Origin of the sequence: Microcoleus sp. PH2017_34_RAT_O_A, assembly GCF_020737885.1 — a bacterium.
GTDB lineage: Bacteria > Cyanobacteriota > Cyanobacteriia > Cyanobacteriales > Microcoleaceae > Microcoleus.
Genome location: NZ_JAEQDD010000001.1, coordinates 1 through 57,671 on the forward strand (window position 1 = coordinate 1; position 57,671 = coordinate 57,671).

The 57,671-nt window shown below is 44.4% G+C and carries 41 protein-coding genes (1 of these 41 running past the window's edge); 15 read left to right on the forward strand and 26 right to left on the reverse strand.

Annotation, left to right across the window (positions count from 1 at the left end):
* Nucleotides 1-97: 97 nt before the first annotated feature.
* Entirely contained in the window at nucleotides 98-721 is a 624-nt protein-coding gene (locus tag JGK11_RS00005) for a precorrin-8X methylmutase (RefSeq protein ID WP_293186971.1), read from the reverse strand.
* A gap of 892 nt (nucleotides 722-1,613) precedes the next feature.
* Nucleotides 1,614-2,417, reverse strand: coding sequence for a TPM domain-containing protein (locus tag JGK11_RS00010; RefSeq protein ID WP_293186972.1), 804 nt, complete (start codon nucleotides 2,415-2,417; stop codon nucleotides 1,614-1,616).
* A 659-nt stretch (nucleotides 2,418-3,076) separates the two neighbouring features.
* Here JGK11_RS00010 and JGK11_RS00015 point away from each other — a divergent pair.
* Both JGK11_RS00015 and JGK11_RS00020 read left to right on the forward strand, forming a co-directional pair.
* A complete protein-coding gene (locus JGK11_RS00015) occupies nucleotides 3,077-11,023 on the forward strand; it encodes a DUF4114 domain-containing protein (RefSeq protein WP_293210135.1) in 7,947 nt (2,648 codons plus the stop codon).
* Entirely contained in the window at nucleotides 11,017-12,690 is a 1,674-nt protein-coding gene (locus JGK11_RS00020) for a DNA/RNA non-specific endonuclease (protein ID WP_293210136.1), read from the forward strand. The genes JGK11_RS00015 and JGK11_RS00020 overlap by 7 nt, the downstream gene beginning before the upstream one ends.
* 35 nt (nucleotides 12,691-12,725) lie before the next feature.
* Here the strand turns inward: JGK11_RS00020 and JGK11_RS00025 are convergent, their stop codons facing one another.
* Nucleotides 12,726-13,685 carry a pentapeptide repeat-containing protein gene (locus tag JGK11_RS00025; RefSeq protein ID WP_293186977.1) on the reverse strand — a complete coding sequence of 320 codons (960 nt, stop codon included), beginning with the start codon at nucleotides 13,683-13,685 and terminating at the stop codon, nucleotides 12,726-12,728.
* Nucleotides 13,686-13,843: 158 nt separating this feature from the next.
* Here JGK11_RS00025 and JGK11_RS00030 point away from each other — a divergent pair, with 158 nt between their 5' ends.
* Both JGK11_RS00030 and JGK11_RS00035 read left to right on the forward strand, forming a co-directional pair.
* The gene (locus tag JGK11_RS00030; RefSeq protein WP_293210137.1) at nucleotides 13,844-14,113 is read left to right on the forward strand and encodes a hypothetical protein; all 270 of its coding nucleotides are present in this window, start codon (nucleotides 13,844-13,846) and stop codon (nucleotides 14,111-14,113) included.
* Nucleotides 14,103-15,683, forward strand: a complete 1,581-nt coding sequence (locus JGK11_RS00035) for a DNA/RNA non-specific endonuclease (protein WP_293210138.1) — start codon at nucleotides 14,103-14,105, stop codon at nucleotides 15,681-15,683. Before JGK11_RS00030 ends, JGK11_RS00035 begins: the two co-directional genes overlap by 11 nt.
* A gap of 120 nt (nucleotides 15,684-15,803) precedes the next feature.
* On the opposite strand, the gene JGK11_RS00040 is transcribed toward JGK11_RS00035, so the two are convergent.
* Nucleotides 15,804-16,274: a pentapeptide repeat-containing protein gene (locus tag JGK11_RS00040; RefSeq protein ID WP_293210139.1), complete on the reverse strand. Its 471-nt coding sequence runs from the start codon at nucleotides 16,272-16,274 to the stop codon at nucleotides 15,804-15,806.
* A gap of 423 nt (nucleotides 16,275-16,697) precedes the next feature.
* Between JGK11_RS00040 and JGK11_RS00045 the strand changes: the two genes are divergently transcribed.
* Nucleotides 16,698-18,605, forward strand: coding sequence for a DNA/RNA non-specific endonuclease (locus JGK11_RS00045; RefSeq protein WP_293210140.1), 1,908 nt, complete (start codon nucleotides 16,698-16,700; stop codon nucleotides 18,603-18,605).
* A gap of 150 nt (nucleotides 18,606-18,755) precedes the next feature.
* Here the strand turns inward: JGK11_RS00045 and JGK11_RS00050 are convergent, their stop codons facing one another.
* The gene (locus JGK11_RS00050) at nucleotides 18,756-19,196 is read right to left on the reverse strand and encodes a pentapeptide repeat-containing protein (RefSeq protein WP_293210141.1); all 441 of its coding nucleotides are present in this window, start codon (nucleotides 19,194-19,196) and stop codon (nucleotides 18,756-18,758) included.
* On the opposite strand from JGK11_RS00050, the gene JGK11_RS00055 reads away from it, so the two are divergent.
* Nucleotides 19,189-20,016, forward strand: a complete 828-nt coding sequence (locus JGK11_RS00055; RefSeq protein WP_293210142.1) for a hypothetical protein — start codon at nucleotides 19,189-19,191, stop codon at nucleotides 20,014-20,016. The two genes, JGK11_RS00050 and JGK11_RS00055, sit on opposite strands and share 8 nt — an antisense overlap.
* A gap of 144 nt (nucleotides 20,017-20,160) precedes the next feature.
* On the opposite strand, the gene JGK11_RS00060 is transcribed toward JGK11_RS00055, so the two are convergent.
* The 4 genes from JGK11_RS00060 to tnpA form a co-directional block, all read right to left on the reverse strand.
* Entirely contained in the window at nucleotides 20,161-21,111 is a 951-nt protein-coding gene (locus JGK11_RS00060) for a pentapeptide repeat-containing protein (RefSeq protein WP_293210143.1), read from the reverse strand.
* A gap of 470 nt (nucleotides 21,112-21,581) precedes the next feature.
* Nucleotides 21,582-27,059 (reverse strand): AAA family ATPase, encoded by a 5,478-nt coding sequence (locus tag JGK11_RS00065; RefSeq protein ID WP_293186112.1) that lies wholly within the window; start codon nucleotides 27,057-27,059, stop codon nucleotides 21,582-21,584.
* Nucleotides 27,060-27,736: 677 nt separating this feature from the next.
* Entirely contained in the window at nucleotides 27,737-29,068 is a 1,332-nt protein-coding gene (locus tag JGK11_RS00070) for an ATP-binding protein (RefSeq protein WP_293150090.1), read from the reverse strand.
* A gap of 491 nt (nucleotides 29,069-29,559) precedes the next feature.
* Nucleotides 29,560-29,967 carry an IS200/IS605 family transposase gene (gene tnpA, locus JGK11_RS00075; RefSeq protein WP_293186113.1) on the reverse strand — a complete coding sequence of 136 codons (408 nt, stop codon included), beginning with the start codon at nucleotides 29,965-29,967 and terminating at the stop codon, nucleotides 29,560-29,562.
* A 196-nt stretch (nucleotides 29,968-30,163) separates the two neighbouring features.
* Here tnpA and JGK11_RS00080 point away from each other — a divergent pair, with 196 nt between their 5' ends.
* The 4 genes from JGK11_RS00080 to ftsZ all read left to right on the forward strand — a co-directional run bounded on the left by JGK11_RS00080 (nucleotide 30,164) and on the right by ftsZ (nucleotide 36,475).
* Nucleotides 30,164-31,261, forward strand: coding sequence for a transposase (locus tag JGK11_RS00080; RefSeq protein WP_293186115.1), 1,098 nt, complete (start codon nucleotides 30,164-30,166; stop codon nucleotides 31,259-31,261).
* A gap of 587 nt (nucleotides 31,262-31,848) precedes the next feature.
* On the forward strand, nucleotides 31,849-33,597 hold the full coding sequence (gene ltrA / locus JGK11_RS00085) for a group II intron reverse transcriptase/maturase (RefSeq protein ID WP_325315998.1): 1,749 nt from the start codon (nucleotides 31,849-31,851) through the stop codon (nucleotides 33,595-33,597).
* A 324-nt stretch (nucleotides 33,598-33,921) separates the two neighbouring features.
* On the forward strand, nucleotides 33,922-34,821 hold the full coding sequence (locus JGK11_RS00090; protein WP_293179315.1) for an FtsQ-type POTRA domain-containing protein: 900 nt from the start codon (nucleotides 33,922-33,924) through the stop codon (nucleotides 34,819-34,821).
* A 382-nt stretch (nucleotides 34,822-35,203) separates the two neighbouring features.
* Nucleotides 35,204-36,475, forward strand: a complete 1,272-nt coding sequence (gene ftsZ / locus JGK11_RS00095; RefSeq protein ID WP_293179312.1) for a cell division protein FtsZ — start codon at nucleotides 35,204-35,206, stop codon at nucleotides 36,473-36,475.
* 128 nt (nucleotides 36,476-36,603) lie between these two features.
* Here ftsZ and JGK11_RS00100 read toward each other — a convergent pair whose 3' ends face one another.
* On the reverse strand, nucleotides 36,604-37,383 hold the full coding sequence (locus tag JGK11_RS00100; RefSeq protein ID WP_293179309.1) for an MBL fold metallo-hydrolase: 780 nt from the start codon (nucleotides 37,381-37,383) through the stop codon (nucleotides 36,604-36,606).
* A gap of 151 nt (nucleotides 37,384-37,534) precedes the next feature.
* On the opposite strand from JGK11_RS00100, the gene thiD reads away from it, so the two are divergent.
* Nucleotides 37,535-38,359: a bifunctional hydroxymethylpyrimidine kinase/phosphomethylpyrimidine kinase gene (thiD, locus tag JGK11_RS00105; RefSeq protein WP_293179326.1), complete on the forward strand. Its 825-nt coding sequence runs from the start codon at nucleotides 37,535-37,537 to the stop codon at nucleotides 38,357-38,359.
* A gap of 625 nt (nucleotides 38,360-38,984) precedes the next feature.
* Here the strand turns inward: thiD and dndE are convergent.
* From dndE to JGK11_RS00125, 4 genes are all read right to left on the reverse strand, one after another.
* Nucleotides 38,985-39,386, reverse strand: a complete 402-nt coding sequence (gene dndE, locus JGK11_RS00110; RefSeq protein ID WP_293210144.1) for a DNA sulfur modification protein DndE — start codon at nucleotides 39,384-39,386, stop codon at nucleotides 38,985-38,987.
* A 287-nt stretch (nucleotides 39,387-39,673) separates the two neighbouring features.
* Entirely contained in the window at nucleotides 39,674-41,671 is a 1,998-nt protein-coding gene (dndD, locus tag JGK11_RS00115) for a DNA sulfur modification protein DndD (RefSeq protein WP_293179303.1), read from the reverse strand.
* A gap of 122 nt (nucleotides 41,672-41,793) precedes the next feature.
* Complete coding sequence (gene dndC, locus JGK11_RS00120) at nucleotides 41,794-43,479, reverse strand: DNA phosphorothioation system sulfurtransferase DndC (RefSeq protein ID WP_293190657.1); 1,686 nt, start codon at nucleotides 43,477-43,479, stop codon at nucleotides 41,794-41,796.
* Entirely contained in the window at nucleotides 43,476-44,474 is a 999-nt protein-coding gene (locus tag JGK11_RS00125) for an HNH endonuclease (RefSeq protein ID WP_293210145.1), read from the reverse strand. The genes dndC and JGK11_RS00125 overlap by 4 nt, the downstream gene beginning before the upstream one ends.
* Nucleotides 44,475-44,689: 215 nt before the next feature.
* On the opposite strand from JGK11_RS00125, the gene JGK11_RS00130 reads away from it, so the two are divergent.
* Nucleotides 44,690-45,049 carry a hypothetical protein gene (locus JGK11_RS00130; RefSeq protein ID WP_293210147.1) on the forward strand — a complete coding sequence of 120 codons (360 nt, stop codon included), beginning with the start codon at nucleotides 44,690-44,692 and terminating at the stop codon, nucleotides 45,047-45,049.
* Here the strand turns inward: JGK11_RS00130 and dndB are convergent.
* The gene (gene dndB, locus JGK11_RS00135) at nucleotides 44,997-46,094 is read right to left on the reverse strand and encodes a DNA sulfur modification protein DndB (protein WP_293210149.1); all 1,098 of its coding nucleotides are present in this window, start codon (nucleotides 46,092-46,094) and stop codon (nucleotides 44,997-44,999) included. The two genes, JGK11_RS00130 and dndB, sit on opposite strands and share 53 nt — an antisense overlap.
* A gap of 225 nt (nucleotides 46,095-46,319) precedes the next feature.
* Between dndB and JGK11_RS00140 the strand changes: the two genes are divergently transcribed.
* The 3 genes from JGK11_RS00140 to JGK11_RS00150 all read left to right on the forward strand — a co-directional run bounded on the left by JGK11_RS00140 (nucleotide 46,320) and on the right by JGK11_RS00150 (nucleotide 48,649).
* Nucleotides 46,320-47,912: a DGQHR domain-containing protein gene (locus tag JGK11_RS00140; protein ID WP_293179294.1), complete on the forward strand. Its 1,593-nt coding sequence runs from the start codon at nucleotides 46,320-46,322 to the stop codon at nucleotides 47,910-47,912.
* Nucleotides 47,913-48,010: 98 nt separating this feature from the next.
* Nucleotides 48,011-48,262, forward strand: a complete 252-nt coding sequence (locus tag JGK11_RS00145) for a DUF2281 domain-containing protein (RefSeq protein ID WP_293190650.1) — start codon at nucleotides 48,011-48,013, stop codon at nucleotides 48,260-48,262.
* Complete coding sequence (locus tag JGK11_RS00150; protein ID WP_293210152.1) at nucleotides 48,263-48,649, forward strand: type II toxin-antitoxin system VapC family toxin; 387 nt, start codon at nucleotides 48,263-48,265, stop codon at nucleotides 48,647-48,649. It abuts the gene before it with no gap.
* Between the two features lie 108 nt (nucleotides 48,650-48,757).
* On the opposite strand, the gene JGK11_RS00155 is transcribed toward JGK11_RS00150, so the two are convergent.
* The 11 genes from JGK11_RS00155 to JGK11_RS00205 all read right to left on the reverse strand — a co-directional run.
* Nucleotides 48,758-48,898, reverse strand: coding sequence for a hypothetical protein (locus JGK11_RS00155; RefSeq protein WP_293179285.1), 141 nt, complete (start codon nucleotides 48,896-48,898; stop codon nucleotides 48,758-48,760).
* 139 nt (nucleotides 48,899-49,037) lie between these two features.
* Nucleotides 49,038-50,051 (reverse strand): endonuclease/exonuclease/phosphatase family protein, encoded by a 1,014-nt coding sequence (locus JGK11_RS00160; RefSeq protein ID WP_293198217.1) that lies wholly within the window; start codon nucleotides 50,049-50,051, stop codon nucleotides 49,038-49,040.
* A 12-nt stretch (nucleotides 50,052-50,063) separates the two neighbouring features.
* Entirely contained in the window at nucleotides 50,064-50,534 is a 471-nt protein-coding gene (locus tag JGK11_RS00165) for a DNA phosphorothioation-associated protein 4 (protein ID WP_293179324.1), read from the reverse strand.
* An 80-nt stretch (nucleotides 50,535-50,614) separates the two neighbouring features.
* Nucleotides 50,615-50,935 carry a nucleoside triphosphate pyrophosphohydrolase gene (locus tag JGK11_RS00170; RefSeq protein ID WP_293205986.1) on the reverse strand — a complete coding sequence of 107 codons (321 nt, stop codon included), beginning with the start codon at nucleotides 50,933-50,935 and terminating at the stop codon, nucleotides 50,615-50,617.
* A 12-nt stretch (nucleotides 50,936-50,947) separates the two neighbouring features.
* On the reverse strand, nucleotides 50,948-51,604 hold the full coding sequence (locus JGK11_RS00175) for a Uma2 family endonuclease (RefSeq protein WP_293210154.1): 657 nt from the start codon (nucleotides 51,602-51,604) through the stop codon (nucleotides 50,948-50,950).
* Nucleotides 51,594-53,660: an AAA family ATPase gene (locus tag JGK11_RS00180; protein WP_293190647.1), complete on the reverse strand. Its 2,067-nt coding sequence runs from the start codon at nucleotides 53,658-53,660 to the stop codon at nucleotides 51,594-51,596. Before JGK11_RS00180 ends, JGK11_RS00175 begins: the two co-directional genes overlap by 11 nt.
* Nucleotides 53,657-53,920: a hypothetical protein gene (locus JGK11_RS00185; RefSeq protein WP_325315890.1), complete on the reverse strand. Its 264-nt coding sequence runs from the start codon at nucleotides 53,918-53,920 to the stop codon at nucleotides 53,657-53,659. The genes JGK11_RS00180 and JGK11_RS00185 overlap by 4 nt, the downstream gene beginning before the upstream one ends.
* 356 nt (nucleotides 53,921-54,276) lie before the next feature.
* Entirely contained in the window at nucleotides 54,277-55,644 is a 1,368-nt protein-coding gene (locus JGK11_RS00190) for a DNA phosphorothioation system restriction enzyme (RefSeq protein WP_293190666.1), read from the reverse strand.
* 96 nt (nucleotides 55,645-55,740) lie between these two features.
* Nucleotides 55,741-56,310 (reverse strand): Uma2 family endonuclease, encoded by a 570-nt coding sequence (locus JGK11_RS00195; RefSeq protein WP_293179267.1) that lies wholly within the window; start codon nucleotides 56,308-56,310, stop codon nucleotides 55,741-55,743.
* 24 nt (nucleotides 56,311-56,334) lie between these two features.
* A complete protein-coding gene (locus tag JGK11_RS00200; RefSeq protein ID WP_293179265.1) occupies nucleotides 56,335-56,778 on the reverse strand; it encodes a hypothetical protein in 444 nt (147 codons plus the stop codon).
* Between the two features lie 79 nt (nucleotides 56,779-56,857).
* Nucleotides 56,858-57,671, reverse strand: partial view of a transposase gene (locus JGK11_RS00205; RefSeq protein ID WP_293190646.1) — the 3' portion only. Its footprint extends 332 nt past the window's final position; 814 of the gene's 1,146 nt are visible here — the last part of the coding sequence; its start codon lies beyond the right edge, outside the window; the stop codon is at nucleotides 56,858-56,860.

The window sequence follows — 57,671 nt, forward strand, 5'->3', positions numbered from 1 at the left end:
CATTTGGTTTCACGTACTTTGCCATATTAGTATTATGGATCGCCATGTACGCATTGTCCAGTCTTGTCCAATAAATTAATGATTAGAGGCATACCGATCAACTGTTCCCCTCTTGGCCATAGGCCTGCCAAGCCAAATCCACCAAACCGTTAACAATCGCCACAGCAACCACCGCCGAACCCTTGCGCCCCTCAATCCGAATATGAGGAACCATCGAATCGTGCAGCCTTGACTTAGCCACGTCAACCCCGACAAACCCCGAAGGCGTTCCAATCACCAAAGCCGGTCGAATTTCCTCAGCCTCAATCAAATCCACCAGCGCCGACAAAGAAGTTTGAGCCTGGCCAACCACAAAAATCCCCTCAGGATAGCGTCTAGCCAAAGTTTCAATCCCCCAAGCAGCCCGCGTCCGTTCCTTTTGAGGGCGCGTCAAAGCATCCATCGAACAGTAAACCGGATTCGCAAAGGTACTTTGGATCAGCGGCGTAATGCCCACCTGTACCATCGGCACATCTACTACGATCGTAGTTCGTGCAGCCAAAGCAGCCGCCCCAGCTTGCAAAGCCTGATCGGAAAAACTAATTAAAGACTTGTACTCAAAATCAGCAGTCGCATATATCACACGGCGGACTATTTCGTACTCCGCCGCAGAAAAACCGTGGTCGCCAATTTCATTATCGATTAATCCCAGACTCTGGGCATCGCTTACGTGCCATTCCATTTGTTGGATAGCTGTCGCCTGTGTGTTGTCAGGTATCAGCTTACCAGCTTTTAGTCATAACAGAAGGAAGAAGGAAGAAGGAAGAAGGAAGAAGGAAGAGGGGAGAAGGAAGAAGGAAGAAGGAAGAAGCAGTCTAATCAAGGGTTTCAGAAATTACGCAGGGTGTCTAGAAACCGGGTTTTTTCACAGCAATACTTCGTTACAGCCGACAAAAAAGCTAAAAAACCCGGTTTCTTTGGACTTGCGCGCGAGGCAGAGAAACCGGGTTTTTCACGAGTTAACTTGGTTGCGGTCGCCAGATTCCTTGACATACTCCCCGACCGTCGCGGACGGGGATTCTAATTCATGGTTCACAGAAGTCGGCTTGCTATATCAGGCTTCCCTTTGATAGTAGAGGCAGTCTTCTCCCCATGCTTTCCCTCGAACGAGGCAGATTCCTAATGCCCTTAGGTACTGTTAGATTAAATTAATCATGGCTTTTGTTTCTTTGGGTACTTAACTTATTTCCCCTAGCTATGTTTTTCTTGGCTTTCGCTACCCAATATTTGGCAGATATCAACTCTGCTTTCTGGTTCAAGGAGTCTTAACAAGCCACCACCATGGGATTTCCAACCAATATAATTATACCAAAAGCCGATACTCAAAGCACGGGGCTTTAGACCCCATTTTTTGGTAAAAGCTGAAAGTCTTATAGAGCAGGACTTTCACCCTCGGGGTTCAAGGCATGGGTTCCGATCGCCCAAGCGATCGCTAATTGTCCATTTAGTAGGGTTTCATTGATTGGATGCGGTTTTTATTTTTCGAGAGTGATGAAAGAGCGCCAAGAGTCACACTAATGACTGATGACTGATGACTGATGACTAATGACTAATAACTAATGACTCATCAAAAACTAACTTTCTTCTGAAGGAGACTTGCCCAATACTGGAGTCAAGAATGCTACCAAAGCCCCGATCGCAAAACCGGCAACATTTCGGGCCAAAGGCAACCAATCAGAAGTCCGAGTTACCACCGGCCCAATTCCGAAGGCCAAAAACAGAATCCCCCACAGCGGCGAAAAAATCAGCGCCCACTGCCAAGACACACCGTCTCCCGGTTTCCGAGGCTGAGCCGCAAACCCGCAGATCACGCCGCCCAGCACCGACGTAATTAAAGTCAGCACCCACTGTTCCCTCGGCAAACCTGGAACTACGCGACAACCGCCCTGACGCAAACAGCCTTCTATCGACTCCAAAGATTCAATGATCGATCGATCTTCGCCATTGTCCCGCACAAAAAACTGATTGCCGTAGCGGGTTTGCAGTTCCACCCAAAAAGTCCGCGGCAGCAGTGGATACAGCGCATCGCCCACATTAAAATTTAGTAAATTGCCACCGCGCGGGTCAGCAACTAGCAATACACTTTTATTGTCTAAGCCCCAATAACTTTTCACAGCCAAACCGGGCGTGCGATCGTACTGAGTCAGCACTCGCAGCTTCCAACCGGTTTCGGCTTCAAAGGCGTTTAAATTTTTTGCCAAACCCTCTTCTTCAATATCCGTAAGGGCTTTAGCTAAATCAATAATCGGCGTCTGAGTCTTCGGCAACAAATCGGGATTGTTGAAAGCATGGGCCGCAGGTGCGATCGTCCACACCGACAAAGCCAGAAAAAAGGCGACAGCAGAGGCTAGAAATTTGCGGGGGAAAAGCTGTGACATAGGAAATTCTAATCCGGGTCTTAATTGTGAATGTTAGCTGGCGGTCTTAACCAGAGGATAAGAGAAAACTCATATTTCTTTACAATTATTTACTTTACAGGAAGCCGAGAGCAAGGGGAAGGGTTCGGGGAAGGAAAGTTTGCGATCGGGGAAAGGGCTGACAATTAACTGTAGAGGGCGCGATCGCGATCCAGGGCAAACCGTCGTTAAACAAGAGCTCGATTTTCTGACGGGTGAGTATCGATCCCAGATATCGTACCCGCAATCAAAAACCTGTAGGGGCGGGTTCACCAAAAGCTTTAAGGGGTGCAGACAGGTTAAATAAACCCGCCCCCACCCACAAAAAAGCCCCTTATTGATATTGGTGCAACATCTGGGATTAATAATACTTCAAGCCGATAGTAATAGAGAGAGACCGGATGTGCGATCGGTTATTTAAGTATTTTCCTGCCTGAAAAAAGTTACCTTCATAAAGATTTAGCATAACTTTAAAAACTATCAGTAAATATACGGCAAATATAACAGACTAGCAACATCAAAAAAACTCTGAACTTCTGTATTTTTCCGAATATCTTTATAATCGAGTCTACCCGATAATGATGAGTAACCGCTGAATAATGATTTAAAAGAAATTAACCATTTTTCAAGGAGTGTCCAGAGTGCCTTTAACCGACCCGATTAGAGAACCTTTAACAGAAGTGGAATCCTTAATTCCCGGACTAGCCCCAACTTTTGCCCCACAACTGCCGGGAATTCAGACTAACAAAACCTTATTATATCAAACTCCCGGATCTTCATCAAACTCTGAACAACCTAACTTAATAGAAACCGCAAAGCCGCCACAATCCGAATTCATTCGAGCCGAAACCGATGCTTTTATTACTAACAAAGCCTCCGATATTAACAGCATACCTTCTGCTAAAACCAGTGCCACCAAAACTAACAGCTACTCCAGGGATTCAACCACTTCTGAAATTGACCTTCTAATTGGCAAACTCGACTCGGACTTAGGAGATCCCCTGACAAACCCGAATCCAACTGCCTCAAATAGCGAGCCTTTTGACTCTAATAAACCCGTTCCTCACCCACCTGCAATCAGCTCGTTAGTCAGTAACTCAGAAATTAATAAAACCACACCTGCTACAACCACTGCAAGTGATAAATTACCTGAAAATAAAACACAATTACTCCCAACCGGAGTTGCCAACTCAGAAAAAGAAAATAACAAAACATTACCCGTTATAACTACATCCACAAACTTAGAAAAAGCTTCGGAAAAAACACCATTACCCGCAACCCCTGAAACGAGTTCAAAACCCGAAGATAACAAAACATCTTTATCGTCAGGGGCTACACTCAAAAGTGATTCAGAACCCAATAAAACATCACCTGCAACTGTATCAACGGTTGACAACTTAGAGCCGAACAAAACATCACCTGCAACTGTATCAACCGATCGCTCTGAGCCGAAAAAAACATCACCTGCAACTGCATCAACCATAATACCAGATCGCAGTACAACTTCATCAGAAAAATCCGAGAAAATTGCAGTAACAAATTCAACCGAAACTGTTGCGGCTAGTCCAAATATTCCCTCAACTGATAAAACCTCTACAGACAAACAGTCCCCAGTTGCCACAACTGACGACAAGATAGACTCAGACAAGCAATCTCAAAACTCCACAATTGTGGAGAAAGCCAACTCAGGCGAACAATCTCGTACTGCCGAAGTTTCTGACAAAATAGACTCCGATAAAAAAGCTCCAATTGCCCAGACTTCAGAAACAAAAAACTCAGACAAACAGCTTCCTATTACCGAAGCTGCCGCCAAAATAGACTCAGATAAAAAATCCCCAAAAGTCGATGCAATACCGACCGAAAAACCCATTTCAGATTCTCAACAGTCACCGACAACACAGCCCCCAACAGCCCCATTAATCCCAGCCACATCTAACCCAGTTTTACCTAACACTAATATCAGTGCAGAAGTCAAATCAACCGATTTACAAAAGCCAGTACAAACCGCCACTCAATCTTTAACTGACAAACAGAATGATACAGGAAAAGTTGACCCATTAAAAATCGAACCTGCTGCAATACCAAAAACAGCAGCCAGTGAAAATGTAACGGTGACGACAGCAACAGCAGCAGTTAACACCCCAGAAAAAACTCCGAACAATACTGACTCAGTTTCGGAAATTAAACAGCCAGTTAAAACAGAATCTATTGTCAGTCAATCAGCAGATGCTGAATTAATCAAAACCGACAAAGATGCAACTTCCAGCATCTCTCAACCTCCCGCAGAAACAGAGTCAGTTATCGCTCCAATTGCGGAAAAGTCTCCTGCAAAAATAGACTTACTCAGTTCTAACGTTGGCGAACAATTACCCAAACAAAGCAACTCCAACGTTTCTACCGTACCCGAACAATTGCCAATAAAAATTGAGTCAATTATTCCCACAAAAAACGATTCGGCTACGGTAGAAAATGAGAGCGTTTTTCCTGAAATAACATCAGAAATTGAAAGCGAATTGCCAACAAAAACCGATTCGGTATCGACAGCAGAATTCACTGCTGATACAATCGAACGGAACATTACTGTTTCCTTCACAGCAGCGGAATTAGAAACTGAGAAAAGCCCAGCACTCTTCTCAACTCCATCAGAGACAGCAGCAGTTACGACACAGATAGCAGAAGTCGAAACAAGCGCTTCACCCTCAACTCTTAAATCCCCACCTAAACTCACTTCAAACAATTATAATAGCAATTCAAATCCCACAGAAACTGTCGCTGTTTTACCAGCGTATTCCGATCCTGAAATTGCGCCCAAATCCGCAGAGATGACAAGCGGTTGGCTACTGTCAGCAACCGAAGAATCTGCTCAACTTTCAGACAATATTGCAGACACTCAACCCAATTCAACACAGCGTACTGGCGACTTCCAAAGCAATACCAATCCCTCAACAAATCTCTCAATAACAGCAGCAGCCAATTCACCCAGTGGCACTTTCCTTGTAGATAACCAAGGACAAGTCAAATTTGACTATGTATTTGACGGCGGCTACTTTACTGGCGAAATCGGCATTTTTAGTCTTTCAGGAATGGAAGCATTTACACCTGGTACTCCAGAATTCATCGCCGAAGCTGCTAGGAGAGTCCTAACTAATTCCACATTAGGAAACATTGTAATCCGCGACAGTACAGAAGGAGCAAAATTCACCGGTTCGATGCCGGGAGAATACGACTTCGGTTCAGGAGAATATCAGGGTATCAAAACTTTCAACATGACCCCTGGAGACACTTTTGCCGTCATGTTCGTACCCAGCGGTACAGTACAATCATCCCTCCAATACTCCTGGCTGTGGGATTTGTTTCCCGAAAACCGTCCCTTATTCAGTATCGCCACAGCCAATCCCAACGATACCGCTCATCTGCTACAAATAGCCGACATTACGGGCAGCGGTAACACCTTTGCCCTCGAAGATATGTCATCCGCTAACTCAGACAGAGATTACAATGACCTAATCTTTAAAATTAGTGGCGCAACCGGAAACGCACCGCTGCTAGATACAGTCATCAACCCTGACAAAGAATGGCGAAATACTCCCCTAGGACAACAATTGCTCGCCGAAGCCAATCCCCCGAATTCTGACAACAATCCGCCCGTTGTTTCGCCGACAAGCGCTCGGACTTATACAGAATTAGAGACAACTATTTCATTAGACAATCTTGCCACAGATGCAGAGGGCGACCCTCTGACAATTAGCGTCCTCAATCCAGTAAACGGCACAGTAATTTTCAATCCCTTAACTAACAAAGCATCGTTTAAACCAGCATCCGGTTTCTCCGGTATTGCCAGCTTTGATTTCCTTGCCAGCGACGCTTTTGGGAGTTCAACGCCCGCGCGGGTGACAGTCAACGTCAGCGATGTTCCTCTGCTAAATCTAGATTTTGTGAAGCGCAATCCCCGACTGGATGCAGGAGAAAATACGGAATTGATTGTGCTCGGAGATTTTGCCGACCAAAAAGGTGTAGTCCTGCCAGATTCTTATCTAACTTACACTTCAATAAATCCAGAAGTAGCACCAATTGATCCAACGGGTAAAGTGACAGGTTTGGTCAACGGCACTTCGATTTTGAGCGCATCTCGAAATAACTTGCAAGCAGTAACAGCGGTGCGAGTTGGAAAATTGCCAGCCCCAACCAACGATGCAGAATTTAATGGAGCACTAGCTGAGATTAACGGTTTGAATGTCTATCCCAAAGCAGTCACAATGACAGCCGGAATGGGACGCTCGCTTTTAGTAGGAATTGAAAATATCATCAAATCCCCCGATCTGAAATTCGGCTCTACAGGAACTCGCTATTTCCCCGGAAACTCCAACCTATTACAAGTGAATTCAGACGGCGTTATTACCGCTATAAAAGAAGGAGTTACTAACGTCACTGTCATTCACGGAGCCGCCGAACAAGTCGTGCCAGTAAGAGTCTCCCTTCCCGCCATCGCCGGAACAATTTTAGGAGTAAATGGCGGTGCAGTTACTGGCAGTGACGGTTCAATTGTGATGGTGCCGCCCGGTGCTCTTGCCGAAAATACAGCTATTAGCTTGACATCTCTAACCAGCAATGATCTATCGCTACAACTTCCCGACGGTTTGCAGTTCGCCGGAGGCTTCAATTTAGACTTGGGCGACAACTCCTTGAAAATTCCCGCTCAATTAGCAATTCCTGCCCCTGCCGGCTTATCTCCTGGTACCGAAATTTTATTCCTGCGAAAAGGTTCGCTGCCGGATGCTAACAATATTTATTCCCCAATTTGGCTGATTCAAGAATCCGGTGTAGTCGATGCCAGCGGTACTATTCGCACTAATTCTCCACCATTTACCGGTATTTTGGAGACTGCCGAAATAGCGATGATAGCAATGCCGGACCTGGAGTTACAGAAGTTGGCATTGGAAAAGTTGCTCACCACCTCCAATATAAATGGTTCCCTTCTCTCAACAAATGTCGGTCTCCCAAATGGTTCCCTTCTCTCAACAAATGTCGGTCTCCAAAACAGCTTTTTAGCAGCCAATGCCGGTTTAATCGGTATAGCCGCCGTCACCACAGCTCAATTCGCCGCTACAATTTTACTGCTGGCTTACTTGGCTAAATACCTGAAATCTGGATTGAAAATTATTGCCATTCCTGAAGTCGGTTTACCTGTAGTCACTCCGGCGGGTGTTGAACTCGATCCAGAAGGGATTCCCCGCGTCACAGCCACTCTAAACATACCCACACTATTCCCAGCAGACCCCTTCGCACCTCCAGTGCTTCAATCCGCTGAATATAAGTTGGAAAATGGCGAACCAACCGTCGTCCTGACAGGCAGCAACTTCCTGAATAATTCCAATGATTTAGGCGGTGAATTTAAAGACTTAACAGTCAGCTTCCGCGTCGGCGACAAAACTTATCCAGGCACATTGATACCGGATAAAAACACCGATTTGGGAGAAAATAGCTACAAAATTGCTGTCAAAATTCCGATTACCGTACCCCTCGGCGAATCCAGCATTGTAGTGTCGAGAAAGCAGAAAAAGCGCTTCGGGCACGGAGGGGCAGATTACGAGATTGTGGAACTCGAAAGTGAAGAAAATATCCGCCTCGCCCCTACCTGCCTTGAATGGGGATTGATAGCAGAACGTTCGAGCGACAGAATCAACGTTATCAACCTCAGAAATGCTGCATCGACTGTTGAAAATCGGACCAGTGATAACTTGGCGGTTGCTGTTAACATTCTCCTAGGCGATCCCACTATTCCATTAGAATGGCCCGATTCGATCGCCCCTACCAACAATGCTACCCGCGCCTACGTGACTATGCGGAATACCGGCCGCGTTTCGGTAGTGGATTTGATGGCACTGCGAGAGATAGATACTAATCCACAAACAGCAACTGTGGATGGGATTGCCTTGCCCCAGGGAGCTCGCCCGCAAGGTATTGTCATTGACCCCAAAGACAATTACGCTTACATTGCCGACCAAAATCGCCCCAACATCTACGTCCTCGACATCAACCCGAATTCAGCAACCTATCATACTGTTATCCAGACAATTAACGTCACATCACCCCTGGGACTGAGCCAGTTGGCTATCAGCAGCGACGGGCGCCGACTGTTCGCTACTGGTTCCGACAATAACGAACAAACACCTAACCGCCGCATTTACGCTGTCAACATTGACCCCGCCGACAAACCGAGCGCTCAGGGCTCTAACGAGCGGAAGTGGCACCAGCAGATTAAAGTAATTCCCACCCTATCGGAGACAGAGGGCATAGCTGCTACTTCCGACCCCAAGAAAATGGTGTTTACCAACGGGCTTGCTAGTGTCCTTACCATAGATAGTAATGGGGACCAGATAAAGCTTCAAGATGACGGCAAGGGCTTCGGAGTGCTCGAAATTGAGTCTGATGACCCCCTCAATTTTAGGGCTAAAGTCGATTACGCTCCTTTGTCGCTGGGCGTGGCCACTGACTATTTTGATGTCAACGAGGCAGTGGCTGTAACAGTAACGCAAGACGGGAAATATGCGTTTGTTGCCGGCCGCAACTCTAGGGCAAAGATAAATACGCGCGAGGGTGGAAATATAGGCATTATCGCAAACCCACTGGGGCCCAATCCTCAATTGGTGGCTGCGACTCGACCGATTCCGGGCAGCTTAACTAACAACCTAGCGCTTTCGAGTGACGGCAAATATTTGATTGCTTCCTATCCCACCTTCGGTTTGGGAGGAAGTTCCTACGTTTTCGATGTTGAGCAAATGATTAAGGCTATAGAGAATCCGGGTAATTACAAGCTTGACGCCCGCGACAGGGGTGTGGATACTTGGGGTTTCCAGGCAAGCAATCAGCGAAATGCGACAACTGCCGACCTCGTCCGCGTGCCTATTGACGATATCAACCCTCTTGTCAGTATTGCGGCCGACTACGAAATTATCGAAGGAAATTGGATTAATAACTTTGGTTTTGGTATCCCGGATGGTACGAAACGCGCTCCCATTGGTATCGGTGGAAATCCTAAAGGTTTGGCGATCGCTTCTGTTAAAAATTGGTTGGAATTAAAAGGACCGATCGGGGATAGCAAGAATGATAGCAATCCTTTAACTCCTACTTTTAAGTGGGATTTGAAGGGTGAGAATGAACCCTGCGGTCTTCCTGGTTTTAAGCCTGATACTGATGTCGAGAAGGTCAATCTTTATGTAAGCGTTTTTCCGCAAGGGAAGGGCTTGTTGCCCGATGATAGGTGGGATGGGTTAAATTCGCAGGACGACAAAGATTACAATCCGAATCGGGTTCTGACTGCTCAATGGGAAAACGGTACGTGGACTTGGGATGGGAAAACTAAGGCTGGTTCTTCAAAGGAGTTTACTCTTTCTAGCGATCGAATGTTGACGGCGGGTCAGGAATATCATTGGGCTGTGGAAGCAGTTACGAAGAAAGGGGATAAAAAAGTTGTTACCGACAAGTTTAAAACTTTACTGCCGACTCCGATTTCTGGTGGTAATACTTTCAGCAGCGTTACTGTTTTAACGCGGGGTGTAGAACCCGGAAATTCCCAAAATAGCCAGTTGATTGATGGGCAAATCAATGGAGTTGCTAAACACATTTTTGATACTGGCGGTACGGTCATGAAATATCAGTCGGCAACTGGTAAGTGGCAGTCTGTTATTCCTCAAGGAAATAGTTGGATATCTAATACTAGCCTTCAGCCTCCTGTCTATGGCAAACCCTTAGTGCTGTTAGCTAATTGGATGGATGGGATGAACGGGATGGATGGGATTGAGCCGAAGCAACTTTATAATTCTGGTTTTGCTGAGGCGGCGGCTGATACTTTATTTGCTTCAATGGTGCAATTGGATTTAAATAAGGGTGGTGGTGTCGGTAGCCCAGGTCAGCTTTATGATAGCACCGGTAAATTAATCCGCACTCAAGGAGCGGTTTTCAACTCGCCACTGCACTTTATCGGTTTCGGGCAGGGGGCTGTTGTTAATAGTGAAATTGTCCAGCGTTTAGGTACGTTTTTACCTGATGCTGGAGGTACAAGTCGGGCAAATCGCGACCTGCAAATGACGACTATTGACCCTTACGATTACGATAATAATTCTTTTTCTGGGCCTTACCTTAACATTCTCGACCCGGAAATTAAGGTGTGGAATAATGTCACTTATGCTGACAATTACTACCAAACAAAGGGTATTGGGAATACAATTAACGGGCGAGAACTTTCTGGAACGAACTGGAAATCTGATTGGAATGTTTCTTTAGGAGAGCGGGCTGGATTTACGGCGGATGACGGGGAAGGTGCTTCCCATCGGGCGGCTTTGGCTTGGTATGCGGGAACTGCTAATCTCACAGGTAGCAAACTGCCATCGGAAAACGGTGACACAATTTACCGCCGCTTGGGCGATTTGGAGCAAAATAATATTGCTGATGTTACTAAGACTTGGTACACTCCTGATCACACGAATGCCAGTTTAACTCATGGCGATACTAAAGCTCCTTGGGAAGGAATTGGTACGGGTTGGTTCAACTCTGTTTTAGGTGGAGGTTCTCAATTATTTCGGTGTTAGAAGATAATACCTACACAGATAGCACTAAGCCCTTCGGAACTCGAATGCGGGGTGATTATGCGGTTCCGACTTTGTTTAATGGAAATTTTGATGCGATCGCTTTCCAACGTAACGCTCAAACTATCCCGGGCTGGTCTTTATTTAATGGCTCATCTGAGGATGGTTCACAATCCCACTTAGTCGATTGGCTGAAAATCGGAGTTCAAGAAGAGAACACCCTAGAAAAAGGCTTAATAGGTAGTGGTTATTTAGATGCCATAGGATACGATGAGAATCAGCCTAATTATGCTCTGAGAATGGGATTAGGTGGGGCAAAACAAATAGTACACAACTATTTTGTGATGCCAGAATGGGGAGACTTGCGGTTTAACCTCCACGCGCCATATCGGAACACTGGAAAGCTTAAGGTCTGGTTGGAAACTCAACCGGAAACTAATTCACAAGGGCAACCAATTCTTGGTACTGGCAGTCATCTTCTCAAAGAAATCGATTTAGCAATAAATCCAGGTAATTCACTAGAGACATACGCAAGCGATATTGACAAAATTGGTTTTGGCAGAGGAGGGTTTGAAACTTTCCATGTAGATAGCAATCAGCTAGATCGATTTCGAGGTCAGGTAGCCAAGCTAAGATTTGAAGTTGAGGGGAATACTAGGGTTTATTTAGATGATGTTTTCTTTAAGAGTAATCACCTTAAATTTGGCAATCCATCAGAAGCTAGGTACAACTCAGAACCACCAAACTTTACCAATTCAAATACCACCAACTTGCTAATTGAGAAACCTCAATACGTAGTATCTTACGATCGCAGTACCCTCAACCCTGCGTGGATAAGTTGGCAAGTCAATAAATCCTGGCTAGGTGATTTAGACCGCCCCGCCACGATCTTTGTCGGGGATCCTCAACTACCAGAAGGATGGCCGAAAATTGACACTAGCTCCTATAAAAATCCTCAAGGTTACAGCTTGGGTTTCGATCAAGGTCACGGAATTCCTTCAGGGGATCGAACAAATCACAAAAAAGACAACTTCGCTACTTTTTTAGGAACAAATTTGATTCCACAAAGCGTGGACAACAATCGATTTTTTGGGAACTCAAAGGATCCCGCACAAGCATCTGCTTGGTATAACGTCGAACAACTGGTGCGGAATCTCGCGCAACAAGGTCAAGAAATTTACGTTGTTGCGGGCAGTTATGGTACAGATTGGAATTCACAGAAGCGAAGTAATGCTCATCCTGATGAAATTGCTCGAGGATACACAAATTCTGAAGCTTTTCAGCAAAAAGGAATTAACATTCCTGGATGGACTTGGAAAACGCTTCTAATTATGGATCGCCCTGGTCAAGGCATACCAGATATCAATCAAAACACGAAAGTGTATACATTTTTGACACCTAATAAAACCGAACCATTTGCTAATTGGCCTCTTACTGGGCAGCCCATACCTCACCCCTTTAATGAAATTCAAGCTGAGCTAGGACTAACTGCGACTCTGCCGGATATCCAAAATGCAGTTGAATGGCGTAATCCTGCTACTTGGCAGCTCACAATTAAGCAGCTTGAAAAGCTGATTGATGGCAGAGGAGGTAGAAAGATAAACTTTTTGTCTAGTCTTCCTGATAACATTCGGACTTATCTCAAAGATCAGTTATATCCAATTATCTAAATTCTCTCAACCATCCTTCAAATCAGACGAAAAACTCATCTCTGATTTGAAGGATATATGTTAGGACCAACGATAACTTCTCCATTTGGTAAAATTGTATTGCGAAATCGGCCAGTTTGAGAGAAAAAGATTTTAGCACTAAGTAGATTAGCGTCTGTGAAATTGACACCATTCATATCCAATGTCAATAAATTAGCACCCTTTAAGTTGGCATAGCTTAAATCCGCAGAATCTAGACAAGAATTTTTAAGATTAGCACCGCTCAAATCAGTACCCCTAAAGTTAACATTCGTCAAGCAGGACTCTTGCAAATTGGCACCGCTTAAGTTAGCATTAGCTAAGTGGGCATTAGGCATAATGATGTTATGTAAATCGACACCTCTAAGGTCAGCCCGATATAAAACTATGCCCTCAAACCTTCTTTCTCCAGCAGCGTAGCGCCGAAGCAATTCCTGAGTTTCCATGACTCTAACTGGATCGCTTTTATGGCTACCATCTGGCATAATAGTATGACAAAATAACGCAGCGTCAGTGTTAATATTCTCCCATTTAGCAGCGCTAAAATTTGTGCCAATTAAGTTGGTATTAGACAGGTTTGCATTGTTTAAGTTAGCATTTTCCAAATTAGCATCGCTCAGGTCAGCATTCCATAAATTAACATTAGCCAGATTTGCATTGCTAAGATTTGCCCCTACTAAACAAACGCTACTCAAGTGAGCATTTTCAAGATTCGCGTTACTCAAATTAGCACCGCTCAGATCGCACCCCTTCAAAATACTTGAGTGTAAATCAGAGCCACTTAGGTCGATCTCAATTAGGTATTCATGCTCGATGAGAGTTCCTTCTAAATTGATCGAGGAATAGTCTCTCCATCCATCTTTATATAAATCGACCACCTCCCTACCAGCCATCTCTGGGTGATGGTTGTTGAGAGATAGAAGCGGAATAACTTCTTCGGCTTCTTCTTCCCATTCGAGATATTCTTCGTTATTCATAACCTTTTTCTGAAGATATTTACATATTAATAATAGCAGATCGTGAGCCAGACAAGATTACAATCGGAATCGTATCCTGACTGCTCAATGGAAGAATGGTACCTGGACTTGGAATGGAGGTAGTAAGGCTGGTTCTTCTGAGGAGTTTACTCTTCCTAATGACCGACCATCGGGCTGCTTTGGCTTGGTATGCGGGAACTGCTAATCTCAATGAAAGTCAGTTTCCTTCGGAGAATGGCGAAACAATTTACCGTCGCTTAGGTGATTTGGCTGAAAATAATATTGCTGATGTTACTAAGACTTGGTACACTCCTGAGCACACGAATGCCAGTTTAACTCATGGCGATACTAAAGCTCCTTGGGAAGGAATTGGTACGGGTTGGTTCAACTCTGTTTTAGGTGGAGGTTCTCAATTAGATGCGGGGTGATTATGCGGTTCCTACTTTGTTTAATGGGAATTTTGATGCTGTAGCGGCTCAACTAGATTCGCAACCCATTCCTGGTTGGTCTTTGTACAATGGCGATAATAAGTCTGTGTTGCAAAGCTCCTTGGTGAATCGGAACAGCATTACTACTTTATCTAACCCTGTAGTAGGGTCTAATTCGGGTTCAATCAATTATGCTCTAAAATTAGGTACAGGCGACAGCATCACGCACAATCCCTTTGTCGTACCGGATTGGGGAAATTTACGATTTGATGTTTTTGCTCCCACTCAAAGCGGAACACTAAATGTCAAGCTTGAAACGATAGATGGACAAAGTAAAAATGTAATCATCAATCTGGCACAAGATGCAAACTTTCAAATTGATGCAGCCAACAACAATAACACCGAGTCTATTAAGAACATCTATTCAGACATTGAAAATAAGATTGGGTTTGGCAGAAAAGGATTTGAAACCTTCCAACTTAAGTTAAACCTCACTGATTTAGAAATAGCAGATTTCCGAGGAAAGTCAGCGAAAATAACTTTTTCTTTAGACGGCGGTGACTCCGTTTACATAGATAATGTTTTCTTCAAGAGCGAGCATCTCAAATTTGGTAATCCCACTCAAGCTAGATGGAATCCTAGCAACAGTACATATAAAAACAACTTGCTGCTTGAAAAACCACAGTACGCGGTTTCTTACAATGCTGATACTAAAATTGCCAACTGGGTTGGTTGGAAAGTAGACAAAACATGGGTGACAAGACCAAAAACACAGCCGGGAGAGTTACCCAATGGGTTAATAAAAAGACCTGAGTTTATAGCCGATCCCGATTTATTCGCTAGTGGCTTGTCTACCTATGATGGAAATATCTTTACGGGCTTAGGAATGGATCGAGGTCATTTGTCTCCTGACAGAGATAGAAGAAGACATCCCAAAGACCAGTTAGCAACCTACCTAACCACTAATTTGATTGCCCAGTCAATGGATAATAATCGATTTTTTGTTCCAGGAAGCAACTCTCCAGCAGATGCTTCTGCTTGGTTCAATATAGAAGATAAAGTGATAGCCCCCAGAGTTGCTCAGGGGCAAGAGCTTTACATTTTCGCTGGAGCTATTGGTAACAATCCAAATGTTCAAAAGAAAACGAATGTTCCTGAGTTGCTCGATGACCTTTTCAATGGAGAGTTGATCAATCAGGGAAACACAAGCCCTAGCAATTTGTCAAACCGACAAATTCACATTCCTCGATGGACGTGGAAAACAATTATGGCTGGGGAACAACCAGGAGCCGAAGTTACTTCGTCAAACATAGAAACTTTCGCATATATGACGCCTAATGTAGCGGAACCAGATTGGACTTTATCCTTAGATGGGGTTGCAAATCCACTTAACAATAATATGTTTTCTCCCTTTTTGGACAACGTTCGCCCTAAAATAACTGGTAAAACGGATTGGAGGAACCCAGATACTTGGCGAGTTACTCTTCCAGAACTCACAAAGATTCTGAACGAACGCAACCGAGTCCGCAATTATGCGTTTGATTTTGATTTCTTTTCAAATTTGCCATAACATAAGATGCTCAAAATGCCTTGAAGGAGCGAAGTAGATACTCTCCTCCTTCTTGACATTTTGCTTCTTTTAGTGGGAGGAAATCATCCTCTAATAACTTTTGAGAACATTCTTATAATTTCATACTTCTCTGTTAGTATTGTGGGAATAGAGAGAGGGATTGCAGGTGAAACCCGGTATGAAAACTCCGTCTTGCCGAATAATATCCCAGTAGTTACAAGGCTCTTCGCCAAAGCCACCAAACTTAGCACCTTGAAAATTGACTCTAATGAAATTAGCCGAGCTTACATTACATTTACTGCTGTTAAATCCTCTTAAGTCGCAGTCAAAAAACCTAGCATATTCCAAATGACTTGAGGTGATTTTAGCTTCTGTAAAGTTACAGTACCAAAATTGAGCCGAACCCAACTCGCACCTATGCAAATTGAGTCGGCTCAAATTAACGTAGTTAAATTGAGCATCACTCAAATCGATATTTTGCAGTTCAACCCCGCTCAAGTCAGCATACTCTAAAATGATGTTTCTAAAATCTCGATCGCCCGCAGCATAGCGTCTGAGTAATTCTTCTACAGTAATCCTTTCTTTTTCCATAACTCAACTCCTGTATCTATTTACACCTTCGATAATAGCGCACTCGCCGCTACATTTTGTTGGTTTCGGTCAAGGGGCTGTTGTTAATAGTGAAATTGTCCAGCGTTTAGGTACGTTTTTACCTGATGCTGGTGGTACGAGTCGGGCAAATCGCGACTTTCAGATGACGAATATTGACCCTTACGATTACGATGATAATTCTTTTGAAGGAACTTACCTTAATATTCAAGACCCAGAAATTAAGGTTTGGAATAATGTCACTTATGCTGACAATTATTACCAAACAAAGGGTATTGGGAATACGATTAACGGTCGGGAACTTGCTGGAACGAACTGGAAATCTGATTGGAATGTTTCTTTAGGAAACCGGGCTGGTTTTACGCCGGATGATGGGGAAGGTGCTTCTCATCGGGCTGCTTTGGCTTGGCGGGAACTGCTAATCTCACGGGTAGCAAACTGCCATCGGAAAACGGTGACACAATTTACCGCCGCTTGGGCGATTTGGAGCAAAACAATATCACCGATGTTACTAAGACTTGGTATACTCCTGACCATACTAATGCTAGTTTTACTCAGGGAGATACTAAAGCTCCTTGGGAAGGTATTGGTACGGGTTGGTTTGACTCTGTTTTAGGTGGAGGTTCTCAATTACGGCCTTATTTTGATGGTGGGAAGAAGACTAAAAATGAGTTGGGTGACTTTGAGGATTATTTGAAGAATAATCGGGTTTCGGTGTTAGAAGATAACACCTCAATAGCTGCAATGCGGGGTGATTTTGCAGTTCCTACGCTCTTTAATGGGAATTTTGATGCAATTTATTACCCGAATAGCATTCAAAATATTCCCGGCTGGTACAGCAATAGGGCTAATAACAAACTCAAGCAAAGCGCCCTAATTGATGTAGCAGGTATTCCTGGAGCTACTCCGCCCTCAAATGGCATTCCCAACTATGCTCTACTCCTGGGAGCTGGGAAGTCAACCCAAGCCACCCATGACTCGTTTGTTATACCCGATTGGGGCAATTTGCGGTTTGATGTTTTTGCTCCCGTTCGGAGTGGAGAACTGAATGTAAAGCTTGAAACGATCGACGGTCAAAGTAAAGATGTAATCGTCAATCTTGCAGAAGATGCAAATTTTTTGATCGACGCAAGTAACTACAATCAAATTCAGGATATTAAGGACATCTACTCGGATATCGAAAATAAGATTGGCTTTGGCAGAAAAGGATTTGAAACCTTCCAACTTAAGTTAAACCTCACTGATTCAGAAATCGCAGAGTTTCGAGGGAAGCCAGCGAAAATAACCTTTTCTTTAAACGGCGGTGATTCCGTTTACATAGATAATGTTTTCTTCAAGAGCGACCATCTCAAATTTGGTAATCCCACTGAAGCTAGATGGAATCCTAGCAATAGTACATACCAAAACAACTTGCTGCTTGAAAAACCACAGTACGCAGTGTCTTACAATGCTGATACCAAACTTGCCAACTGGGTAGGTTGGAAAGTAGACAAAACATGGGCGACAAGACCAGATACACAACCAGGAGAATTACCCAATGGGTTAATACAAAGACCTGAATTTATAACCGATCCCGATTTATTAGCTAGTGGCTTGTTTACCTATGATGGAAATATCTTTACGGGGTTAGGAATGGATCGAGGTCATTTGTCTCCTGACAGAGATAGAGTGAGACATCCCAAAGACCAGTTAGCAACCTACCTAACCACTAATTTGATTGCCCAATCAATGGATAACAATCGATTTTTTGTTCCAGGAAGCAACTCTCCAGCAGATGCTTCAGCTTGGTTTAATATAGAAGATAAAGTGATAGCCCCCCGAGTTGCTCAGGGGCAAGAGCTTTACATTTTTGCTGGAGCTATTGGTAACAATCCAAATCCTCAAAAGAAAACAAATGTTCCCCAACTGCTAAATATGGTCCAAGATGGAGAGTTGATCAATCAGGGAAATACAATCCCTAGCAATTTGTCAAACCGACAAATTCACGTCCCTACATGGACGTGGAAAACCATCATGGCTGTGGAACAACCAGGAGCCGAAGTTATTTCGTCAAACATTGAAACTTTCGCATATATGACACCTAACGTAGCAGAACCAGATTGGACTTTATCCTTAGATGGGGTTGCAAATCCGCTTAATAATGATGTGTTTTCTCCCTTTTTGAAGCTACGAGGTAACATAGACAATGCGGCAGCCTGGAGGAACCCAGATACTTGGAGAGTTACTCTTCCAGAACTCACAAATATTCTTAACGAACGGAACAGACTTCGCAACTATGACTTTAAGTTTGATTTCCTGTCAAATCTGCCATAAAATATTTCAGTAGGCTCTTAAGAATTAAGGTATAGATTTTCGTATATCTTAGTTCTAAGCTTATTTCTGGTAGAGGTGATTTTCCTCACAGTTTCTCCAGCGCACTTGTAAGAATTTCATGTCATTTCTATCAACTCCGTCAGAGTAAGGCTATGGATAAAAGAAAAAACCAGGGCTAAAAACTCCGTCAGGTCGTATTACGTCCCAGAATCGACAAGGATCTTCTCCAGAGCCATAGAGCTTAGCACCTTGAAGGTTAACTCTGGTGAAACGAGCACAGGTTAGATTGCACGTCGCGCTAGTATTAGCTCCTCTCAGATTGCAGTCAAAAAAACGAGTGCTTTCTAAATCAGAATCATAAATTTTGGCATCCGTAAAGTTACAATACCAAAACTGAGCCGACAGCAATTTACATCTCTGCAAATTGAGTCGGCTCAAATTGACATAGTTAAATTGAGCGCCTGTCAGGTCGATATTTTGCAGTTCAACCCCGCTCAAATCAGCATACTCCAAAATGATGTTTTGAAAATCTCGATCGCCAGCCACATATCGTCTGAGTAATTCTTCTACAGCAATACTTTCTTTGTCCATAACTCGACTCCTGCATCTATTTACACAATCAACAATAGCATCGTCACTTTACAATTCGGGTTTTGCTGAGGCAGCCGCAGATGTTTTATTTGCCTCAATGGTACAACTCGATTTGGAGAAGGGCGGTTCTATCGGAAAGGAGGGTAAACTTTATGATAGTACGGGCAAGTTAATCCGCAATCAAGGATCTGTTTTCAACTCGCCGCTACATTTTGTTGGTTTCCGCAATAACACAGGTAGCTTAGACCCAGACATTTCGCCTGCATGGTCTGCAATAGAATCAGGATTAGTTGACCAGCTAATTTTTGATTACAACAAAAAACTTGATATTACTGCTGGTGTTTTTGATACTAAAGAACAGAATTGGTCGGTTCAGCCAAAAACTAGAGCACCTGAAGCACTTACGGAAGCACAAAATCAGGGAAATACAAATCCCACAAATTTAGAAGCTAACGGAATTCGGATTCCTGGATGGACATGGAAAACAATCTTGGTTTCCAACAAATCAAATCTTGGGGTACAAGATATTCTTGGCAGTTACACGTACATTACGCCCAACATACCAGAACCTTACACGGACTGGAGCGGGCAACCAGCAGTCCCGAACCCACTTAATCAACTGTTAGGGGAAAGCCGCGATCCCATAACAAGTGCTGAACAATGGCGAAGACCAAATACATGGAAGATTTCTATTAATCAGCTTGAAAGTCTTCTGAATACTCAGGGTTCTGACAAGGTTTTTAACTTTTTGTCAAATCTTCCTGAAGATGTTCGGAATCGAATTAAACAACAGAGCGATTTCCAGTTTCCACCTCCCTAAGTCCAACTTGCTTGGGATTTACGCAGAACTATTATTAAATACGTTGGAGAGATATCTAAATGTTCCAAACATTACTATTACCTCAATGCTGCGTAAGTCCTGTTTTTTTAAAAGAGATTAACCCCTACGACAACTTATTCAAATTTAAAATTCATTTTCTCTAATCTCTCCGCGCCAGTGTTCAGTAGCATTTATTGGACCAGGGATAAATTCTCCTGTTACCCAAGTGGTGTTACATAAATACACATCTGCTTCAGCACCAAAAAGATTTTGAATACCCTCAAGATTACTTCCTGTAAAATCAGGAGCATACATATCAACCAATCCCAAATATGCACCTCTAAGATCGCAGTAAATTATTTGAGGATTGCGCCATTCGCAGTTACTTAAATGGGTATTTTTCAAATCACTAAAAACAATCCGTTTAATGCCACCAAAATTACAATCAGTCAATTTAGCGCCGACCAAATTTACGTGGCTGAAGCGAGTTTGCCACAAAAAATTAACGCCAGATAAACTAACATTACTGAGATCGACTTCATGCAAAATTAGATCCCGAAACTCTCTTTCACCTTTATCATAAAGTCTGAGAAATTCCCCAACGTCTGTCAGTCTGTGAGAATCGGTTTGTACCTGACCATTAGGCATAATAGTTTGACAAAAAATAGTATCTTTTGTCGTTTTAATGTCAGTAATATTAGATTTTGTTAGATTAGCTCCAATGAGTTCGGCACCGCTTAAATCAGCATTAGTTAGGTCAGCATTAGTTAGGTCAGCATTAGTTAGATCAGCATTAGTTAAGTTAGCGTTTCTGAGATTTGCTCCTCTCAAGTTCGCATTGAGCATGAAAGCCGATACTAAAGAAACTTTTTCCATATTGGCATCACTCATATTGGCATTGATTAGGCGAGTCCGCCCCATCTCAAAGTCTACCCATCTCAAATCGGCGTGGCTGAGATTGATATCAATGAAACAGGGCCACTGAAGACGAGCGTATTTTAAATCAATCCCTGTAAAGTTTCGCTCTCCGGCTCTATACTGTTGAATCATATCAGCTCCAGCGATGCGTCCCTTGGCAATTTCTTGAAGACTCATAATTATTGTCTAAATTAGTTTAGATCTTGTATTATATAGCAATTTTAAATTATTTCCCAAATGACACGCGAGAAAGATGATTGTACTACAAGGATTATACTCTCGATAAATTTGCCACTGATTTAGGACTGCTATATCTATTTGCCTTATCAATAATAGCAACTTTACTGGTGTATTTCATGGCAGTTGTTAATAGCAAAATTATCCATATCGGGGGACTTTGTTTCCTAAGAGAGGCGGGATTTTTAACACAAATCCCGATCGGCAAATGATATCAAATCCGGTGGCATCGGAATTAATATTACCCAAAGTCAGGACACGGCGCAGTGCCGTTTCCCTACAATTAATCGGGCGATAGTTACATCTGGTACGATCGCGATAGATTATTTTGCGGTAGGGAAATGGCTTTTGGAGTGTCCTCCGTTCCTTAACAGTCAACAGTCATCCGTCAACCGCCAACAATCAAATGACTAAAACTGAGGTTTTGCGACCACCCCGTCGCAGAGACGCCGATCCCGATCGCTCACATTAGGATTAGTTCTAAGATAATCCCCCACCCAATCGCAGCCCCTCACCAGCAAATCATCAAGATCCAAATTCCACAAAATTACCCGATTATCCTTGCTAGCAGAAGCCAGAATTTTCCCATCCGGGCTAAAACTCAAGCCCATCACACTATCCTTGTGACCCGTCAAAGTTTTCAGCAACGTCCCGCTGCGGCTCCACAACTTCACCTTATGATCGTAACTGCCCGAAGCAACCAACAAACCATCCGGGCTAAAACCCACGCTAGTCACGCTGTCGCTAGAACCCTTCAGCAACGTCGCTACCAAAGTTCCGTCCACCTTCCACAGCTTCACCGAATTGTCGTAACCAGCCGAAGCCAGCATTTTGCTATCAGGGCTAAAAGCAACCCCCAACACAAAACTATTGTGAGCCCCTTCAAAAGTCCTCAGCAAACCACCGTCCCGATTCCACACTTTGACAGTGCCGTCATCGCTTGCAGAAGCCAACATCGAACCGTCAGGGCTGAATGTCACCCCAGTCACCCAGCCTTTGTGTCCCGTCAAAGTCTTAATCAACCTGCCCTGTCTCGTCCAGAGTTTCACAGTCTTGTCCTTGCTCGCCGAAGCGATAATCTCGCTGTCGGGGCTAAAATTCACGCTCATCACGCTGTCGCCGTGTCCTTCCAGGGTAAACAGCACAGAAGGCGAACACGGAAATAGCGGCGCCGAAGGACAAGGGAGACTATTACTCGTCGCATCTTTGTTCAGACTCCAGACTTTCACCGTTTTGTCGTAACTCCCAGAAACCAGTAGCTGTCCGTCGGGGCTGAAATTGACGCTGGCGACTCTCTGAGTGTGTCCTTCCAAGGTTTCGAGCAAAATCCCCGTGCGGCTCCAGAGTTTGATAGTTTTGTCTGTAGAAGCAGAAGCCAGCTTTTGGCCGTCGGGGCTGAAAGTAACGCTTTGCACCCGGTTTTGGTGTCCGTCGAGGGTTTTGAGGGGCACATCATCGAGCCGCCAAAGTCGGATAGTTTTGTCAAAACTTGCCGAAGCCAAAGTTTTGCCATCCGGGCTAAAACTTACCTGAGTAACTCGATCGGCGTGTCCCTCAAAAGTTCTGAGCAAACGACTGTCCGGTTTAATATTGCTAGCATCCGTTGGACGTTTGTCGCCAACACCAGCCAGACTCCAGAGTTTGACACTCCCGTCTGCGCTTCCAGAAGCAAGTGTTTTACCGTCGGGGGAGTAACTGACACCAAATACCCACTTGCTGTGTCCCCGCAAAGTTGTTAGCAGTTCGCCCGCCTTTGCCTTGGCTGATTTTTTTCGGGCTGGGTATTTTATGGCAGCGATGCTCCAGATTTTCACCGTTTTGTCTTCACCGGCACTGGCGATCGTTTCACCGTCGGGGGAAAAACTGACCGTGTAAACTTTGGAGGGTTTTTTGTTTTCGCTGTGCCACAAATTAGCGATTAACCTGCCGTCAGCATTCCACAGTTTTACAGTGCCGTCATCGCTCGCCGCAGCGATGATTTTACCGTCGCGGCTGAAGCTGATCCAATTTATGGGAGCTGGTTGTTCGATCGTTTGCAGCAACGTACCGTCGGTTTTCCAAATTTTGATAGTTTTGTCTGTAGATGCACTGGCGATCGTTTGGCCGTCAGGGCTAAAAGCAACAGTGGTAACGCTATTAGTATGTCCCGTTAAAGTGGTCAGCAAAGTGCCGTCAGTTTGCCAAATTTTGACAGTTTTATCTAAACTTGCCGAGGCGATCGTTTTATTATCGGGACTGAAAGTGACACAGGAGACACTGTTAGTGTGTCCTTTGAAAGTAGCCAGCAAACTGCCGTCGCGCCGCCAAAGTTTCACGGTTTTATCTACGCTAGCAGAAGCTATTGTTTGACCGTCTGGACTGAAACCCAGACCCCAAACTACGTCACCGTGTCCCTCCAAGCGGTTGCGTTCTTTGACGCCATAAACTGCCTGCTGGAGGGCAGCAGCAATCAGAATTTCGGTGTCCTTGAGGCTGTGCATTTCTTGGGAGCCTTCGATCTGTCTCCACTTTTTACCCGCTCTCAAACTTTCTAGCATGGCGTCAAATTTGTTGTTTGAGAAATAAAGAGCTTCAGAAGCTGCGGTGAGGGTACTGATTTCGGCTCGCTGAGTTTGAGCGACAGCTAGCTGTTTTTGACCGACTGCCCGCCACCAAAAGTTGACGGCGGCGATCGTGGAACTCGTTAGCAATAGGACGCCGATCACTGCTACTCCTAGCATTTGTTTGAGAAAAGTATTGGCTCGGTAGAGCTGTGCTTGACTCATCTTTTTGTCGGCTTCTGCTTTGTGGAGTCTGGCTTCTAAGCCGAATCTTTGGCGGATCGGCCGCACTAAATAGTCGTGTACCAATTGATAGCGGTCTTCGGGCGATTCCCGCAGCAGAAATAGCAAACCGTGACCGACTAAAATGTCTAAAATCAAGTCGAGGTTGTCGGTTTTCTTTTGTCCGCTTTCTGGTTCTTTTGCGAACTGTCGCTGTAGGGAAATTCTGCCTCTGCTGCCGATCGCCAATAATTCACTTTCGCCCCCATCTGCCGGCTGCTGGCCTGTCACTAAGGACAATTCGTTTTTGGTTTTAATCAGCCTCACGCCTCTTTCATCCGTCAGGGAAAACAATATTTTCCAAGCTGCGTCTTCGTTAACCAGGCCGCAGTCAGAGATCACTCCTTCGAGCGATCGCTTCACTAATTCTGCTTTGGGATTGGCGCCCAATTGCTGGTATTGTGCTAGAGTCGTAATACCTTCTTCTTGCAGTTGCGCTCCTACTACCTGCAATTCGATCGGTCTCACTTCTTGCAGTTCGTCTGCTAAATCTTCGACGAAGGCATCGATCAGTGCCGGTTCTAAATAATATTCTGCCCGTTTCGTTAAGTGTCCGATCACAGCCCGCGCGTCTTTTATTGAAAAACTGCGTAGTTGGTAGCGGATGCTTTTGTCGAGAATATTATTGTTAATGGCGTCGAGATCGGGGAAGCGATCGCAGTCGAGCAAATAGTGCAAGTAATCTTCGCGCAAGCACAGAATTATCTTGACATAAGGCAGGTTCAAAAACAAGCGCAAAAAGTTATAAAAAAGTTGTCTTTGTGCCACTGAAGTCGAAACAAAGAAAAATTCTTCAAATTGATCGAAAATTAGCACAGTTAACAAATTATTTGTGGCATTTTCGCGCAACTGCTCTATAATAAAAGAAGAAGTTTCCGAGCCGCGTTCTGGAGAAATAGAGCAACTGCTTTTGTGGATTTCCTTTAGTCCTTGAGCGATTAATTGCGTTTCATCTTCGGCTTGTTTGTCGTACAGCGCTCCGTTCAAAGCGTTTTCTAATTCCACCAGCCAGTCGGTGTAAACTTTGATAACTACTGGCAAGGCATCCCGCGCGCCCGGAGTAATATTTTTCAAAGCAGGTACTAAGCCGGCATTGACTAGAGAACTTTTTCCAACTCCGCTGGGCCCGTGAATAATAGTTAATTTATGATCGTCCCTGCTAATTCTTTCGAGCAATCTATTGATATCTTTTTGGCGGGAATAAGCTGTCATTTCCGCTGCGATCGCAGCTTGATTTTGAGCTGAGGGGCTCGAAGGATTGACAGCTTGACGCTGCTGTTGCAATTGGCTGGCTCCGATAAAAGCTCTAAATCCGTATTGATACTCGATCGATCGCTGGGTTTTTTTAATCCGGAAAGCTTTGAGATACTCTCCCTGCTCGAAATAAACCGCTTGGAGTTCTGTCAAAATATCGATGTAAAGTCGGGGGTCGTACTTGGGCTCGCTTTGATTTTGAGCCAACTCCAAAGAATGAACCGCCGCTTCCCACTGACCTAGCTCCCGCAAACTTCGGGCTAACAGTAAAAGATACGAACTGCGATCGGATTTGGGATGTTGGATTTTAGATTTGGGATCGTTACTGAACTCGTTAGTACCCACGAATTCTGGATAATTTCCCGCAAATCCCAATCTCAAATCTTCAATCAACAATCTTAAATCATTAGGTGTTTGATCCAAAATCGCCAAAGCCAACTCGGCTAGCTGGCGGGCTTGACTCCACCTGGACTGTTGCAGGGCAACTTCAGCCAAAAACCCGTAATCTTGAGCTAATTGGCTGGGAGTACCGTAGGTGAAGTGCAACTGCAAAGAATTTTCAGCTAATGCTTGCAACTCTCCCCAAGCTTTGAGGCGTTGCAGTACCTCTCCGAGGTGTGCTGTCACCTCAGCTACCAATTCTGGGCGATCGGCAAGGGAGAAAGCGTTTCTAGATTGTTCCAGGCTAATCCAAGCTTGTTCCCAGTGGTGGCGGTTGGCTACCGGATTTCTGGCTGCTTGCAATCTGTGACACAGGGCTATGTGAAATAGCACTATGCCTTCTCTCTCTAAAAATAGGATGTTGGGGACAGGATTCGACAATGAGGAGCAGAGGGTCGATCGATTTTCGGCATATTCCCAGTTTGCCAGTTCCCAGTTGCCGGTTTGCTGCTGCCAAAATATTAAGCTTTCTTGGTAATGAATTAATGCTGTTTCAGTTTGGTCGCTGACATAGTAATCTCGACCCAGAACGAATTGCAGGCTGGCTTTCAGGGCGGGTTCTAATTCTTGACCGCGATTTTGTAAATCTCTTAAAGCTAATTCTAGTTCTCGGCGCGACAAAGAGCCGATCGCCAAATCGAGGGTATTGCCCGGACTCAAAGGCGAATACGAGTGGACATCTAATTGTCGTCCGTTTTGCAGTTGAGAGTTAAAGGTGAGAAAGCGTTCTCCGGAGCTAATTTGATGCTCCTGGGCTGGTTTTTCCCAGTCGGTTTCGCAGGCGCAAAAACCTGGTCGGGTGCCGGCTGTACTGCTGCCTAGTTCTTGATTTATTTCGCCTACTTTAAATATAGTATCGGCTTGCTGTGCCAGGAAATTAATTAATTCGTCAACAGCCATTTCAAATTTAATGGTGGCGGCGGCCCAACTTTTGAAGTCCGGGGCCAGACGAATCATTTTGGTCACAATGTCATCTGTTACCCACAAAATCACCGGACAGGAAAAATTTTTGCGAAATTCATCTCGCACTTGATTGGTAGAGGCCATCAATTCGTCGATCGCTACTACTGTTTCCAAACCAAATACCATCAAAGCTGAGGCAGAACCTACAGCCGAAGCCCCGTTCTGAAGCGTGTTTGCCTGGAGGGTAGTGTAAAGGGTTTTGACGGATGCTGGCAGGACGAGATCTTGAATTGGAACTGCGGACATTTCTCGCAGCCGCTGCGCTATGTGCTGCCGCAACTGCTCGTAGTTGCAGCGCACTAAAATTAGCGAAAATTGCTGCTGAGACATGGCGATGGATCTTACCAGAGTTTTGAGCGATCGCTCGTTGTAGCTGGCAGTTTCTTGTTGTTTAAGTAGATCGGTCATGCGTGCACCCCTTTTGCAGAAATCAATTACCTAACGATTGCCGATCGTGACGGAAACAGTATCTACTTAGAGATGCCCGTATCGGTCTGGCGCTTTATATCTGTAGGAATACGTAGTTTTTCGTACTTCTCCTATGAATACTTACATAGTCATCAGGTTTAATCTAAAAACATCATAGCTCCCAATCTCAGAGAATGGGAAACTTGACAATAAAAATTAAACCTAGATCAAATATTTTTTAGTCAGCTACAGATAAAATCCTCCATTCATCAATATCAGACAGCTAAATGTATCGATAATACCAGCGACTAGCTATTAGTAAACAATAGGTATATCTGTAGCATATATTTGGAAAAAAGAAAAAAAACTCGTCATGGATGCTCGCTCCAGACTAGGAGCAACGGATCAATACATACCTACCTGGTCTGGCATGGGAGATATGACAGTTGAGGTTGGGGAAATTTATTGTGTGGTGACAAATATTTATGGGGCAATTATATGCGCGGCGTAAAGACCGCATTTAAGAGAAATCAGCCAGTGGGAAAAACCGCTGACTGCGTGCTTATTGGATTGTAGAAATTGGGAGTTTTGAACGGTAAATTTTAAGTTAAATAGTTTCCAATTTACTCGCCGCTAACGGATCTTAGAGTCGAAGAATGCGATCTCAAAAATCCCAACTATTCTTGGTGATTTCGTTGCTGCCACTCCTGATATTTTCTGGTTTCTGCTAGGGCTGGATTGATGCCAAACCAGCGACCTTCTTGATCCCGGTATTCAAAGACAAACATACTTCGCAACAAGATTTGAGATTCTTCTTCGCCGGTTACACTTTGTCGGTTGACGACTTGAAACAACAATTCCCATTCCGTGTCATTGATGGCTCCCAAAAGGTCATCGCGATATTCTTGAATGACGCTTTCGAGGCATTCGCGAGAGAAGGGGGGATCTTCATGTTGCAAACAGCTATACAAAAGCATCAGTAGATTGCGAACATGGCCACCGCTAATCCGGCAAAGCCTGTCTAAAGTTTCGGGAGAGTCAAAGACTTTGGAAATCAAATCGATGCGTTGGGCGGGAGCGACTGTGGGGAAAGCTCTAGCCAATACGAGCTGCCGCAGCAGTGCCATTCCTTCGATATGATCGTCGCCCGATCGCCTCAGCACGGGTACCATCGGCATCACCTTGGGTTTGACTCCAAATCGACTGGCGAGACGGCCAAAGTCGTTAGAAAAAATCAAAGTCAGGGGAATGGTGTAGACGACGTGGCAATTGAGTTTTTTCAACTGTTCGCCACGGTCTAAAAACAGGTATTCTGGCTGGGTGCGTCCGCTGGGTTTGAGTGAGGCGTCGAGGCGATCGAGATTGTCAACAATGACTGCGAGGCCTTTTTTGCCTTGTTGCTTGAGTTCGGCGTTAGCTCTGTCGAGGAGTTCTTCGTTGATCGACTGCAAGATGCTGTTGGTGCGGGGTTCGAGATATTGCCTGAGTTGCGATCGTAGTTTGGGAGAATCTTTAGTTTTAGCAGTAACTCGAGCAATTCCTATAGATAACTCCGCTTCCGCTGACAAATCTATGGGAGTCTGCAAAAATTCTGCCACTTCTGCAAACAAATTGGTAAAGTAGCTCGGTCTGAGTTTAATTTTGGCGGATTCCATCGTTTCGCTGACTTGGCGGGCAATGCTCAGCAAAATATCACTGATGTCTACATCGCCCATGTCCAAGTCTTGGGAAGACTCGAAGTAGACGACGCAAAAACCATCTTGCTCTAGCTCAGCTTTGAGTCGAAACAATTCGGTAGATTTGCCACAGCCGATATGCCCTGTAAATAGCTGACAGGTTGGCTCGTCGGGGGATATCCGGGTGATGGTTCGCTGTAAAGATTCAATGATTTTGCCACCCCGCACCGAACCAAAATCAATGTAGTATTGATAATCTCCTGGGTCTCCCGCGACAAGGGTCTTGCTCGGGTTGCAGGCTTTATAAAATCTGTCTAATTCGAGTGCGATCACAATTGAAGCCGGCTAAAAGTTAAAAGAGTTAATCGAAAGTCTAAACTTTCTTTCGTTGAGTTTAGTTTGATTTGTCACCTTTTGCGGTGTGGGGTAATGCCCTAAATACCCAAACAACCTCTATCTGCTAATCAACCGGACGGCGCGGGAATTTGGAATTTTTAATTAAGAAATTTTAATTACCTAACTGAATCAGTGAATTTACGGATATTTGCCCTGCTTATGGGTAATTTCGCGGGGATCTGGGTGAACTACTCATCGTCAAGCGGGATACCGCTATGACGGGAGCTTCCAACTTCAAGCGGAACAGCATCCAGCAAGACCGAAATCTTACTCCCGTTGACTTACATTCCGTCCATTGGCAGTAGCACTGGTTCCCAATGCCAAAATCCGCAAGGCTTCATAAAACTAATACGGGATGCGGGAAACGAGCGAGTCTTTAGACCTGAGAGGGAAGCGACGCTCTTTACTTCAGTCAAGAGTGTTCTTTCTTAATTAGCTGAATGATGCGGGTCTTCTATGTATTTCTTCACCACTTCACTACTGATATTACCTGCTGTACTCACAAAATAGCTGCTCGTCCACAAAGATGGCAGCTTTTTCAGTTCCGGGAATTCCTCCCGCAAAAAACGACTAGAACGACCTTTGAACAACTTAACTACTAAGACAGGGGTGTCCGTTGGCTTGACGGCTACAAACAAATGTACGTGATCTGGGGCCACTTCTAGCGCCAATATATCCCAACCTTTCTCAATTGACAACTCTAGGAAAATCTGACGAGTTCTAGTCGCCACGTCGCCCAATAAAACTTTTTTGTGGCGCTTGGGGATAAAGACAAAGTGGTAGTTTAGTAAGAACTTAACGTGGTTGTGCGTTTTGTATTCGGCAAGTGGCAGCATAAATAGTTTGTTGATACAAATTGACGTATCCACTATACTCGTTTAGAATAAGCAAATCAACCAATATTCAGGAAAACAGAGGTGCCAAAAAAACGAAAAGCAATGGGTGTTCAGCAAGTATTACTGTCACCAGACAAAGAACTTCAAACATTACTAGAATACCTGTGCCGACAATCCAAAAAACTGTAGAACAGTGGTGTATATTTGGCTCGCCAAACTTTTTTTTAAAACAGGAAAGCTGTTGACTGGAAAGTTCGACTTATCTTTTGAGCCGTCAGTGGCAAAATCAATGGTTGCTAAGTCGTTGCCATCAACGCCAATGCAGCAAACATTGATGTCGGTCGCAGAAGCCTTTAAATCTTTTAAAGAATTAAGAGATTTGTATATCAAAGGTCAATTATATTTTAAGCCCAAGCCACCGGGATACCTGAAAGAGCCTAAGTTGTTCAAAGTAGCTTATCCAAACTCAGGGGGCTTAAGACCTAAACTTATTGGTAATCAGCTAAGATTCTCCTTGGGATTGACGGTAAAGCGGTGGTTTGAAGTTTCCGAATTCTTTCTGCCTATGCCGTCAAATCTTGACTTTTCCAAGGTGAAAGAGTTTACGATTCTACCTAAGAATGGTGCTTTTTATCTTGAAACATCTTACGAGGTTGAAAAAGAACAACACAGCCTAGACATCGATCAAGCGTTATCAATTGACTTGGGAACTGCTGACAATTTAGCAGCCTGCATTGATACATTGGGAAATTCTTTCTTGATTGATGCTCGCGCTATGAAAGCAATGAATCAGCTATGGAACAAAAAAGTAGCAACTAGAAAAGAAGGAAAGGCAGAAGGTTATTGGGATAATTGGCTAGACCGCGCAACCCGAAAACGCAACCACCAAATGCGCGATGGCATTAACAAGACCGCGAAGTTGATTGTTAGCCATTGCTTGGAACACAGCATTGGCAACATTGTTTGTGGCTGGAATCAAGGCTTTAAGTCTAATGCTAATATGGGTAAAAAGAACAATCAAAAGTTTGTTCAAATGCCTTTAGGAAAGTTGAAAGACCGATTAAATCAACTGTGTGACTTACACGGCATCAGGTTTATTGAAACCGAAGAAGCATATACATCCAAAGCTAGTTTTCTTGATGGAGACTCCCTACGCAAGTACGGTGAAAAGCCAGAAGGGTGGAAAGCGTCGGGAAGACGAATTAAGCGTGGATTGTATCAGTCTGCCGATGGAACCGTGGTGAATGCAGACCTAAATGGTTCTGCCAATATCCTCAGAGTGCGATTCGTTTAGCTGAAACCCTTGCTATATAAGCAATGCGGAGGATGGCTAGCCAGGGACGACCTGGATAACTGAGTGGAACATGATGGTGACGGAAGTACCCTAGAAACCGAAGTCCATCCCCCCTGGTGCTGGGGTGAAAGCATATCCCTAGGGACATGGGCAGGAAAACCCAGAACCGACTGCAAGGGATAGAAGGTAAAAGCACTGACAGCCTAAGCCAGTGACTACCAAGCAGAAGTTCTCATGAGTAAAGCGAAAGCTTGAAGGCACGCCTGAATCATCGTGATGTTGAATGGGGTAATAAGGCTGATACCCCAAGCCAAAAGGCAAGGATAAGGAGTTAGCAAATTCTTAGTTGACTAACTAGCACTCCAAAGAAACCCGGTGAATAGTGTCGCTCTAAAAGACTTGAAATGACCACTCGGAACGAAGTAACCCTCTCTCACGCTCTTAGGAGGTCGAATACCTAAGTAGGTTCCAACCACAAGCAGAAAGAGGGTGGGATTGAGTCAGAAGCGAATGCCTCACTGTAATGGTAAGGATATGCTGACAGATTCACGATGTCTTGGAATGAAGAATCTTGAGTGAGAGATTAAATGTCTAAAACGCTGAACAATCAGACGGTGGAATGGAAGGCTTTACCCTGGCGAAAGTTAGAGGTACGAGTCTTCAAGCTCCAAAAGAGAATCTTCAAAGCCTCTAGTCGTGGCGACGTTAAAGCAGTTCGGAGACTCCAGAAGACTTTGATGAGGTCTTGGTCGGGTAAGTGTCTCGCGGTAAGGAAGGTTTCGCAGGATAACCAGGGTAAGAAAACGGCAGGTGTAGATGGAATTAAAAACCTAACCCCCCATGCCCGTCTTGTCTTGGTAACTCATCTCAAAGTGACTGGGAAGTCCAAACCTACCCGCAGAGTGTGGATTGATAAGCCGGGAAAAGTCGAGAAACGACCTCTTGGTATACCCACGATGTTTGACCGTGCCTTACAAGCCCTAGTAAAACTGGCACTTGAGCCAGAATGGGAAGCTAAATTCGAGGGAAATTCCTTCGGATTTCGACCTGGACGTTCTGCCCATGATGCGATTGAGACAATCTTCAAAAATGTCAGCCTAAAAGCCAAGTATGTGCTTGACGCTGATATCTCACAATGTTTCGACTGCATAAACCATAAAGCACTGCTCCAAAAATTGAATACATTCCCGACATTACGCAAGCAAATTAAAGCTTGGTTGAAATCAGGAGTGATGGATAGCGGAGTATTCTCAAACACCAAGGAAGGTACACCGCAGGGTGGAGTCATTTCTCCACTTCTGGCAAACATAGCCTTACACGGGTTTGAGGATTTCATTACAAGCTTCTACACAATCACCAGAGGGATAGTAACGACTACCGGAAGGAAAAGTACTACTAGGGTTAAACCTACGCTAGTAAGATATGCAGATGATTTTGTGATACTCCATGAGTCTGAGGAGTTTGTAACCCTCCTGAGACAAAAAGCAGACGAATGGCTAAAAAACATGGGACTAGAATTGAAGCCAAGTAAAACGCGAATATGCCACACCTCTGAGGGGTTCAACTTCTTAGGGTTTAATGTGCGCCAGTACAAAGTAGGGGCATACAGAGCGGCAACTTTATCTAAGGGTAATCAATATTCCCCTAGTAAAGAAGTAATAAATCTAGGCTTTACAACAATCATCAAACCCACAAAGGAAGCAGTCAAGAGACATCTTGACAAGATAGGACAAGTAATAGATAAACATCATAATGCCCCTCAAGAGGCATTGATAAGCCGTCTCAATCCGATAATCAGAGGATGGTGTAACTATTATGCGTCATCTGTGAGTAAGGAAACATTTAACAAATGTGACCACCTCACCTATCAAAAGCTTCTCGCATGGGCAAAAAGCAGATGCACCAAAACTAACGCCCACGATACTGTTAGTAACTACTGGCGTACCGTAGGCAAAGACAACTGGACATTTGCCACGTCAGGCGGAACAGCCTTGGTGAAACATTCAAGTACTCCAATAGTACGCCACACCAAGGTTCAGGGTGCAAGAAGCCCGTTTGATGGAGATTTAGTCTACTGGGGTAAGCGTATGAGTAGCCACCCGGAACTGTCTTCCAGAGTAGCCACTCTCTTGAAAAGGCAGGCTGGGAAATGTGTACTCTGCGAGCTGAGTTTCAAATACGGCGATTTATGGGAAGTTGACCATGTTATCCGTACTTCTAGAGGAGGTAAGGATGAATATAGTAATTGGCAGCTTCTTCACCGCCACTGCCACGACTTGAAAACGGCAACAGACGGAGATGTCCGTTTGGAGAACTGGGATGACAACCCGTTCTAGTGTTAAAGGTACTCATAACAAGAGCCAGGTCATTGAGGAGCCGTATGTGGTGAAAGTCACAAGTACGGTTTTGAAGGAGAGGGGGAATGAGTAATTATTCCCTCGACTCTATCAAAGTAGTCAGTAAGTTAGGTGTAAACCTTGACCGACTGAATAGACGGTGCTTGACGACTCCCAGCGAGAGTTAGAGTTTGGGCATTGCCCAAGCCTGCTTTGTCCGCAGAATCGAGCGTGGCTTTAGCCCGCTCGAGTGTCAACCCCTATTAACCGACTACGGTATAGTGGGGGAATTCCCGTCTGTCTAGTTAAATTGTCAAGAGGTAGATGGCTAGTTTTGGAGTGGTTTCTCAAAAAGAGTTAGGGCGCAGGCGCGAAGAGTTGCGGCGGCAGCGTCGCGCTCGATCGGCAGCCCTGATGTGGCAAATGTTGGCAGCGAGCGCGATCGCCGGGGGTTTGCTGTGGTGGATTGCACAGCCGGCTTGGTTGATTGCTCGATCGGAACAAGTGAAGGTGGAGGGCAATCAGTGGCTGTCGGACAAGGCGGTGCGCTCTTTGGTGCCGCTGTCTTACCCGCAGTCGCTGTGGGGAATTCAACCGCAGGCCCTGGCCCAAAAGCTGGAGTCAACGGGGCCGATCGCCAAAGCGAAGGTGACTCGCAACTTGTTTCCGCCTTCTTTGACGATAGAAGTGTCAGAAAGGCTGCCGGTGGCGGTGGCACAGCCGACTGCGGTGTTGAAATCTAGCGACAAGGACAAGGTGGGGTGGCTGGATGCTCGCGGAGGCTGGATGCCGTCAGAGAGCTATACTGCTGTGCGATCGGACAATAGTTCGATCGCACCGGTCAGCCCTCAGGGAACCGGGCCCCAGCATTCTTTGCCAACTTTAAAAGTCATCGGGCCTTTGGAACAGTATCGAGCCTCGTGGCCGAAGTTTTACCAAGGACTCAGCGGCTTGACTGTGAAAGTGTTTGAGATAGATTGGCAAAACCCAAATAACTTGATCTTGAAAACAGAGATCGGTACGGTACACTTAGGGCCGTACAGTTCCAAGACTATCGAGCAGCTTAAAGTTTTAGACCGAATGCGACAATTGCCAAAACAGCTAGATTCAAGCAAAATAGCCTACATTGACTTGAAAAATCCTGCTGCCCCGATCGTCCACTTGCCAGAACCCCCTCCTAGTTTGGAGAGTTCAACTCCCGCACCAACTCCGGCTCAGAATTGAGCCTGTGTCTTGGAAAGGCGGGAGAAGGTATAGTCGATCGACAATCAGAATTTTTACATCTGGGCATCAATACGCAAGACTGGAAATAAGGACACTTTTTTGATACCGATCCGCATCAGAAAAAAAATTCATAACTTTGGGTTCGATCCGATGCGTTAAGGGCTGGTATCCATTTTTTTCATTTTGCCTTGCCCAGAAGTGCCTTGTGCACAAGCACCTAGATGGGGTATGCAAGCTATGGGCGAGCAACAGCGGCCAAATCCGAGATTGCTAACATTGAGCCTCGACCAGTGTTAGTTTTTCGCGCAACATTAGCATATAGTTGATGGTGAATTGGCGTTTAGTTTAGTTAAAAAGCTGTAATCTACTATCCCAGACTCTCATGAACCTTAATAATAGTCAGGGGTCTGACCAAGACAGTCCCCCTTCGGAAGAAGTAAAAAATTTTCCGGTGGCCTTAGATTCCGCCAATCCGTTTAGACGCAAGTCTGGTTATGTAAATGTAGATAGTATTGATATCGATCCTATGGTCAATCCCAAAGACATAATGCCCAGCAGTGCCGCCAAAATCAAAGTAATTGGCGTTGGCGGTGGTGGCGGCAATGCCGTTAACCGGATGATTGCTAGCGAGGTTTCTGGTGTCGAGTTTTGGTGCGTGAATACGGATTCCCAAGCTCTGGTGCTCTCTAATGCTCCGAAACGCTTGCAAGTCGGACAAAAGTTGACGCGCGGTTTGGGCGCGGGCGGCAATCCGGCGATCGGACAAAAGGCTGCTGAAGAGTCTCGCGACGAAGTTGCTAATGCTTTGAATCACGCCGATTTGGTGTTTATCACGGCCGGCATGGGTGGCGGTACGGGCACGGGCGCGGCTCCGATTGTCGCGGAAGTGGCTAAAGAAATGGGCGCTTTGACTGTGGGCATCGTAACCCGGCCTTTCACGTTTGAGGGACGGCGGCGCACCAGCCAAGCTGAGGAAGGAATTGCGGCTTTGCAAAGCCGGGTGGATACGCTGATCGTGATTCCTAACGACAAGCTGCTGTCTGTGATTTCGGAACAAATGCCCGTACAAGAGGCTTTCCGAGTTGCTGACGATATCCTGCGCCAAGGGGTTCAGGGTATTTCTGACATCATTACAATTCCCGGTTTGGTGAATGTTGACTTTGCTGACGTGCGCGCTGTAATGGCGGATGCGGGTTCGGCTTTGATGGGTATCGGCGTGGGATCTGGCAAGTCGCGGGCTAGGGAAGCTGCAATGCAGGCGATTTCTTCGCCTTTGCTGGAAGCTTCCTCGATCGAGGGCGCTAGAGGTGTAGTGTTTAACATCACTGGCGGTACAGATATGACGCTGCATGAAGTTAATGCGGCGGCTGAGACGATTTATGAAGTTGTCGATCCGAATGCCAATATTATTTTTGGAGCGGTGATTGATGAGCGGCTTCAGGGCGAAATTAAGATTACTGTGATCGCTACTGGTTTTTCGGGGGAAATGATCTCATCGTCTCAGGCTTCGCGCGCGCAAAATGTTAATGCTCCTTGGCGGGCTGCAACTGTGCCGGTGACTCCGGCTCAACAGCCGCAGGATGCGAAAGCGAAACCGCAGGATTTCGGATTGGATATTCCTGAGTTTTTGCGCAACCGTCGCCCACCCAAATGATTTTAGATTTTGGATTTTGGATTTTAGATTTTGGATTTTGGATAAATCTCCAATCTGAAAAATCTAAAATCTATTGAGATTTGGGATTTGGCATTTTAGATCAATCTAAAATCTAAAAAATCCCAAATCTAAAATCTAAAATCTAAAATTTCTAGGGTTTGTCCGGGTTCGGGTTCGAGTAGCTGGGTGGATAGTCCCGAATTGGCGAGTAAATCGCGAAATTCGGGGATGCTGCCGATCGACTTCACTAACATTGGTAAAATACCCGTGGCTCGGATATCTCCTGTGGTTGTAGGTACAAAAAACCGAGGTTTTAGGGTTTGGGCAAGTTTCAGGGCCTCAGCAGGGCCGATGATGATTTGTCCGAGGAAGGGGAAGATTTGACCGATGACGGGGGCGATTGCTACGTCTACGGTGTCTATTTTCTGTTTGACTTTTTCTAAGGGCGGCAGGTGTGGTTCGTAATAAAGAGTTTCGCCGCTGTTTAAATCTTTGAGTAAATAGCCGTTTTCTTCTTGTCCGGGCTGGATTTCGGCTCCGGGTACGGCGGTTATTTGTAATATTTCTTTAAATGTAGACTCTTGCCAATTTGCTAAAGATGTGATATTGGTGTAGCCTAAACTGCTGAGGACTTTGGCGGCGGTGGGTGAGGCGATCGCGGGAATTGTGCGATCGAGCTTTTCGAGTGTTGGTCTGTGACAGTGGTCGTCTAAGCCTTGGGAAATTAGGATAAGATCGATCGGCGGTAAGGTACTGGGAGTAAAGGCGACGGGCGTGTTGTGGTAGGCGGTGAACAGCCAAGGTTGACCGTAAAATACGAGGGGATCGACTAGCCAGGGATCGACTAAGATGGTTTGGCCTGCGATGTGGAAGATCCAGGAGTTGAGGTCGATGCGGGTGAGTTTCATATTTATTTGCAATAATTCTTTACTTGATTTTAATCATAGCTAATTTGGTTGGGGATTTTGAACCGCAGATGATGGCAGATGAACACGGATGAACGCGGATAATATGGAATTTATCTGCGTTTGTTTGCGTTTATCTGCGGTTGCACAAAAGATGATTAAATCTAAGATTCCTGTGGCTTTGACTGTGGCTGGATCTGATAGCGGCGGCGGGGCCGGGATTCAGGCTGATTTGCGGACTTTTGCTTTTCACTGCGTGCATGGTACGAGTGCTCTGACTTGCGTGACAGCTCAAAATACTTTGGGTGTGACGCGGGTGGATGCTTTGTCTGCGGAGGCTGTGGCCGCTCAAATCCAGGCGGTGGTTGGGGATATTGGGGTGCAGGCTGCGAAGACTGGGATGCTGCTAAACCGGGAAATTATGGCGGTAGTTGCTTCCCAGGTTGAAGCTTGGAATATAGGAAATTTGGTTGTCGATCCGGTGATGGTATCCCGATCGGGCGATCGACTGATTGACGACGGGGCGATCGCATTTTTGCGCGATAATTTGATTCCTTTGGCGGTTGTTGTAACTCCTAATCGCTTTGAGGCTGAGATTTTGAGCGGAAGAGAGATTGTTTCTTTAGATGATATGCGATCGGCAGCGCAGGAGATTTATCGATCGGGCGCGAAAGCTGTTTTAGTCAAAGGTGGCGGGATGGCGGGAGATTTGCGGGGAATTGATGTTTGGTTTGACGGTACGCGGCTGGATGTGTTGAAAACTGAGACGGTTGATACTGGGAATACTCACGGGACTGGTTGCACGTTGAGTGCTGCGATCGCTGCTAATCTAGCATTAGGTAAAGATTTGTTTACAGCGGTGACATTAGCTAAGAATTATGTTACTACTGCTCTGAAATATGCTTTAGATATTGGGGAAGGTCAAGGCCCAGTAGGGCATTTTTTCCCGCTTTTGGTCTCAAAAGTCCTTAGTCATTAGTCATCTCATCGCCCAAAAGAAAGATCGGGAGCATCTCAATTTTGCAAAAAGCATTTTTTTTATTATAGTGCGAGCGTCCCCGCTCGCGATTTGTAGCATACGCGAGCTCTTGCGTGCTCGCACTATAAATGCAAAACTGAGATGCTCCCGAAAGATCGCAATCAAATAGGTTCGATCGTTCGGACTTTAGTCCTTCTTTATGCGGACTAAAGTCCTCACTACGAACCGTTTTTATTAGTGGTACAGTTGTTAAATTGTCTACTTTTAGGCTTGGGAATACAGGGAGGGCGATCGCAAGAATGTTTGATTTGGTGAGGGTTTGGGGGTTTTGGGCGTTGAGGGCAAGCGAGTCAGCGCAGGAAGTGACAGTTTGCTGTAACTGCGATCGCCCGGAATTCCCTATTGTGAAATCATCGAATTTAACAATAGCCCCATGGAACTCCTCAACTACTACTTTCAAACATCTACTTCCTTCCAACCCTTATTCTATCAGGTCAAATTTGTAATTTGCCATAAAATCCTCCGCCGCGACAGCCAAACATTGGCACTGATAGCACTCCCAAATAAATTGTAAACTCTTCCCTTCTCTTTCTTCCTTCGCGTTCTTTGCGCCTTCGCGGTTCGTTTAATTTCTCAATTTCTCAGGAGAAAGCGCGATCGCCACCAAATCTTCAATCTTCTTAATATTCGGATCGCCAGCTAAATAGCCAATACCTCGATGCAAGTGCAGGCGAAACTGTTTCGCGAGAGTTTCCTTTTCCGTGCCCAAATTGTCTTGATGACACCGCTGCTTGAGAGCAATTATCAGGATGTCCGCCATGTCGCCGCCAAAAACATCCCAGCTTAGTTCCACATTGCTGTCGCTCTTAATAGGTACTGGGGATGGGATGCTGGGTTCGGCGAGCGATCGGCAAAATCCCCACCGGCACAGGACGTTCCACCGATCGATTTTAGTCGATCGTTTGAGTTTAGATAGTTGGTCTTTGGCTGTTTGAGAGAGGCAGATGCGATCGACTGGTGGTTCCATGAGTTGAGAATTGTTTGATATCTGGTAAAGAGTGTTAATATTTGGGAAGCTCAGCCTCTAAATTTACGTTTTTTGACCGAGTTAAAAAACTAAAATTAACAAATTTTTACAGGGCGCGGGCTTGATAAATACAGCGGTTTTTGGTATTATATTTTTAGTAGGATGAATCCTAACATAATGGGATGGTTGCAAAAATAAAATTTTCGCAACCATCCCATTATCCTATATATACTACCGCAACTCCCCGGAAAAGTCAAGGGGGTTGCTAAAAATTTTGGCGCGGTTTTTTATGCCCAGAAATAACCAGTTTCGACGGTAGTTTGCCGTTTGGTCGAATCATAGTTGAGGAGGTAGCTGTGGGCGATCGCCTCTAATTCTTGCAGCTTATCATATTCTGCTTGCCGAATCTCCGTGTCGGTAGAAAGCAGGATGACTTGGTGGCTGGCTGAGGGAAAATAGCGTTCGACTAGGTTGTTTCTGTGGGATGAGTCGAGGCGGCCCAGGGGAGTGTCGATCGCAACTGGTAACTGTCTCCCGGATACTCTGGCCAATCCCCACAAAAAGGCGATCGCCAGCAGTTGTTTTTCACCAGCCGAAAGTCGGTGTTTGGGTACCGGTTTGCCTTCTGGATCGTAAATTGACAGGCTAAATGTGTCAGTGTCGATCGCAACTCTGTGCACCAGGTCGCTTTTGTGCAACAGGTAGCGAAAACAGTCGGTAATCTCTATTTCGAGTTTGTTGAGTTTTTTGAGGGTGAGTTTTTCTTTAAAGAGTTTGAGGGTATTTTGCGCTTTCGCGATCGAAGCGATGACGTGTTGGCTGTTTCTGATGGTAATGTATTCACTACTGTAGCTTTCTAGTTGTTTCTGGGTCTTGGCTAATTCTTTATCTAATTCTGCGATGCGACTGTTTGCGGATTCCAAGGCTGCGGCTGCGATTGCAACTGCTTTTTGAGCATTCCTGACTTCTTCTTCTAATTTCTCGTAGGCTTCGGGGGAAGCTGCGGCGGCGAGTTGTCTGTCGGTGAAGTCAATTTCTGTTTCGATGTGGGTGATTTCTGCTATTTGTTGGGCCACGAGAGTTTCTTCGGCTTTGATTTGGTAGCCGAGGAGGTTTTCTAATTGCTGGATATTGCTGTTGTCGGCGTTCATCCAGGGCGGGGCGTCGGTTGCCGCTTGCTGTTCGAGTTCTCGATCTTCTTCGCGGATGAAGTCTTGAATTTTATCTAGCTGTTGGGGATTTAAGGAGATTTCGGCGATATAGTTGAGGAGGCGATCGCTTCTTTGTTTGATAACATTTTGGGCAATCTTTGCTTGCTGCTGGCTGGCTTCGGTTTCTGCTTGGGTTTTTGCAGCGGTTAGCAAGGGTGAAATAAGCGCTAGCGGTAGCATATTTGATGCCAATTCCATCATGGCTAGACGGGTTTTGTCTGCTTGATTTCTGTAGTCGTTTAGCTGTCTGTCTAGTTGACTGCGATCGCCCGCAATTTTTCCGCCTTGATAAATAAATTTGTCTGATGCTTTTTGCTGATTTGTTTGAGCTTTTTCTAATTTATTTTTCAGGCTGGCTTGTTCTTCAGTTGCAAATTGTTTTTTGTTACTAATTTCCTGAAAAGTTGCTTCAATTTTTTCTAAAGCTGCCAAGTCTTTTTTGCCAGCAATTTCTTTGCGCTTGCGGCCTGCTAATATTTCTAAATCGACAGCGAGGCGTTCTGCTAATTCTAAACCCAACAAAGATTTAATCGCCCCGACGACAAACTCGGGCGGAGTTTCGAGTTCGGCGAGTTCTTTGACTTGTTCGCCGTCAAACAGAAACAGGTTGGATATGCCGACTGGTAAAAGGGTTTCGATATATTCGTCCCAAGTGTTGGTAATGGCTTTGTCCGACCACCAATCCTTGACTATTTCGCTGTATATGAGAATGCTTAAGGTATCTTTGATATCTGGTTTTTTCCAGTATCTAACAATTTTAAATTGAGTTAATTGGTCATCTTGGACTTGTTCAAATGTTAGTTCTACGCGGGTTTCTTCTAGTGGGGGAGTGTGGCGGTTGACGCATTGATTAATAAAGTCGCTGTAGCTTAAATTGCCTCGGGTGGAACATTGGGCGCGACCGCCGTAGAGGGCGAGGCGAATGGCGTCCATGAGGGTGGTTTTTCCGCCGCCGTTCATGCCACCAAATAGGATAACCGGGCAGGGATTTCCGTCTTTTTCGGGGCGGAGATTGATGGTTTGGGTGCCTGCATAGGGGCCGAAGTTTTTGAGGACGAGTTCGAGGAATTGCATTGTAGATGTTGTCGGTGGTTGCTGATTTGTTTAGAAGGTGCGTCAGCCATTGGGCTATCAATTAGATACAGAATAATGCTAGCTGACGCATCCTACGCAGAGGAAGTTTTGATTAGACAGATTTAATCTTTGCTATTTTTATCTCCTACATCGGGAGTTGAAAATTTGATATCTGCCCAAGATAGCTGCTTCGCTTGATTGCTGCTGCTTTCAAGTTCTTGTTTGAGTTTGGCAATATCGACGGTATCGGATTGTGCAGAAATGTTGGTTTGGGCGATCGCACTTTTGACCTGCTGAATGTTTTCAGTCGGATTTGCTATAACAGCTTCCACCGCAGTTTTTAAGTTGCGTTGATAGTGGGCGTTACCAATAGCTTCCTCCTTCGATCGCGAACTGGTTTCAAAACACTTGTCCAAATCTGCGTAAATGCCTGTACGGCGGGGTTTTGTGTAATATTGGCGTTCTGTGTCGAGGAGTTTTGCCATCAATTCGAGGTGCATTTCGTCCTCGCTGCAAATTTCTGCGATCGCAGTCCATTCGTCGCTACCTAGGAGTTTCCTTTCGGCGGCTGGGCGGGAATCTGCAAACGCTTCCCCGGTGACTTCTTGATAAATGCGGGGTAAACTGTCGTCAAATTCGTGCTTTTGTTCCAGCCAAATGCGGCGGATTTCGCTAAGTTCTTCCGGGGTAATTAAGGTGATGTCGCGCATTTCTAGGGGTGCGGTTTTGCGGATGTGGGTTTGTGCTTCCAGGACTCGTCTCAGCCAGTGTTCTCGCCAGAATTTGGTGTATGGGCCTGGGATGGGTTCGACGGAGGTTGTGTCGTCGCCCATGTTGCGTTCAAACAATTCTACTCTACCGTAGATGCGGCGAAAGTCTCTTTTTGGGTGATCGTCTTTTATATCTAATTCATTACGAATATCAAGGAGAGGCTGCATCCATTCTTTTTCCTCATCGTTTTGAATCATTGCCTCCATTGATTTATCTTGGCTTACCATTGTGCAAACCCAGCAGCCAAAGCGAGAATTTCCACAACTAGGAGTAGAAGTATCAACAACTAAAGGACATTCATTGTCGGCTGTTGCACCTCGATACATACTTAGTAAATCTTTATTGTTATTTCCCCAAGGATTATCCCACTGCATCAAGTAAAGCCATACTTCATCTGTTCGCCAGTCTTCAATGGGAAGGTAAATATAAGAGTTAGGGCGAGTGGGATTAGCATTGAGGCGTTCGCTTACCCGCCACTCCCTATGTTTTGCCATGTTTGCAGCGCGTTTAGCACTTTCAGCCTTGCGAGTCCCTAGAACAAGAATCACTTCACCGCTAGTTCTAATTATTTCACGAACAAAAGAACCTGTTGGTTGTATTTTCAATCGTTCCGTACACCATCTAAATCGGTTCCTAGGTGCTGGGTATCCCTTGCCTATTAAGCACACCCAAAAGGTATCTTGAACGGCTGGATAAGTTAAGTGAGTTTCTATTGGCATTCCCTGTTCTTGGGCCGCCACTTTCATCCGTTTTAGAGAATTATGTACTCCAGCAGATACTATAGGGTTTTCTACCAGTGTATCATTTGTAAGAACATGAATTTTTTTGTGACGTTTCTCAATTGGAAGTTCTGCTATTGCATACCATACAAGCTGCAAGACTGCGGAACTATCTTTGCCACCACTCCAGCCGATTACAAGTGGGAGTTCATCTTGACAATAAAGTTCTTGAATTTCTTTTTTTAAGATTTCTATGTCTGCAATTAAATCGCCAATATTGCGTTGCGGAAATAGCGATTTCTGTTGTAATTCATTCATTTTCTAGAACTCCTTTTTGATTTTACAGTAAACACATTTTTACGATGCCACTGAATCGCATCTATTCTCGGATAATATTGCTCAGAACTTGGCAAAAGAATCTGTTCTCCGTGGAACTCTCTCATTAATCTAGGGTGTGGTGAATCCTCTTCTAAATCAATAGCAACTATAATTTGATAACGATCGTCTATAGCAAACCATCCTCGGTCGAATGCCCAATGATGATTTTTGCAGAGTGAGAGCCCATTATCTGGTCTATTATCATAAAACTCAGAGAATGGCTTGATATGTGCGCCATCTACAATACTTTGACTAAGCGAACGTGTAACTTTCAATCGACAAAAAGCACATCGGTAATCATACAAATGCACGACGGATTTACGGAAAATAGCCTCTCTAAACAAAGATTTTCGTAAATACACCTTTGGTTGTGCATCTGTATCACTAGATTCAATACTCTCTAATTCATTCCAGGTAGAATCTTGGAGAGACTGATTTATTATTAAAACATCTTCTATCTGTTTTTGGCTTGAGGAAAACCAGGCAGATATCAGTATATCTATTAATTCTTTTTTTGCATTATAGTCTCGCAATAAATCAAATAATTCATCATCTATTTTTGCTGCTTCAACATCTCTTCTTAAAGAGTTGATGGTTTGAGGGCGTCCTCCCGTGTATTCTTCGCTAAATTTAACGTGCCAAAATTTAGGTTTCTTGTTTTTTAAATGAAAAAACGGAATAGCAAAATCAATCTCCTCAAAACGGTCAGAACTCAATACAGACCAGTATCTTTTGAAGGTGTTAATTAATTGATCCGAAACAGTAATATTGTTCTCGTTAAGTAAGCCTTGTGTAATTAAATCAATTACAGACAGTAGCAGTATTGGCTGATTTAGAGCGTTACCTCCTTGTTTATTCTTGCCTACCTTAATCTGAGAAAAACAATTGCGATAGTATGCTAAATTCTTATTTTCGGACTCTTCTCCTGTAGTCATTTTCTCCTCCTGTTAGGATTAAATAAAATCCGAACTTGAATTTTACACTATTGTCAACAAAAAGTTAAGCGTAGGCAAAACCATAACGCAGAAACTAGACAACTTAAGCAGTGTCAGCAGACTAAAAAATAATTTTATAGCCTAGACAGGAGATAATTATATCACTGTCCGCGTGCATCTCCGGTTCTCAAATCCATCCCACCCGCAAACTAAATATGTCCTACAGTGACTTCAAAACGATCGACCAAGCCGTCTCAACCCTGGATCTAACCGTTGAAGACATTCCCCACTTATTCAGCCAAATTACCCCGATCGCACCTTCAGAACGCCTCAAGCAAACCCTGGACGAAACCTTAGAGTTAGCCTCAAGTATCAGCACCGAAAAAGCTCGATCGGAATTAATCATCACCCCCATTTTACTCGAAATCCGGCGCACCTTTAACAACAAAATTGGTTATTTTTCCGGCAATACGTTCAACGTAGAAGAAAGTAAAGGATTAACAGGGGCTTGTGACTTTCTCCTCAGTGCGTCCAGCAATCAATCCTCGCCTTTAAATAATCAGTCATCCAACTAACACTCGCCCTCGACTTAGAAATCCCCCCTTTTAACAAAATTCCTCCCTCCCAATCAGGATTAGAAATCGACCAATCAACCTGCTGCAAAAGGCTCAAATGTTCCTCCCAATTATTGGGAAAAACCGCCAGCAAAACAGCCCCAACTTCCCCTAAACTCTCCAGTACAACACTATGACAGTGCACGCAATTCCGCCGTACTTCCCCCGCCGCAACCTGCTTGTGCAGAACTAATTGCCAATCTGGAATAAAACTGCTGACGACATTCCAATAACTAACCGCCTGTTGTATTTGCTGAGTAAGTTCTTCCTGTTTTTCCTGTTTTGTGGCGCGGTAACGAGGGGGTTTCGCGTGTTTGCTGCTGTGGATGTTGGACAGCAAAGCTATCGTAGCACGATCGATCGCACTTAGCGCAAACAATTTGGGCGATCGCCCATTCAAACTCCCCCTCTCCATCTCCGTCAAACAGCGGAACACCTCAACCTGCTTAACAACCGCCTTCAGCACCACAGCCGAATCGCCCCGGTGGTTGTAAAGTAGACTTAGCGACGACTCCAAAGGAACTTGAAAATTGTTCAAATCGGCAAACTTTTGCTGCGAATTTTCCAACCCAATATCGAGAAACAAAATCAGCGCCACCGTCTCGTATCCCAACTGCGGATTTTCCCTCAAAGCCATCTCAAAAGCGGCGCGCCGATGCTGTCCGTCATTAATAGTAAACTTAGCATCCATCGGCACACGCAAGCGACCGATTTTGCGTTCTTCCGCTTCATTTCCGACAGCTTCAAAAGTAATATCCGCATCAATAGAAGCGGCGATCGCCCCACAAGTATAATTCCCAGAATTTTTGACAAAATAATCAGCAATTTCGGGAATCCTAGCATGGTTAAGCACGCGTTTCGCCCGCAAAGACGGCGGTAATTCTTCAGAATCTAAGGGGAACAATTTCGGCAAAAAACGCACCGGACACATCGATACGTAATATTCGCGGCCCGCTTGAATTCCCCGGATCGCCGGCAAAATGTATTCAAAGGAAGGAGTAGACATATTTTTTTGTGAAGCCGGAGATAAATCTCAACCCTGGGCGATCGCAATTCTTCATCTGCGACTTAGATAAAGTCTTGACATTTTGCACAAATTATGATATGCGGCTTGAATCTCATAACTTAACAACTCTAGTATTTCACAATGCTTTTTAAAAAACAAGAGTTGACATAAATTTTAACCTATGATATTTTTGGAAACACAGCGTAAATTATATAAAAACTCCCTATGACTACCAATCCAGCGGCTGACCTCGCTATTCAATTTTTGGAAAAAGAAAATCGCGAAAGACAGGAAATCGCACTGTTATTAGACAATTATTTAGGAAAAGACGATCGCATTTTCGTACAAAAAACCCAGATGGGAAGCAGCGAAGCATACATCGGTTCAGTCACCCTAGAATGGTTAGACTCCCGCGTCCGTTTCGCCTCGCAAATGCCGCTTTTCCGGCAAAAATTCGACCTCCAAACCAACAACATCGTCCGCGACGACGAAACCATTGACGAAATTATTCAGCGCCCCTTAGATTGGTCGCGCCAAGCAGCCCTCACTCAATATTTAGCAGCCCGAAAATCCCACAAATTCCCCGCAGTTTTAGTCGTAGTCTGTCCCCCGTGGGTAGACAATCCTCACGCCCAAGAATGGGATGAAAACGGCGTCGCGACTAAATCCGCCGCTGAATTCATATCCTTTGATAAAAACGGTAATTTAGGGCTGTTGGATGTATCTCCAAAAGTCTCAATTTTTGCCTTAGACGGACAGCATCGGCTGATGGGAGTTCAAGGTTTAATGAGTTTAATTAAAACCGGAATTCTGCAAAGATACAACAAAAACAAAAAACCTGTGGGCGATGCAATTACTCTCGAAGATTTAGCCCAAGAGTATCAAATTGACCCCGAAACAGTGTATAAATTAGCTCACGAAAAAATCGGGATTGAGTTTATCCCGGCGGCTGTGGCGGGGGAAACGCGGCAACAAGCACAACGGCGCGTGCGATCGATCTTTGTGCACGTTAACCTGATGGCGGTAACTCTGAGTCAGGGACAGCTAGCATTATTGAACGAAGATAATGGATTTGCCATCTGCGCCCGCAAAATTGCCGTCACCCATCCCTTATTAAAAGAGCAAGATGATAGAAATCCCCGCGTTAATTGGGACAGCGCCACAGTCGCAGCAAAATCAACAGTGTTAACAACATTGCAAGCGCTGCAAGATATGGCCGGGCGGTATTTAGAACATAAATTCCCCCATTGGAAGCCGGAAAGAAAAGGTTTAATTCCCATGCGTCCGGAAGATGAGGAACTGAAAGAGGGAATAGAAGAGTTTCATAAATTGTTCGATCATTTAGCAACTTTGCCCAGCTATCAAAGAATTGAAAGCAGCGAAGAAACAGCAGAATTGCGCCGATTTAGTTTTGAGAAGCCTGGTGGCGAGGGCAATATTTTGTTTCGTCCAGTCGGTCAAATTGCCTTAGCTAATGCTTTGGGAATTCTAGTATTTAGAAAGAAATTGTCGCTAACATCTGTTTTCGACAAACTCCGCAGGTATGATGTGGATGAAGGATTTAGCTATATGGAGAATCCTGAGTCTGCGTGGTACGGGATTTTGTACGATCCGAATAAAAAGCGAATGCTAGTTTCTGGAAGGGATTTAGCCACGAAGTTAATTGTATATTTGGTTGCGGGAATTGAGGACGATATGGATCGGGCTCATTTGCGGCAAGCGGTGGCCCAAGCGAGGACTTTTGAGGATAAAGCTGTTAGTTTTAATAGCAGGTTTGTGCATCCAAAAGAGGTGGGATTGCCGCAGGTACTTACCTAATTTTTATTGGCCAAAAAGTCCACAGCAGGGAATACTGATAAAGCAGGAAGCAAATAGATTTTGTATAATTGAATCTGCACCTTACCTAGAACCAGATTATGACCATCGCTGAACAGATTTATGCGATCGCCAAAATCCTTCCCAAAGACCAAGCTAGTGAAATCCTCACTTTCGCTGAATTTGTCTGTGCTAAGCATTTGAGCGCGAATCAACAAACAGACACCGTAGACTCTCCGATTCCTTGGGCTGAATTTGTTTTTTCCCTGGCTGGAACTTGGGGAAAAGATTTTCCATCCATCGAGGATATTCGTGCTGAATCTGGACAAGACATTTTGCGGGAGAGTTTGTAAATGTACGTTTTGGATACAAACACCTTGATCTACTATTTCAAAGGTCAGGGACAAGTTGCTCAAAACATTGCTAATGTTTCTCCTCAGGAAATAGTCATTTCTGCGATCGTTATTTTTGAGTTGCAAGTCGGCATTGCTAAATCCAATTCCCCAGCCAAACGCACTCAACAACTTCAGCAACTTTTGAGCCGAGTTAGCGTTATTGCTTTCGATCGCGATGCTGCTCTTGCGGCTGCTATAATTCGCGCCCAGTTGGAGCAACAAGGTACTCCCATCGGCCCCATCGATGTTTTGATTGCAGGGACAGCCGTAGCCCTTCAAGGGACTCTCGTTACCCACAATGTCAAGGAATTTTCTAGAATTTCGGGACTCGCGATTGCAGACTGATATTGACTAGCTTCAAAAGTAAAATCTTGTTAAATTGATACTTTTAAAAGTATGTGCTAGTTGCTCAATTGATCTGACAATAGAACCTGAATAATGATAGTTCAGACATCAATACCATCCTAAAGTTCTGCGATCGGATGAACTTTGCCCTCTTCTACTTCCTGCGATCGCAATCAGGAGGCTGTTGAGGATATCTTCTTTAGATAGATCCTCTTCATCTTCTTCAAACAGTTGACCTAGGGATTGCAAAATCAGGGTTTCGATCGGTAAGTTGAGTTGGCTAGCTTTCTCAAGAAGCTGCTGTTCTAGGCGATCGGGATGGTGAGGGTAATTTGCATTGGGTGTGCCTCTCGATTTTAATAGTATAAAACATTTGTCACAATCTTGCTTACTTTAACAAAATTAATTCTGCTGCTACAGGTAAATGATCGGACTCCGTTGCTGGTAAAACGGAACTCGATTGAGCGCCCCAATGCTTTGAATGCCAAATATAATCAATGCGACAAACCGGATAAGTTAAGTTCAAGTTAATTCTTTTCGCAAAGAAACCGTGAGGCCAGGTAAAACCAAACCCAAACCCTGATTTGAGGAAAGCATCTTGCAAAACTTTCTGCACGCTGTCATAGTCTTGAGATTCGTCTGTCATGTTAAAATCGCCGGCGACAATTACTGGCAAAGTTTCTTGCCCAATTCGCTCTACTAAATCTTGAATTTCGGGAAAACGTTGTTTGTATTTGTAAACTGGGATTTTGATAGATGGCAATATTTGATACATTTTAACCCACGGCCCGGTTGCTTGCATATTGTAAATGACTATCTCTTCCCCTGCAAATTTAATTATTGCCCGCTGCTGCGTTTCTGGATGGTTGGCTAAGTGCAAGATTTCGCTGGATACAATTGGATATTTACTGAGAATTGCTACAGGTGGAGTGTCTATTTGATAGGGATATTCTGTTTTTAACGAAGTGAAAGCTGCGCTATGTTTGCGAACGGTTTCTTGTAAAAATATTAAGTTCGGTTGTTGTTGGTTTATCAGTTTAACTAAAGTTTGTGGCTGAGTTGCGTGCCAACCGACGTTATGCGATAATATTTTCAGGCTGGGCTGGGAATTGGCGATGCTTGTTGTTGATTCGGGGGAAAAGTATTTGAGGTGCAGCCAGCTTAGGAGTAGAATGCAGGCAATTGATGAAATAATAGAGAACCAGCGGTTTTTGATAATTGAAAATGCTAGTACGGGTAAAAATAAAATTGGCAATAAAATTAACGGAGTGAAAGTGCCAATAAAAGCCACAATCCACAGCCGATCCCAAAATATCAGTCGTAGAATCAAATAGCAGAGAATGAATGCTGAGTAGCTGTAAGCGAAAAAATTTACAGCTTTTTTTAAGTATTTATGAATCATGATTCAGTTAATTCAGAATAAAAATTTGCTTAAATCGAATTCTTCATTTGACCGATGTTTATTGTCCCTTTCAGAAATTAAGAACAATAAAAGGCGATCGGTATAATCGGCCGCGCCACGAAATTCTTCTCGCAAAATTTCCAGGCCGCCATTAGCATATTCTTCAAAAATTTGCAAGCGTTCTGCCTCTGATTTTTCGTCGAGATGGGAGAGAATTTGCGGATTTTTGGTTTCGGCGATCGCAATTAGCTTGATTGCCATATCGTAGCCCCTGGATACAAAAATATCAACATCGATTGAACCGGGTTCGCGTTTGGAAATTTCCCCTAAGGGCGATCGTTTTTTCCGCTTATTTCCCAAGGAGGCGGCGAAGGCGATGACATCGGCGTAAGTCTGGAAAGGCCCGGTTTTGTTGTCGGATAAAGTTAAGGATTTAACTAATTCGGCTTTGTCTTTAGCAATTCTAATTCTGTTAGCAGCCATTTGGTAATTGGAATTGGTAACTGTCAACTATCAATTGTCAACTGTCAACTGTCAACTGTCAACTGTCAACTGTCAACTGTTTAGAATGTTCGTAACAGCATAATTTTTTGTGCAAAACCGCCCCTGTTTTCCCGGCGCTTGGCTTGTGCGTTTAAAATGCGATCGCCCGAAATACCATAACTCGCCATCAGCGCATCTATCACCTCATACAAATCAGCCAATTCCCTTATCAAATTCTCCCCGTCAGCCGCCGCCACTTCCGCAGCTTCCTCAATCAATTTCTGCCGCAAAGCTTGACGATATTCTTCATCTGACAAAACAGCAGTTTCGCATTCATTCCCGCTTTCGCGAATAATGTCAGGAATGCGATCGCGCACCAACTTATAATACTTTTTTTCCATATCAAACTTCCTTCAACCTTGACTAAAATTTTGAATCAACCAGCGATTAATTTCTCCATCATCTTGAGTTTGACTTTGATTCAAAGCTTCCTCAACTAACGCGATTTCTAGCCCAGGTAAAACCCGCGACTGTTGAATTCTGCCACTACCTCCGCCATTAATTGCAAAGGCAAAAACCTCCCGCGTGTTTGCACGTTCAACCCAATATTCGCTAATTCCTGCGTCTTCATAAAGCAACCGCTTGTTACCCAAATCATCACTAAAAGAAGATGCGCCAATTTCTATTACCAAATTAGGCGGATCGTATTCATTCAAATTAACAGGTGAATTACTGTCATTAGGAGGAACCCTCAAATCCGAACCGATGTAGTAAGCTAGATCGGGTTGAAACTCACGAATACCTGTTTTGCGGAAACTGGCATTAGCAAATTGAACTACTCGGATATTTCTCAATGCAGCAAACAGAATAACTACATACGGGATAATTGAATTATGACGCGCGTGCAATGGCCCTACTGGTGACATTTCTACCCTCATTTGTTCTCGATCGTAATAAAACTTGCCTTTTTCCCAAGCTGAATCCTCAGTGAAGGCTAGAAACTCTTCCCATGTCGCTTTCACCCAAATATCTGTTTCCAAAACCTGCGTAATTGCCGAACTAAAAGCCATAATCCACCTCTACAATTTTTGTATATTCAAATTCATCGGGACTGCGCTTAACTAAAGCATAGCGCATCCCGCCTAGGTAGATTGAATCTTCTTGGCAATCAGCTTTAGGAGAATTGTACTCCAGTACGTATTCCTTACCGATCGCACTTTCCATCTCTTGGGCTACTTCTCCGCGCCACTGAGTTTTCGTTACCAAAACTATGAGTTGATTCGCTAGCTTTGGCAGTTTATTCGCAATTTGTTTGCGATAAATCTCGTCTAAACTGCCAAAGGGAGAATCCATGACAATGGGAAAGGTACTGCTATCCGGGCCCATCAAAGTATTTTTTTGACTCCACTCGCGCACGCCCTCAATAATCCCACCGATAAATGACAAACTGAGGATTTGATTTTCTCCCGTCGAAGCGGCGACTAGAGATTCTTTGCCTGAGGTATTTTCTACTAGGGTTAGTTCGTATTTATCGCTCAATTTGGGGATGTAAGGAGTAAAAGAAATTTGACTAAAAATATCTTGCACTCGCTTTTCTAAATGAGAACAAAACTGTTTTTCTAAACGCGATCGCACTTCTGTCAGGCGATCGATCGCATCCTGAGACGCAGCAATCCGGCGCTGGGCCAACACTTGCTTTTCCTCATTCAGTTGCTGCTTGTCGATTTGCTTGTCCAAAGCGACTATCTGGGCAGTCAAACTCTCAATCTGCTGCTGGTTAGAGCCTGTTTCTCGGTGCAAATCGCCAATTTTTGCCTCAATCTCATCCAAACGCTTTTGCAAGCGACTGACATCGCCGTTAGGGAAGTTTTTTAGCTTGGTATGAATGTCGTCTAACTGGCTTTCCACGCGAGAAAGTTCGGATCTACCGCGACTGATGTTGCTTTGTTGGCGATCGATTTCGTCCCAAAAATCAGCTATTTGGCGATCGATCTCATTTATGCGATCGCTAATTCGGATCGTAGTTTCTTCCACATCCCCAGCACCGGCTTTATTCATCCAACCCGTGACATTTTTGCAAGCTTCTGAACCCTCCACCAATTGGGCACCGCAGATACACCGCTGCTGTACTAATAACTGTTCCAAAAATGGCCGTTGAATCCCCGAAAGCAACTCGCCTTTTTCCCGCAAATCAGCGATGAGCGTTTCAAATTCAGCCGCCACATCCGACATAAATATCGTATAACCGCGCACAGAAATTTCTCTTTTTATAGCATCTAAATGGGTAGCATTTTGTTGTTTAAGCAAAGTTTGCTGCATTTCTAATTCATTCCGCAATTTTTGCAACTCAGCAGAACCACTGAGTTCCAGCAAACTAGCATTTACTACTTTTTTTAATTCACCTTGGTTGGTCAATTCTTTCTCAACTTCTACTTGCTTTTGTAAAAGTTTATCTTTTTCTTCTTGAAGCTTTTGCTTTTCTTTTAAAAGTTTCTTGATTTCGGAACCGCCAATCGTTTTTAAATCATTTTCTAGAGACTTTTTGGCTTCTCCCAAATGTCGGATAGATCGACTCAATACCTCTACTCCCAGCAATTCCTTTGTAGCTTCAGCAATTTCTTCTTTCTTGTCGTGACGGACAATTTGCTCGATTCGTTCTCCATCAAAAAAGAAATATTGATGCAGACTTTCCGGCAAAATCCGCCCGATAATATCGTCTGGATGCTGCGCTGACGGCATCCAGCGCCCGTCATCTTTTGATATTTGCAAGAATAATTCGTTCTTGCCATGTTCTACATTATTTTCACCTTTATAAACGCGGCAAGCACGTCTTACTTTATAGCGACTTGTGTCATGTTCAAAAATAATCTCTACCCAACAATCTACTTTTTTGCCAGATTTGGCTTCCGCAAGGGCGCGTTTATTGACTAATTGTTCTCCCACCGCAAAAGCTGCGCTGAATTTTTCATACAGCACCCAAGTAAAGCCGTTCATTAAAGCTGTTTTTCCGGCGCCGTTATTGCCATGAATTACTGTGATGTTTTGTTCGCCCCAAGCTAGCTTAATTTCGGGAGTTTGGCCGTAAAATTGCCGAAAATTGCACAGAACAATTGACATTAATTTCATAGAACCGCTTCCTTAATTATTTTCAAAATGTCATCGCTAATATAGCGGGGAACTCTCATATATAGTTTATCTTTTTCCAGTTCCAATACGCGCTCGATAATTTGTCTGACTTCCGGCGGTGCGCTGGTAATTGGTTGCTGTACGTCGCTCAAGTCTTTGTCAGTATGATAGCTGGAACGCTTTTCTGCTAAAATAGCGATCGGTACGGGTGCGATCGCACTATCTCCATATCTAAAAGCCATAACCAGATTTTCATTCATATTTTCAGTCATAAGAAGAAGGAAGAAGGAAGAAGGAAGAAGGAAGAAGGAAGAAGGAAGAAGGAAGAAGGAAGAAGGAAGAAGAAAGAAGGAAGAATGCTTATAGAGTTTGCTTTTGAGTTATCTGTATTTGACGTTGAATTAGGTGGATTTACTTATTTTATTGCAAATATTAAAAAATATAGGGGTTCTGCATGGCGAGAAACCCGGTTTCTACGAGTTTTGCTCTCCCCTCACGGAAAATCTACGAAGAAACCGGGTCTCTGGAGTCTGGGTGCGTCCGCGAATCAAATTAGCAACTCAAACCGCGATCGAATAATTATATCTTTTTAAGATAAACCGAACCTGAATAAATGTCAAATATCCAACAATCCGTAACGTTTTTGAATTTGCACCAATTTGACCCTAGCTTCCCCAGCATTGTCAGCTAAATCGGCAAATTCCAGGAAGCGCTTTAACTCTTTTCGCAGCAAGTTACGCTCGACTTCTAAACTTTCTCGACCCAAATCTGGAGGCAAAACTATCATATCAAATAAAGTTGCCCTTTCTTTCCCCGGATGCGGCCGCAAGATTCGTCCTCGGCGCTGAACAAACTGGCGCGGATTGCTGCTACTTGCTAAAATTACAGCATGGCGAATTGCTGGAATATCAACGCCTTCATCTAAACAGCGAATCGCGACTAAACCTTGCAATTCTCCACTCTCAAATTGTTGGCGCAATCTTTCTCTTTCTGCTAAGGGAGTCGCCGCGGTATAAGTGTTAACTCGATAGCCTAATTCTGAACCCAATAATTTTGTGGTTTCTGTGAGTTGGCGGTGATTGCTGCGGCGCGCACCTGCTTCGATCGCACCGTCGCCGCAGTAAAATAATGTATGCGATGTGTCGAGACGGTGCATCATTAGTTCTCGCAACGCTGTTAATTTATTAGCCGCCGCCCCAATCAACCTAGCCCGCTGCATTAATAAGGTTGTTAAAGCATCGTTTTCTTCTACTTTTTCCTCCCCCGACAGCGCCCAACCAATTTTTTTAGTTAAGTAGGAATATTTGCGGGTTTCGGATTCGGTCAATTCGACTAAAATCGGATAGTATAAATAATGTACTAATGCTTTTTGGCGGATGGCGTCGGCTAAGGTGAGTTCGGGCTGCAAAACAGGGCCGAAATAATCTAAGATAGCTTCAGTTCCCTGTTCGTCGAAGTGTCTTTCTGGGGTGGCAGAAAGGGCGAGGCGGAGCCCAATGTTGCGCGGTAAACTTTCTCCTAAACGAGGCGCGCCTAGGTTGTGTACTTCGTCTCCAATAATTAGGGCTTTTTCGGGGAAATACTGGATTTGCGATCGCAAACTATCCAACATTAATGTAGCGTTAGTTGTGATAATTGTGAGAAATGCGCGATCGCCCGTTAGCGAAGCCCTCGAAGAGGATCGCACTTCATACAAACCAGCAGCCAGCTTTTTTTGCCAACTGCGGGCGCTATCAAAAGCTAAAATAGGTTTTAAACCAAATTTCTCCGATTCGCGCGCCCACTGATTCACCAGATGGCAGTACGGGCAAATTACGAGCAGGACTTGAAGGTTAATTTTATTGTATAATTCAGTGGCGATCGCCAGTGCAGTAATCGTCTTGCCGCTACCCGTCGCCATCTTCAGCGTACCGCGTCCCTGATTTGCAAACCAATTATCCACCGCCTGTTGCTGATACTGTCGCAATTGCAGCGATGGCGGCATCCTCGGGAACCCAAATTCCGAATTATTGGCTGTTAAGTGATTCACCTTTAAATGCCGTTAGATGCAACTTTATCCTGATTCAACTGTAACTCATTTCTAATTAAAACTTAACAGATCGAACAAATTTGCCGCGGACAGTTGCAAATCCGACAGCACATGGAGTACAGGTAAAACATCTTCATTCTCTTTAATTTCAGGTTCCTGCTGCGGTTGAAAAACAATTACTAATTGTTCTTCCGGGTCAATCAGCCACCCCAGTTTAGTCTGATTTTTGAGACAAAACAAAATTTTGTTAATTACGCGACTGGAACTTTGATCCGGCGATAAAATCTCAATTATCCAATCCGGTGCAATTTGAAAGATATTTTCAATTTTTCCATTAGCATTCAGAGGAATCCGAGACCACTCGAATACTGCTATATCTGGAACAATAGAACGTCCATCAAAAGTGCAGCGCAGTTCAGGAAAAGCAAAAGCTAACTTTTGCGGTTCTCCCACCTGATTAATTCTATTCCCAAAACGGGTTTGCAGTGTGCTGTGTTTTCCTTGTGGCATAGCTTTTTGATAAATTTGACCATCAACATACTCGCTAGCCGGCTTCGTTTCTGGAAGCACCAAAAACTCTTCCAGAGAAATCTTGGACGGAGACTGAATTGACGTTAGCATAAGCGATTAAACCCTCAAAAACTCTTAAAAATTAACATCGCCGTCAGTTTCCCAATCAGGACAACTATCCGATTCCACACCAGTAGGGTGCATCGCACAAACCAACAAATTTCCGCCGTAAACTTGACCGTGATAGTTCATACAACCGCGACAAACCGGATGCTGCGTTGGCGAAGGGTCTACATAAGTCACAAACGACGAATCTATCTCATCAAAATCAGGCTCAAAGTCCCGGCAAATTTCGATTATTGGTTCGAGAAATTCATTTAAATAACCATCAAATTCATTTAAATAACCATCAACTTCAACAATCAGGTTATTTTGTACTTGTTCTGTAAACTCTTCCGAAATTTTTGCCAAAACGTCCAGCATTTCGACAAACTCTTCGCCGATGTCGGTGAAAAAATGCTCTACTTCAGAAACAGCATTTTCCATGACTTCAAAAAAATCTTTAGACCAATCTTCCATAAATTTGACGGCTTACTATGGCAAAATCTTTAACAGTTGACATACTCCCCGGCGTGAACGCGCGGGGATTCTTGACACTTCACGGAGATGTGCCACAAGTGGTCTTACCTTCTCTCTGTGTCCGTTTAGAGTCGTGGCAATGCCCTATCCCGACTTTGTTTATATTCTTGGCTGCATTCTCATCGCGATCGTGTTCGATACCGCAATTCAAGCATTGAACCGAGCGGATTTTTAAATCCAATTTCCCCCATCTAAAACCGCAATTTGAACAGATTTGACTTGTTGGTTCCCAGCGACTAATTACCCTAAACTCTCTGCCAAACTTTTCAGACTTAGCCTCGCACAAAGCCCTAAACTCGTACCATCCCTGTTGGCTAATTGCTCTCGCCAGTTTCCGATTTTTGACCATGCCCGACACATTCAAATCTTCCAAAATAATAGTTTGATTCTCACTAACAACTTTGGTCGATAGTTTGTGCAGAAAGTCTTTACGGGTATCCCCAATTTGATTGTACTGTTTCGCAATCTGAATGCGAGTTTTGTTTCGGCGCTTTGAGTCTTTGGGCTGCCTTGCCAACTTGCGTTGCAGTCTGCGAATTTTTCGGTCTAACTGTTTGTAGCTTGGACTTTTAGCTGATGTTCCGTCGCTCATCACTGCAAAGGTTTTAATACCCAGATCGATGCCGATGCTGTGGTTTTTAGCTTCGACAATATCGGAATTAATCTCTACAACAAAGCTCAGGAAATAACGGTTGGCACAATCTTTGATTACTGTGACAGAGCTAGGGTCTGACGGCAGTTGTCTCGACCAAATAGGACTAACATTTCCGATTTTTGCCAGATACACGGACTCACTTTTGATAGAGAAACCCGATTTGACAAAAGTTGCAGAT

Excerpts from the sequence above, each read along its gene's own strand:
- JGK11_RS00005 (WP_293186971.1), bottom strand. The coding sequence starts at position 721 with ATGGAATGGCACGTAAGCGATGCCCAGAGTCTGGGATTAATCGATAAT.
- JGK11_RS00010 (WP_293186972.1), bottom strand. The coding sequence starts at position 2,417 with ATGTCACAGCTTTTCCCCCGCAAATTTCTAGCCTCTGCTGTCGCCTTT.
- JGK11_RS00025 (WP_293186977.1), bottom strand. The coding sequence starts at position 13,685 with ATGAATAACGAAGAATATCTCGAATGGGAAGAAGAAGCCGAAGAAGTT.
- JGK11_RS00030 (WP_293210137.1), top strand. The coding sequence starts at position 13,844 with ATGACCGACCATCGGGCTGCTTTGGCTTGGTATGCGGGAACTGCTAAT.
- JGK11_RS00035 (WP_293210138.1), top strand. The coding sequence starts at position 14,103 with ATGCGGGGTGATTATGCGGTTCCTACTTTGTTTAATGGGAATTTTGAT.
- JGK11_RS00040 (WP_293210139.1), bottom strand. The coding sequence starts at position 16,274 with ATGGAAAAAGAAAGGATTACTGTAGAAGAATTACTCAGACGCTATGCT.
- JGK11_RS00050 (WP_293210141.1), bottom strand. The coding sequence starts at position 19,196 with ATGGACAAAGAAAGTATTGCTGTAGAAGAATTACTCAGACGATATGTG.
- JGK11_RS00060 (WP_293210143.1), bottom strand. The coding sequence starts at position 21,111 with ATGAGTCTTCAAGAAATTGCCAAGGGACGCATCGCTGGAGCTGATATG.
- JGK11_RS00065 (WP_293186112.1), bottom strand. The coding sequence starts at position 27,059 with ATGACCGATCTACTTAAACAACAAGAAACTGCCAGCTACAACGAGCGA.
- tnpA (WP_293186113.1), bottom strand. The coding sequence starts at position 29,967 with ATGCTGCCACTTGCCGAATACAAAACGCACAACCACGTTAAGTTCTTA.
- ltrA (WP_325315998.1), top strand. The coding sequence starts at position 31,849 with ATGTCTAAAACGCTGAACAATCAGACGGTGGAATGGAAGGCTTTACCC.
- JGK11_RS00090 (WP_293179315.1), top strand. The coding sequence starts at position 33,922 with ATGGCTAGTTTTGGAGTGGTTTCTCAAAAAGAGTTAGGGCGCAGGCGC.
- ftsZ (WP_293179312.1), top strand. The coding sequence starts at position 35,204 with ATGAACCTTAATAATAGTCAGGGGTCTGACCAAGACAGTCCCCCTTCG.
- JGK11_RS00100 (WP_293179309.1), bottom strand. The coding sequence starts at position 37,383 with ATGAAACTCACCCGCATCGACCTCAACTCCTGGATCTTCCACATCGCA.
- thiD (WP_293179326.1), top strand. The coding sequence starts at position 37,535 with ATGATTAAATCTAAGATTCCTGTGGCTTTGACTGTGGCTGGATCTGAT.
- dndE (WP_293210144.1), bottom strand. The coding sequence starts at position 39,386 with ATGGAACCACCAGTCGATCGCATCTGCCTCTCTCAAACAGCCAAAGAC.
- dndD (WP_293179303.1), bottom strand. The coding sequence starts at position 41,671 with ATGCAATTCCTCGAACTCGTCCTCAAAAACTTCGGCCCCTATGCAGGC.
- dndC (WP_293190657.1), bottom strand. The coding sequence starts at position 43,479 with ATGAATGAATTACAACAGAAATCGCTATTTCCGCAACGCAATATTGGC.
- JGK11_RS00125 (WP_293210145.1), bottom strand. The coding sequence starts at position 44,474 with ATGACTACAGGAGAAGAGTCCGAAAATAAGAATTTAGCATACTATCGC.
- JGK11_RS00130 (WP_293210147.1), top strand. The coding sequence starts at position 44,690 with ATGTCCTACAGTGACTTCAAAACGATCGACCAAGCCGTCTCAACCCTG.
- dndB (WP_293210149.1), bottom strand. The coding sequence starts at position 46,094 with ATGTCTACTCCTTCCTTTGAATACATTTTGCCGGCGATCCGGGGAATT.
- JGK11_RS00140 (WP_293179294.1), top strand. The coding sequence starts at position 46,320 with ATGACTACCAATCCAGCGGCTGACCTCGCTATTCAATTTTTGGAAAAA.
- JGK11_RS00145 (WP_293190650.1), top strand. The coding sequence starts at position 48,011 with ATGACCATCGCTGAACAGATTTATGCGATCGCCAAAATCCTTCCCAAA.
- JGK11_RS00150 (WP_293210152.1), top strand. The coding sequence starts at position 48,263 with ATGTACGTTTTGGATACAAACACCTTGATCTACTATTTCAAAGGTCAG.
- JGK11_RS00160 (WP_293198217.1), bottom strand. The coding sequence starts at position 50,051 with ATGATTCATAAATACTTAAAAAAAGCTGTAAATTTTTTCGCTTACAGC.
- JGK11_RS00165 (WP_293179324.1), bottom strand. The coding sequence starts at position 50,534 with ATGGCTGCTAACAGAATTAGAATTGCTAAAGACAAAGCCGAATTAGTT.
- JGK11_RS00170 (WP_293205986.1), bottom strand. The coding sequence starts at position 50,935 with ATGGAAAAAAAGTATTATAAGTTGGTGCGCGATCGCATTCCTGACATT.
- JGK11_RS00175 (WP_293210154.1), bottom strand. The coding sequence starts at position 51,604 with ATGGCTTTTAGTTCGGCAATTACGCAGGTTTTGGAAACAGATATTTGG.
- JGK11_RS00180 (WP_293190647.1), bottom strand. The coding sequence starts at position 53,660 with ATGAAATTAATGTCAATTGTTCTGTGCAATTTTCGGCAATTTTACGGC.
- JGK11_RS00185 (WP_325315890.1), bottom strand. The coding sequence starts at position 53,920 with ATGAATGAAAATCTGGTTATGGCTTTTAGATATGGAGATAGTGCGATC.
- JGK11_RS00190 (WP_293190666.1), bottom strand. The coding sequence starts at position 55,644 with ATGCCGCCATCGCTGCAATTGCGACAGTATCAGCAACAGGCGGTGGAT.
- JGK11_RS00195 (WP_293179267.1), bottom strand. The coding sequence starts at position 56,310 with ATGCTAACGTCAATTCAGTCTCCGTCCAAGATTTCTCTGGAAGAGTTT.
- JGK11_RS00200 (WP_293179265.1), bottom strand. The coding sequence starts at position 56,778 with ATGGAAGATTGGTCTAAAGATTTTTTTGAAGTCATGGAAAATGCTGTT.